Source organism: Niallia sp. CD-39 (assembly GCF_059874745.1).
This window is the reverse complement of record NZ_JCBCPS010000003.1, coordinates 230,686-271,992: the sequence shown is the minus strand read 5'-3', so window position 1 is coordinate 271,992 and position 41,307 is coordinate 230,686. Positions and strand designations below refer to the sequence as shown.

Here is a 41,307-nt window from a genome sequence, read left to right as displayed (position 1 = left end):
AAGGATGAACTCGGTCCCTTTTTTGCGACAATTTTGCAACAACTTCTCCATTCGCTGTCTTTGTCAAGGAAGCCAATTCATCCATTGAATACGTAAATCGTTGTTCTTCATCGTCTGTTTGGCAGCCGACAAGAATCACTTTTTCTATAGTAGGCTTATTTAGCATACAAAACCTTCTCTCCTAAACATTCATACACTTCATCATATCAAAAAACAGCAAAGAACACTATTCGTATTACTATTCTGACAATAGAGAAACCTATTGATTTATTCCTTTATCATGATAGAATATCTCGGTTAGGAAAGTTCGATATATAAGAAAGTAAAATTGCTATTTAATCTGAACGGGGTATTTGAGAATGACTTGGGATGTACTAAGTATGTTTGGAACGATTGCCTTTGCAATTAGTGGTGCAATCGTTGCAATGGAAGAAGAATATGATATTTTAGGCATTTATATACTAGGAGTTGTAACAGCCTTTGGTGGTGGAGCAATCCGTAACTTATTAATTGGTGTTCCAATCTCGGCACTTTGGGAACAAGGCTTTTTCTTTCAAATAGCTTTATTATCCATTACCGCGATTATCATCTTTCCAAATCGTTTATTAAAACATTGGAATCTGTGGGGAAACTTTACAGATGCGATAGGATTAGCTGCCTTTGCTATTCAAGGTGCCTTATATGCGACAGGAATGAACCACCCATTAAGCGCAGTAATCGTTGCAGCTGTGTTAACAGGTAGCGGCGGGGGAATTGTTCGCGATTTATTAGCTCAGCGTAAACCTCTCGTTCTTAGATCAGAAATCTATGCCGTATGGGCAATTCTATGTGGCCTGACAATCGGGCTTGGCATGTTCTCGACTCCTGTTGAATTACTGATCTTGTTTGTTTCTATTACAGCACTGAGGGTATTATCATATACATTCAAATGGAAATTGCCAGTTAAGCGTTTGACAGTAAAAATGTAAAGCTTGCCATCAGATATGGGTAACCATATAAATGTAGACAAAGACAACATATAACTTTGTCTACATTTTTTTGAGGAAACTTATTTCTTAATAACGCTTATCATTCTTTGAAATGTAGTAGAGTGAAGAACAGAATAGAACACACGTTTCATAAAGAAGAGAGTGATACAAACAACGATATTCATGAATGTTTGTAAACATTTACAAGCATTGTCAAATGGACAATGCTTTTCGCCTCTAATCTTCTTCAAAAATCAAATCATTGCTTCTTAAAGTCATCAATTCATGGCGATCATAGTAATCTTGCATGAGAAGCCGCATTGCTTGGGCACGGATTGATTTCTCAATCACATTTCGAATATAGCGACCATTAGAAAAAGTTTTTGGATTTAGCACTGATTTTACCCACAACAAATGATCTCTTAGTTTTTTTTCCGCTTCTCGACTAAGTGTATATTCTTTCTCTTTCAACATCCGTAACCCAATATCCATTAATTGTTCAATCGAATAATCAGGAAAATCGATAACGAGTGGAAACCTAGAGTGCAGACCAGGATTCAAAGTCAAGAAAAAATCCATTTCTCGCGAATAGCCGGCAAGAATTAAAATAAATTCATGCTGTTTGTCTTCCATATGCTTTACAAGCGTGTCGATCGCTTCCTTACCAAAATCCTTTTCCCCACCTCGACCTAATGAATACGCCTCATCTATAAACAAAATTCCACCAATTGCTTTCTTAACTAAATCTCTTGTTTTTTGTGCAGTGTGTCCGATGTACTCACCAACTAAATCCGCACGCTCTGCTTCGATTAGATGACCTTTTGATAATACATTCATTTTTTGAAACAGCTTGCCAATTAATCTTGCCACTGTTGTCTTACCTGTTCCAGGATTTCCTTTAAACATCATATGGAGCGCTTGTTTGCCAACTTTCAATCCTGCTTCTTCACGTTTTTTATTAATATAGATCCATGCATAAATTTCTTTTATCATTTTTTTCATTTCTTCCATTCCCACTAACTCTGCAAGTTCATTCTCAATCTCCTTTAAGGCAAGGTGCTCCTGAGGCAAAGTTTTTGTTTGAATCTGGGCTGGAGGAAGTTCCTTATGCATTGACTTTCTTTTCTGCGAGTTTAAGACAATGCTAATTTGTCCGTTATTCTTCAAACGAATAGGCTGATCCAAAAATGTCACCTCACATTCTAAAACAGTATACACATTAGAGGTCTTTGTTGTGACAAACGCCTATGGCGAATCCCTACAAAACCATTCTTATACTATATGTATTCTTATGGTACAAATTTCATTAAAGAAAAATGTACAACTGTTTCTTCGATTACTATTCCAGCTGACACTTTCGTTGACTGGTCCAAGCTCGTATCCTTACTTCCATAATTAATCTCACTTACACTAAACCTTTGGAGTCGTCGCCACATTTAATCAAATTGTTCTAATCACATTAAGGTCCCACATTCATTGAAAATAAAAAAACAACATCTCCTAATGTAGAAGATGTTGTTTTTTTTCGGTATATCTATTTTGAGCCGTCTAAATCTAATTGAACATTTCTTTGTGGAGCAAACGTTGAAATAGCATGTTTATAGACAAGCTGTTGCTTACCTTCTGATTCAAATAATACAGTAAAATTATCGAAACCTTTTACTTGACCACGAATTTGAAAACCATTCAATAGAAACACGGTCACATTGGCATTGTCTTTGCGAAGTTGATTTAAGAACTGATCTTGAATATTAATGGATGTTTTCATTAATGGATCCTCCTCTTTTATCTCTATATTTATGTATTCGATTTTAAATGCAGCTTTCCTTCAATATAATTGGAAATCTCAGCGAATTTTTTTATCCAATTATCATCTGTGGTTACTGACATATCAAACCATACCACATTCATTTTGTTGCGAAACCATGTAAGCTGACGTTTTGCATAGCGCCGAGAATTTTGCTTCAGTTGTAAAATCGCCTCATTTAGCTCTGTTTTCCCTTCAATATAATCGTATAACTCCTTATATCCAATCGCTTGAATCGATTGGCAATCTCTTATACCAGCTGAGTGCATTTCCTTCACTTCATCCAGTAGCCCTTCTTCCATCATCAAATCAACTCGATAGTTAATGCGGCTGTACAACTCTTGTCTATCCATCGTTAGACCGATAAGCGCAGTGTCATAAAGCATCTCTGTTTGTTGCTTCTCTTGATAGGATGATAACGGAATACCTGTACAGTGATAAACTTCTAATGCACGAATGACCCGGCGTATATTATTTGGATGAATTGCTTCAGCACTCGTAGGGTCAATTTTCTTAAGTTCGTTATGTAGCTTTTCATTTCCTTCAACTAGAACTCTTTCTTCTAGTTGCATACGAAATTCTTCATCTTGTGGTGCTTCCGAAAACTGGTAGTCATGAATGACTGATTGAATATAAAGACCAGTACCACCAACAATCATTGGAAGTTTACCTCGACTTGCGATTTCTTCAATCTTACTGCGAACTAACTTTTGGAATTGTGCTGTTGAAAATGATTCCTCAGGTTCCTTAATATCGATGAGATGATGCGGTATACCTTCCATCTCAGTTTTACTGATTTTGGCTGTACCAATATCCATGCCTCGATAGATTTGCATTGAATCTCCACTAATGATTTCACCATTCAACTTTTTTGCTAGTTCAATGCTTAATTTTGTTTTGCCAACAGCTGTTGGTCCAATAAGAACCAGTAGTTTCTGTTTAATTGTCAATCTTTCTCACTGCCTTTACAATAACTCCATTCTTGACATTATACTACCATAGAATGGATAGAGATACGAATTCTATTCTACCATGTAAAAAAGACAGGAAACATCAATAAAGTATGTCCAATTTTACAAATAATTATACATATTAAATGTTTTTATCATCTGGAAGCAGTTCATGTTTTTCCGTTTACAATTAGTTGACGTTTTATTAACAATAACTTATTCCTCCTATTCTCATGTTACCTTATTGGAAGGTAAATTTGATGATGAAAATATTGAAATTAGGTGAAAGTTTATGTTTACAAACTCAGAAATCGGAATTGATTTAGGAACAGCAAATATTCTTGTTTATAGTAAAAATAAAGGCATTGCATTAAATGAACCATCAGTAGTTGCGATTGATAAAAATACTAATAAAGTTTTAGCTGTTGGTAAAGAAGCAAAAGAAATGATAGGGAAAACACCGGGTAGTATCGTCGCAATTCGTCCACTTAAGGACGGAGTAATTGCTGATTATGATACTACGACACAAATGCTAACACATGTACTTAGAAAGGCTGCGAAAAAAGGAGGCTTTTCAATTCGAAAACCAAATGTTGTAGTATGTACACCATCTGGCTCGACTAGTGTGGAACGTCGTGCGATCCATGATGCGGTACGGAATGCTGGAGCGAAGAAGGTTCATCTGATTGAAGAACCCGTTGCAGCTGCAATTGGAGCAGGTTTACCTGTAGATGAACCGGTTGCGAATGTTGTAGTAGACATTGGTGGCGGTTCAACAGAAGTTGCGATCATCTCCTTCGGTGGAGTTGTAGCATGTCATTCGGTCCGCATTGGTGGAGATCGCTTAGATGATGATATCATTCAATATGTTCGTAAAGAATATAACGTGCTTATTGGAGAAAGAACGGCAGAAACAATTAAAATGGAAATTGGTCACGCATTAATTGACCATGAGGAATTAAAAATGGACATTCGTGGACGTGATCTAGTAACCGGCCTTCCTAAGACGATTACTTTAACCTCTTATGAAATTCGTGAAGCGATGCGTGAATCTTTGCTACACATTCTCGAAACGATCCGTGCAACTTTGGAAGACAGTCCAGCTGAGCTAAGTGGAGACATCGTTGATCGTGGAGTTATCCTAACTGGAGGCGGCTCTCTTCTTAATGGAATGGAAGAATGGATTTCCCAAGAAATAGTCGTACCCGTACACCTTGCACCAAGCCCGCTAGAATCAGTAGCAATCGGCACAGGCAAAGCACTTAAATACATGGACAAGCTCCAGACAGCATCTAGCTGATCAAACAGCCCTCATCTTTTTGATGAGGGCTTTGACTTATTCGGAAGGACGTTTTGAGAACTTCGAAACTTAGTTATGAAAAGGTCGGAACATAATTATGAATCGTTCGGAATCAAGTTATGTAGTGTTCGGAACTTAGTTATGAAGTGCCCGGAACTTGTGATTAGATCTTACGTGCTTGAGTATTTATCCGTACTTACTATTATATCTAGCAGAAGTTTGATTCTATCTAGCACAAATCTAGTTTTATCTAGCAAGAGATAGACTTCATACCACAGATTTCATTTTATCTAGTGAAAATCAGATTTTATCTAGCACAAATCTAATTTTATCTAGCAAGAGGTAGACTTCATACCACAGATTTCATTTTATCTAGTGGAAATCAGATTTTATCTAGCATAAAATCAATTATATCTAGCACAAATCAGATTTTATCTTGCACACATTTAATTTTATCTAGCAAAAGATAGACTTCATACCCCAGATTTCATTTTATCTAGTGAAAATCAGATTTTATCTAGTAGAAAATCAATTTTATCTTGCACAAATCTGATTTTATCTAGTAAACCCACGATCAGACCCTCGATTTTGCAATTTAACAGGGGTGCTTATCTTTACATTTACTCTAATGTCATTTGCCATGAAACGCCGTACTGATCGACGATCCAAGCAAATTTTTGGCTAAATCCATAATTGTCGAGTGGCATTAGAACGCTGCCCCCATCAGTTAACTTAGTAAAGAGGTGGTCAATTTCTTCCTCTGTCTCACATGACAAAAAGATCGAAAATGATGGTGTGAAGTTAAAATCATGCTTGATGCTGCTGTCAAGGCACATGAATTCTTGATCTTTCAGTTTGAGGATTGCTTGATAGTCCTTACCCTCTTCTTTTGTAAAAGAAGTGATTTCTGCATCATCCATCAATTCTACATAAAAGTTTAGCGCTTCTTCTGCATTTCCTTGAAACATTAAAAACGGTGCAGCTTTTTTCATAAGATCAGTCCTTTTCAATCAAATTTGGTGGTCTTCTTAAATTAGTCGCTTGCTCAAACGCATAGGCAAGTTCAATGAGTTTCCCTTCAGAAAAGGATGTACCCGCAAAGGTAATGCCGAATGGACGTCCACTTGGGAAAAATCCTGCTGGAACTGCAATTGAAGGGTAGCCCGCCTTCGCACTTATCGTCGATCCTATGTAAGAAGGAAACAGAATCGCATCAAGCTCATACTTCTCCAAGCATTCGTCAATCCCCTTCTCTTGAGCATAATAGAGATCATCCAGCTTTGCACTTAAGTATTCTGAATTTGATAAAGAGCTTTCTATCTCTAATTTTACCTCAAGCTGGTCCTGTCCATACTTAAGTGCTCGCTCACCAATCTTCTTATTATATTCTACCAATTCTTCGAGTGAATGAACCGGTGCATGTGAAGGTAGCTTCACTAAAAATTGATCAAGGCTATGCTTAAATTCATATTGCATAACAGACCGACTCCATTCACGCTTCATCGAAGGAAGTTCAATGTATTCAATGACTTCTGCGCCAGCGGTTTTAATTGCTTCAATTGCTCTATTATAGAGTTCTTCGTCAATATCAGCAGATTTTCCATTCGGACGATAGACGCCGATTCTTGCTCCTTTAAGACCATCAGAATTCAAATACGTGATATATTCCTCTTCTATGATTGCTTTTAAAGTTGCTGCATCTTTACAATCTTGACCTGACATTACTGTTAATAGGATCGCTGCATCTTCAACCGTTCTTGCCATCGGGCCAGCAGTATCTTGTGTGTACGTAAAAGGAATAATGCCTGAACGACTGATTAAGCCGACGGTAGGCTTGATTCCGACGACCGCATTTTGTGTGGCTGGACTTAGGATCGAAGCATTTGTTTCTGTTCCAACTGCTAGTGGGACAAGGTTCGCCGCCACAGCTACCGCTGAACCAGAGCTAGAACCTCCAACAAACATTTGATCATCTCCATACGGATTTCTCACTTGCCCACCACGAGCACTATAGCCTGCCCACATCGTAGAAGACATCCCATTGGCAAGCTCCGTCATATTCGCTTTGCCAATTATGACAGCTCCAGCATCACGTAACTTCTTGACAAGAAAACTGTCTTCATTTGCAAAGTGCTTTTCTAAAGCAAATGTTCCCGCACTTGTCGCCATCGAGTCACCCGTCTCGATATTGTCTTTTATTAAAACAGGAATGCCATGAAGCATCCCTCTCGATCCTTCTACTAATCTTTCAGCATCTAATGCCTCCGCGATAAAAATTGCATCGGGATTGATCTCAATTACGGAGTTTAGTTTTGGCCCGTCACCATCTAACTTTGCCATTTTGCCCAAGCAAAATACGACGAGTTCCCTTGAAGTCAACTCTCCATTCATCATCGCTTCCTGAAGTTCACTTACCGTCATTTCATCTTTTAAAATTGTATTCAACATACTCTCATCTCCAAACTCTATCTAACTTTGAAGCATAAAATGAAATCGCCTTTTTATAGCTTTGCACCCCTTCATCATCGCTACTTTCTGCAATAATATTTAATAGCAATTCCATTGCCTTATCATGATTATTCAGATTGTATAGAGTCATCGCATAAAATGATTGAAGTGCTCGATTATGTGGAAAAATAGCCAGTCCACTTTCAAATACTGCTTTTGACTTTTCATATTCTCCAAGAGTACGATATGTACTTCCAAGTCCGATATAAGCTCCATGTAAGTCTTCACCTTCTAATCCGAGCTCAATCGCTTTCTCATAATGAGGCACAGCCTCTGCCTCCAACCCTAATACGTCATAGCTCCATGCACATTGATACTGAACAACCGGATTGCTCGGTTCATCATTCGCTAGCTCCAGTAGCAAAACATTTGATTCCTTCAGTTTGCCTTCTTGCCTCAATTGAATAGCTGCTTTTAACGTCCCATTCATGTTGCCACCTCATTAAAGGAAAATTAAGAATATTTACATCATATCATAAAAACGACAAAAGCCCTCGCTCCTGCCGTTTAAATGTCATCATATTTCCGTTAACGATTATTCCATAACATTCCCGTCCAAGAAGCGAACTTTCTTCTCTGCACGATTCGCGATCACTTCGTAATGATAGCTCCAATGCTCTTCTAAATTTTTATTCGTTTCAATTGTCATTCTTTCAGAAATAGCTAAAGCGCCAATGTATCCAAGTCCAACAATATTTAAAATAATCAAGAGAATGATAAATAAATCGTTGACGTATGGAAGATTTCAAGTAATGAAACAAACAATCAACCCCAAACGAAATCATTTTTTGGTATTTATTTCAATATTTATTAATGTGAACTTTCAGACAACAACTGTCAGAGGAAAATTTACATTAATGACGAATAAAATCATTGGAGGTGTATAAATGGGTAAAGTCGTTCTTTCAATGATGATGTCATTAGATGGATTTGTTGCTGGTGAAGATGGGGATTGCTCATGGCATGTGATGGATGAAGGGATGCATGAGTATATGGACGAATTTCTTGATTCAGTTGATGTCCTCTTGTACGGGCGAAAAGCTTATGAAATGATGGTCGAGTTTTGGCCATACGCTGAGGATGATCCAGCGTTATCACAGCAAATACGAAGCTTCGCAAAGAAAATGAACAGTAAAGAAAAGATCGTCTTCTCTCAAACATTATCGCCTGCCAATTGGAACACAACCATTGTTAAAGACGCCTCGAAGGAAGTTGTGATGCAGTTAAAAAGCGATAGAGACAAGAACCTCGCTTTACTCGCAGGTGCTTCAATTGCACAAGTGTTTATGATAGAAGATGCAATTGATGAATACAGACTCATCGTTAACCCTGTCCTCCTTGGCAAAGGACAGAAATTGTTTCACCATCACCAACAACATTTAAAGCTTGTAGAAACTCGAGATTTCAAAAATGGAAATGTCCTTCTCGTGTATCGTAGGTCAAGCAATAACTTATAGTCGTTTTGCCATAAAGAGCTCATTAACGTATGTATCACCTATGCGTAGTGAGTCTTTTTTTACCCTTCTACTTCAAAACCTCTTTTTTTGTACAAAGCGATTCCTGCTTTATTTTTATCGATTACCGTTAATTCCAAGCGAACTATGCCATTTTGATCAGCCCACTTGTCTAATGCTTGAAAGAGCTTCGTTCCTAACCCATTCCAACGAATCTCCTCTTTCTTCATGCTTTTCTACCTAATGCAAAGGGGTAACCATTAACTCATTTTCATCAATAGCTACTTGAATCGTTGAGTTTGCAGATTTAATAATTCCTGCAATCATTTTCTCTTCAATCAGTCAATGAGCTTTTTCTTTCATCAGCCTCCTATAATAAATAATCAGAGGTTTTGTGTACTCGATCTTTAAATCTATCAACTACTTTCTAACTTCATGTTTTATTTCTCTAATGTACCACCTATTCCCCTCCTGCATTAATCATAGATTGTTTCTTTAAGCGGTTGATCTAAAAAGGAAAACATCGTTTCTATCTGTTCATATGTATTGCGATTCTCTGAAAGTTTTGGCAGCTCATCTTTACGAAAAAACTGCACATCTGATGTTTCTACACCAACCATCTTTTCACCAGCTACCCATTCACAAAGAAAAAACAGCTTATAATAATGGAAAGGCTGGGGTGGATGTTGATACTTGTTCATATCGAGAACAGCTAGAAGCTTAGACGTTTTTACTATTAAGCCTGCCTCTTCTTCAATTTCTTTTACTACATTTTCAGAGGCTGAACGCCCAACATCGCAAAAACCTCCTGGCAGTGACCATTCTCCTTCTTCTTTCTCTTTCACAAGCAAAATCTTACCTTTATAAAATACAACTCCCCTCACATCAAGCTTAGGAGTTTGATAGCCCTTCTCCAAGGAAAACAACGCATCAACTTGCTTTTCATTTACGGCTCCATATTTACTAAAAACCTCAACACTGATTTGCATCAGTTCCTCGTATCTCTCTCTATCAAACTCATCTTTTGCGTAATGCAAGCCTGATTGTGCTATTGCTTGCATCCTTCTTGCCCAAATTAACCATTGCTGTGTCATCTGCAACCTCCTACTCAAGCTTTATTTCCATTTTATGAAAAATTACCAATTGTAGCTACAAAACTCTTTAAAACAAAAATATGGAAATGCAATTATTGTATGAGACCACGTTTATGCCTCCTCCCATTAAAGGAAAATCAGAAGTGGCAGTCATGAAAATACATTTGAATTAACTCCTTTGTTGTAAGGAAGGTTCATAATTACGCCTTGCTAATTTTATCGATTACGCATTTGCCCATCTTTTCTTTGTTAATGAAAGTAGAAAAATGGCTATCATGTAAACTGGTGTGAAAATGCCAATAAATGCTGTAGAAAGTTCCGTATTCTCAAAGCTTATATATGATAATATCCATATGGAAATTGCGATGAATAAAGACAATGTCACATGAAGCTTGTTCGCACCGAACCATTGATATACGATTGTTGTCCATGCAGCGATAAAGAATCCGATTGACATGATGAGAAAAAACATCCATATGATTGTCTCACTGTTCAACACGAATCCACCTTTAAACTTTAAGCTGTTGTACCAAAGCACTACATTGCATAGTAAAACAACCCCATTTACAATAGCCAGTTTAGTCTTTTTTACGATGATCCATAATAAAGGTGACAAAAACATAAGAATAAATATGAGTTCAATCATACCATCCGTGACAATCTTCCTTTCTTATATATGGTTTTATTTTACATTTAAATAATCTGAAAAGAAAGTTTTTATTACAATTCAGAATTCAAGCAAGTTCCATTTTGAACATTAGCGAAATATACTACTCAAAGAATTCTTCTTATTTTTTGGATGAAGGGAGGGAACAGGATGCGAAGATATTTGTTTTTCGGATTAGCATCTGCACTTTTACTGTTTGCATTGGCATGGTTTACATCAGGTTATGAATTTTTCACGATGATAGCTGGTGGAATTGGCTTCGTATTGCTTCTTATTAGTGCTTTATTAGGGGGAGTATTTGTCAGCGGTGAAGAAAATCGGGTGATGCATCTTGCGTTAAACGAGGAATTGAGGCTAAAGCGTGTAAACGGAATGTATAAAACAGCACTGCTTGGCTTTCCAAATTTCATTGCAGCAATATTATTGATTGCAATGGGAACCTGAGAACAATTAGCTCTCAGGCTTCCTAATTAAATTGTCGAAATTACGTTTATAATAGATCCATCCATATTTTAATCGCAGTTGCTGAAATCATTAAGGCTAATATCATTTGTAGCAATTTTGTATTCATTTTTTTCCCTACAATCGCTCCAATTGGAGAAGCAATTATACTAGCAACAATCATGATGAAGGCAGGCATGTAATCAATTTGCCCTGTTGTCACTTTACCAATGTCGCACCAATCGATGAAAGGAACGTAATTGCTAATGAAGTGGCGATCGTCATCCGAGTCGGAATTTTAAGTACAAGCATAATCGGTACTAATAAAATCGCCTACTGCTAAAGCAAAGCTTCCATATACTTACGTACTAAAAAATGAACAGTTCAATTATAAAAGCATTTATGTTAGGTAAACAGAGCATCCTTCCTGAGTTCTTATTTTCTATTTTGTACAACAACTTTCCCTACAATTTGAATAAGAGAATATTTTATGATTTATTAGAGAGTGAGAAACTAGTTAGCAAGAGTGTTTTATGAGGCTTATTGGAGGAGCATATGTCTAATAAAAAATACTTCTCAATCGGAGAAGTTTTTTTCCTATCTTTTTTCCTCTTGCCTTTGCTGATACTGCAAAGAACTCTAAACATCCCTGAAACTCATTTTCTTTTCCATTAATTAACTTGGAGTATGCCTCATTCGTTTTGTATGTGAGATCAACAAACAATTTGCGTTCAATCTCATTTAAACTCAAAAGTTGGAGCATTTCACTTGTATAATCTTCTTGTAGCAAGCGACAAGTTGGGAGTTCTCCAGCTCTTGAACCAAAAATGATACCAATTACTTCCCCATTTAATGTAGCGACCCTCCCAAACGTACTTTTGTTTAATATTGGATACATAAACATCAGAGTTACGGCTGCATCTAATTTACTTTCGTCTTCAGTAAAACCCTTTGTGAAAGTGTCAATCGTAATTGCTTTAATTTCTTCTAAATCTCCTTTTTGTGCTTCTCTAATTTGCAAGTTCATTTTTACTTCCTCCCTTTTTGGATTAACTTACAAATTAAATATAATGTCTCCCCTTAACAGGAGGGTCAAGTGTTGATCGAATTTATTTACTAGACATTTGCGTTGATTTTTTTAGCATCCTATACGAATCGATGAATAACGAAGTTACTAATAGTTTAAAGGTAAGAATGATTTAGTTTATTCAAATAGCCTCTCTAAATGGAGTGACGAACCTTTTTTTTGATGATCACCTTAAGCTCTTATTAATTTTTTCTATTGCCTTACAACTTTTTTGCATAGTAAACAAAGGAAAGAAACGTTGTTGATATGTAAAGCGCAGTCAAGATGCTAACGACACCATTCACACTTAGTTGAAGAAGTTCAAAATAAGTAATCATCATAAACAAACTAAAATAGCCTATCATAAAGATATAACTTGCTGCGATTCCTTTTTCACGGATTTTCTTTGACCTTTCATTCTGCTCCATAAAGTGTGGCTGTAAATACGCCATAGAAAAAGCCATCACACTCATTGCAAACAACATGAACTCATAACCAAAGTAGTAGTTATTTGCCATGATGGCCGTGAACGTTAAAAAGCTAGCTATTGTTAAGAATAATACACCAAAAATAATAAACATGATCGGATGAGATGTATTATTCATTTCTTTATCTCCTCTTTATAGTTTGTAAACCTCACCTTCTAGAAAGAAAATACTTTCTACACTAATATTAAAAAAGTTCAGCAATAATCATCGCTAGTGGCAATGATGGATTGTATTTCCCTTTCCAATTGTGATAACCGTTTGTCTTTACACACCTAACTTAACTAATTTTTCATGGGAATAGCCCAACTATTGTCGATGCTCATTTAAACGACATAAAGCACCACTTTTTTCCTGGTGTAACGGAAAGGGAACTTTACATAATTCTTCTTTAAATCAATCACTTTCTATATTTGCACTTTCTAATTTTTCATGTTCAATATCGGAAGAATATTTTAAATAGATTTAGCCAATGTTACAAATATAATGACATGGGGTGATTAAATGAATAAGACAGTTGAGTTTCTAAAGACAATTTTGAAAAACTTCAACCACGATGTTGAACCACGATCTCATATGCATGTTGGTGAGGTAATGGGCGTTTGGACATTATATACAGCCTTTAATGAAGCACATGTTCTTTATCAAGTCGCCTTAAATACAACGACTAACATTGAGCTAAGCAAAATGATTACAGAAGCTTTTGAAAGTAGTAAAACGCGGGCAAAAGAAATTGAAGACTTTTTATTGAAAGAAGGAATCCCACTTCCTCATATAAATTCTGTAAAACCTGACTCAAATCCAGATGCTATTCCAGAAGGAGTAAAACTGAATGATGATGAGATCGCAAATTTAGTTTCTTTAAAAGTCGCTACAACCATTTCGTTCATTGCAAATGCTTTGTCTGAAACAATCCGATCTGATGTTGCAATGATTCATTTCAAAGTACTTGTTAGCCTTATGCAATACGCATTACCGTTAAAGGATTTAATGAAAGAAAAGGGATGGCTTAGAATTCCTCCAAGTTATATTCCCCCTGGAGTACCAGAAGTTGAATGATTCTGGTGCTCTTCATGTTTTCCCACATAAATTCACTAATAGCAAATCATACTATCCATTAACGAGTAAATACATCAACTTTCGGAGTGAACTTTATGGTCGCAAACTTTTTTAGAATTTTCAATGCCATTGTGCTATGGACAATAACACTTATCTTTTTACCTAAAAAGACTTTTAAACGATTCATCGCTGTAACCTTATTTTGTTCTGTCCTGCTGCTAATTCAGATTTTACTTAATCCAATATTTAAATGGTGGAACGTAAAAGGAGGTTATAAATATATCGTGTTTGATGGACTAGCTTTTGTCTTCGGCCCTTTTTTTACAATAAACCTATGGATCTTTCACCTTACTTATGGGAAATTTCCTATATATGCTTTTTCAAACCTAATTATGGACCTAATCTTTTCTTATGTTTTTAACCCCTTCTTTCAAAAATTAGGTCATTATAAACTTAAAAAATATACATCCACGACGATATTTACAATTTTCTATTCTTTAGCTTTACTAAATTACGGCTTTCAAAAATTGATTGATCCTCAATTGTCTGACACACAAGAATCATAATTAAGAGCATAGCTTATTATTCAGAAGGGAGAACAATTCTATTGAAAAGTCAAAACGAATTGTTTAATGAATTTGTCTATTTAAGAGAAAAATCAACCGAAGTAATTACAGAGTATTGGCATGAATATTCCAATTTTTCCACGTATCAATTTTGGATCAACCTATTGCTATTAATACTCCCTTTAATTATTCTCGTCTTTAAAATAGATAAATCAAAAGTCTTCCTAATTGGATTTTACGGATATAGCGTACATATGACATTTGCATATATAGATCTTTATGGAGTAAATAAAGGGCTTTGGGGCTTTCCATACCAGGTGTTTTCTCTGATGCCGAGCTTTACATTTGATTCAGCCTTACTCCCAGTAACATTTATGCTTGTTTTTCAATGGACATTAAACAACCAAAAAAACTTTCTGTTTTACTCACTTCTTACGTCAGGCGTTTTTGCATTTATTTTCGATCCTTTATTAATAAAATTTAATTTATTTGTATTATATAATGACCTGACTTATTTTCATGTTTTTATCGGAAATGTCTTTGTATTTCTCTTAGCCAGATTCCTCACTTGGTGTTTTCAGATGTTGAGCAAGTCGAAGACAAAACCAATAGTATAAAAAGATTACAGCCAAACAATTAGTTGATAGATGGTAATTATATAGACATTTATTTTGTTTATGGCGTTAAGCTTAGAAACTTAGGTCTAAAAGTGATTTTATTTCTTTAATTTGTTCTATATGTCGCTGTTCATGTAAATAGATTTGTTCAACCCATTGATCAAGAGATAGTTCACCCAAAGCAGGATGTTTCATCGATTTATCTGACAGTATAGATAGATCCTCAATTGTTTTAAGAAAGTTTAGCAATTTTGTCCTCGATTCGTTTAACAAATTGATTATTTGCTGAACCTCAATCGGTTCTGTATCTGGTTCAACGATTTTTGGAGCTTTAAACTTATTAAACCTATTCAATAATAAAGGCTGAAGATTTATACGCTCTTTTTTAGTACTTTCAATACCCTTTAATCCCCAAGCAATAGCCTTTATAGACGCCTCTTCAACTAAAACTAAGTGATGACAAACTTGTGCAACACTCCATTTATTAATATCCGGCTTACTGTTAAATTGTGCATCGCTTAATAAATGTATTTCCTCTACTAGGTTATTTCTCGTTTCATCTAAATTGCTATATAGCGAATGATACATGAGATCCCCCTTGATCACTTAGATTAATGACTAGCTTCCATTCTTAGTGTACTTAATTCTACATTAAAAAAAATTACACCTTTAAATAACACATAAATTATGATGAAAGCACAGTTTCGGAATTCTGTGTGACAGTTACCTTGCATTTGTGTAGGGAATTGGATTTATTAACTTTCGTGCACCTATGACAGTGTCTATATTGCAGTATGCGCAATTGCTGTTTTATAGAACTAACGACTGAGTTCACAAACTATCCCCTCTCGTTGTGTTATTACCCATTATAGAGGACTTACATGTATACAAGCATTCTTGCTCTTTTGCTCTTCTTCCTACATACCTACCATAATATTTTTTACTAGTTATGGAGGCTGTTTCTGTCAACAAAAGTGATTTGTGTATCTCCTTCTTTTAAACTGGTAAATTGAGTTTCTTATCCTTCATAAAAACTTCACTGTTCGCACATAATTTAGTGTTTGGATTACTGTAAAATTAATGTGAAAACATATTAGCCTGGAGGTGATTTCATTGTTTGCGAAACAACGAAAGACTTTAGCTTGCTGTTTGTTAATTTTTCTTCACATTTTCCTTGGTATTGGGGCACTTTTTGGGGGAGGATTATTGATTGCTTCTCCTGACGGTTCGATTTTGTCAATGACTCCTAATATGTTAAAGGACAGCCCATTTCATAATTTTCTCATTCCAGGAATTATCCTTTTTGTGGGATTAGGTATTATACCACTAGTAACTGCAACTTTCCTTATTTCTGAAAAGCCTTTAAAAATCATTGACAATCTCCGTCTTTATAAGAAAATACACTGGTCATGGAATATTTCACTGTACATAGGTTTTATATTAATTATTTGGATTACAGTCCAAATGTATTTGATTCAAAGCGTTGCTTTTATTCATGTCTTCTACATCTTCCTAGGGATTTTAATTCAATTTATTACACTTCTTCCTTCTGTTAAAATGCATTACTCAAACAAGTAAGAGATTGCTTTTATTTCAATATAGATGAATAAGTAGTTTCCAAAACATTAAAGTAAACAAAACCGGTTAGACTTTAATGTGCTGTGGAACTATTTATTCTATATAACGGCTGACAAAAGACTGAAAGTAAATATATTCTCCATTGCTATTAAGTAATAAGTGGATACATTTGAGAATAGCCAAAATTAGGTGGTAGATATTTTTTACGTAGGATTTTTAATATATGATCCTCAATATCCTGATTAATAACACAACGATTACGAGATGGAAGAGCATGGAGTTTATAAAATAATAGACTCTATTATAAAAAACAAATCTACACCACATAAGTACTCATGGATTGCGCCAAACTCATGCAATCATGTTACTAGAATGTGGTGTAGATTTTTTAAAGACTAGCGAATGAGATGAATACCTTCATATAACTAAAAAGTATGAAATAGAAAATATATTTAGATAGATATTTAATCAAATTGTTGGCAATCGGTGGGCAAAGTTAATTCACCCCCACTTGAACGCCTCTACATCACTCTCTTAAACATCTTTTCCATTTCGTATGTTGAGTAATGTATAATTATTGGACGACCATGAGGGCATGTAAACGGATCATTCGTACTCCTCAGCTCATCAATTAACGCTCGTATTTCATCGTTACGCAGATGGTGATTTGCTTTAATTGATCCTTTACAGCTCATCATAATCGCTGCTTCTTCTCGAAGTTTTTTAATGTCGACCTTTTTCATTGCTAGCAGCTGATCGATCATTTCTTCAATCGTTTCTTGTTCCTCTCCACTTGGAAACCATTGAGGATGTGAACGCACAATAAATCCGTTGTGGCCAAACGCTTCTAAAAACACACCGACCTTCTCGAGCTCTTCCATATACTCTGTAATTTTTACATACTCATCAGTTGAGAATTCCAAAGTCATTGGAACAAGCATGTCTTGTAACTCATTTTCAACTTGTCCAACTTTCTCTTTAAAAAACTCGTATTTGATTCTCTCTTGAGCAGCATGCTGGTCAATGATGTACAATCCTTGTTCGTTTTGCGCTAAAATATACGTTCCGTGCATTTGTCCAATTGGATAAAGAGATGGAACTCGTGACGATTTTTGATTAGCATAATCGTATTTATGTTGTGATTCGTAATCCTGTTCTTCAAAGATGTCGTCAACAAACTCATCATGTGCTTGTTTGTTAATCGCAGTATTCATGTTTACGGAATTTTCTTCTATTTGAAATGGCTCGGTATGCTCAAGGATCGTATCAGAGGAAGAAGTTTGAGTCAATTTTTGTTCCACAGGAAGTACATTTTTATCTTCTTTAACTGATAAATGATCTAAGTTCATGAATGTTTGCTCAGAGCGCATCTTTTCCTTCGGTTTAGACAGACTGCCGCTAGGAATTAATTGTTCCTTTTTAAGTGTATGCTTTATTGTTTCTGAAACGAGTTGATGCAGCTCCAGCTCTTTACTTAGACGGACCTCCATTTTTGATGGGTGTACATTCACATCTACTAACAATGGGTCCATTGTAATTGAAAGCAAAGCAATCGGATAGCGGCCAATCGGCAATAACGTATGAAACCCTTCTTGTATCGCCTTTACGAGCGAGTAGTTTTTTATGAATCGACCATTGATCATTGTTGAAATATAATTTCTTGATGCCCTTGTAATCTCAGGTAAGGCAATATATCCCTCAACCGTAAAATCGAGTGAATTTGCTGAGATCGGAATCATTTTCTTTACTGTATTCATCCCGTATATAGCAGCAAGGACTTGACGCACATCCCCACTGCCTGTTGTTTGAATGAGTTGCCGGCCATTATGCATGAGACGGATGGAAACCTCTGGGTGTGAAAGCGCGATCCGATTCACAACATCGGTAATATTCCCTAGCTCAGTATGAATTGTTTTAACATATTTTAAGCGAGCCGGCGTGTTAAAGAACAAATCAGAAACGGTAATATCTGTTCCTTTTCGAGCAGATGCCTTCTCATGTGCCTCTACTTTACCACCAGATATAATTAAACGTGTCCCAACATCGCCTGTGCTCGTCTTCATTTCTATATTCGAAACAGAAGCGATACTTGGCAAGGCCTCTCCACGAAATCCTAATGTACGAATTCGAAACAAGTCATTTTCATCTTTAATTTTACTTGTAGCATGGCGAGAAAATGCTTTTAAACAATCTTCCTCTTCAATACCATCTCCATTATCTAGAATTCGAATCTTTTGTAAGCCTGCTTCTTCTATCTCGATTTCAACAACCGTACTATTTGCGTCTATTGCATTCTCTAGTAATTCTTTGACAACAGATGCTGGTCTTTCTACTACCTCTCCGGCTGCTATTTTGTTTGATAAGTGATCATCGAGCTGAATAATCCTTCCCAAGCTGTTCACCTCCGTTCTTTATTTCAATTTCTTCTGTAAGTCAAATAAGACATTCATCGCTTCCATTGGCGTCATTTCGAGAATATTTAATTTCCTCACCTGATCAATAATTTTCTTCTCTTTTGAAGATGACACTGGTTGCTTTTCAGCTTTTTCCTCAAAAAAGGAGAGCTGTCCACTTTTCAGCGGTTCTTCTTTTATGACAGACTGCTTTTCAATCGACTGGTCTTGTTTTTCTAATTGAATGAGTAGCTCATTTGCTCTTTCGATGAGCTCTTCCGGCAACTCAGCCAATTGAGCCACATGTATACCATAGCTTTTGTCTGCTGCACCTTCCTTCACCTTATGAAGGAAAACAACTGTACCATTATGTTCAGCTGCACTTACATGGACGTTCTTTAGTCTATCTAACGTATCTGTTAATGACGTTAATTCGTGATAATGCGTCGAGAACAATGTTTTAGCACCGATATGCTTATGGATGTATTCAATCATCGCCTGCGCTAACGCCATGCCGTCATATGTCGATGTTCCACGACCAATTTCATCAAATAAAATCAAGCTATTGCTTGTCGCATGAACAATCGCATTACGAGCCTCTAGCATTTCGACCATGAACGTACTCTGACCAGAAATTAGGTCATCTGCTGCTCCTATTCTTGTAAAGATTTGATCAAATATCGGTAATTCTACTTGATCAGCAGGGACAAAACAACCAATTTGTGCGAGGATTGCTGTCAATGCTACCTGTCTCATATACGTACTTTTACCTGACATATTCGGACCTGTTATGAGTAGGACATCTCTCTCATTGTGCATCAAACAATCATTAGGTACATACTCTTGCGCATTCATCACCTTTTCAACAACTGGATGACGCCCATTTACGATTGATAAACGTCTTTCTTTTGAAAATGAAGGCTTTGTATAATGACGCTTTTCACTTACAGTAGCAAAACATTGTAATACGTCTAATTGACTTACTACTTTTGCTAGCTTTTGTAATCTTGGAATGTATTCTTTTACAAATTCACGAACTTCTGTAAATAACTCGTATTCAAGCTCTACTGATTTTTCCTGCGCCTGCAAAATCAGTGCTTCCTTCTCCTTCAATTGGGGCGTAATAAAACGCTCTGCATTTGTCAGTGTTTGTTTCCGGTCATATTGACCTTCTGTCAGAAGATGAAGATTGGCTTTTGTAACTTCAATATAATAACCAAAAACACGATTGTAGCCGACCTTTAATGACTTTATACCAGTCTTTTCACGTTCTTGGCGTTCAAGTTGAGCAATCCATGTTTTTCCGTTTTTTGACGCATCACGATAGTCATCAAGCTGCGCATTATATCCATCACGAATAATATCCCCATCTTTCATCGAAAGGGGTGGGTTGTCCACTAACGCCTGCTCTAATCGATCGGACACTTCCTCACAATAATCAAGTCTATCAGCAATCAAATCTGCTCGTTCGTCTTGGAGCGACTGTAATGCTTCATAAATGGATGGAATCTGTTGCAACGACTTCTTCAATTGAATAAGATCACGTGCATTCACATTTCCAAATGCCACACGGCCTGCGAGTCGTTCTAAATCATATACTTCCGTTAGTTTTTCACGAAGTTCTTCACGTTCAAAGAATCTATCCTTAAGTAGCTCTACCATTGAAAGCCTCTTCTCAATCGAAGATTCATTGATGAGTGGTCGGTCAATCCATTGTTTCAGCTCTCTAGCTCCCATAGCGGTTTTTGTTTCATCTAGAAGCCATAGTAAGGAACCCTTCTTACCATTTGAGCGAATCGTTTCTGTCAGTTCCAGGTTTCGCTTCGAGTAATAATCCATTTTCATAAATTGATCAATTTCATACCGATTAGCCATCTGCAAATGATCTAGGCTTCTTTTTTGCGTTTTAAACAGATAGTGGTACAACCTCGAAGCGGCCTGTTGCAACTCTGCAGAGTCCAATTTTTTCATTAAAGGGGTCCAATCATCCATTCCAATGGTTTCGTCCTCATATGAAATTGTCACGTCTGCTCTTTCTTTCATCTTTTTCAACCAGTCTTCGGCAAAGTCACGTCCAATAACTACTTCCTTTGCACCAGATGTCGACAGCTCATTTAACACGAACTCAAAGCTTTTTGGTAAAGCTGTTGCTCGCGTCTCACCAGTTGATAAGTCAGTGTAAATAAAAGAAAACGAGTTTTCATATACTGAAATTGACGCAATATAATTGTTCTCTTTCTCATGAAGGTTTTTTCCTTCCATTCTTGTCCCAGGAGTAATTAATTGAACAACTTCCCTTTTAACAACTCCTTTTGCCTGCTTCGGGTCTTCGGTTTGTTCACAAATTGCAACTTTGAAACCCTTTTCTACTAATTGCTCAATATAATTTGGAGCAGAATGATAAGGTACGCCACACATAGGTATACGGTCTGTTGATCCCCCATCTCTACTCGTTAATGTAATCTCTAATACTTGAGATGCTTTAATCGCATCATCAAAAAACATCTCGTAGAAATCGCCTAAACGAAAAAATAAAAAGGCATCTTCATAATCTGCCTTTACTCTTAAATATTGTTGTATCATCGGCGTATATGTAGCAGCCATAGTATCCCCCAACTCGTTCAATAATTATCTTTCTATTATTATAGCATAATGACAACTTCTTCTCTTTAATTATCCTTTGGTTTTTATTTTGTAAGACAAGGATAGGGATTCGCCGTGTCATCCCCGACTATAACTGCATTTTATATGTATAGATAAAACAGTAGAAGAATGATTACCATAACGCATGAACTTATTAGTCAATGAAAATAGACTGTAGAACACTACTTCCTTCGGGATTTTTAGTTATGGTATTTCTAAGCCAGAGTAGAGTTCACCTGAAATAAAAATGATGGGATTGCTGAAATTACAAAAGAAAAACTAGGAAGAAACCCTCCTAGTATCATTACTCTTCTTCAGTTCCAATGATGAATTCTGGATTTAAATCCTCGAATTCTTCATCGTCTACTTCAAAGCCCCAATCTTCATCATCGCAATCACAAGCTCCATCATGTAAAAGGACACAAATGGTTGTTTCACCAATGACTTCTACTAAGAACTCTCTTTCTACTTGAACGATGATTTTGTTTCCATTTGGGGAAATAGTTGCTTCACAGCAATTTGGCTGCTGTAAAACGCGAGCAACAACTTCAACATCATCAAGAACATCTTCATCACGATACTTTACTTTGATGACGTCTTTATACTCGATGCGTTCAGCTACAACAGTTGTGTGGATTTTACTATTGTCGTATGAGTACCACACTTCAACATCATAACTACCGCATATCTCTACTTTCTTTCCCACTTTCTTGGCTTCGTACTTATGGTTAGTCACCCAGCAGCCAAGAATGTTCGTAGGTTGATGTTTAGGACAGATCGTGTCATTGGACTTCGTAAATTTTCGCCCTTTCGCAACGACCGCCTTGGTGATTATCTCTCTATATTCTCCCATTTTCGAGCGAACCTCCTCATTCATATTCAATTCATCCTATGCGGGATATTAGACTAGTGTGCGATTATTTTCATGAATGTAGGCAAATGTATTGGCATGATTTATAATATGCCTTCTTCGGGCTTTTGTTCCGTAAATGGGCATTGGTCCACTATAAAATGAACACCTATTAAATGTTTAAAAATGTGCGTTTTTCATAATGAAAATGCACAGACAGCTTGGCTATATCCCTAATATGATGTAGTAATTAAAAGGAGGTGAACGAAAATGTCAGATCAAGATCGTTCAAATTTTAAGTTCACTTTTAATGGTGAGGAAATTCCTGAAGTAGATGCAAAGAAATTCACTGAAGAACTCACTGGAAATGTGATGAATTCATTTAGTACACTATTTAACGGCCTTTCTAAAAATATGAACTTTCAAGGCACGGACGTTGCTCAAGGGTTTAGTAAATTAGAAAATTTCGCTAAACGCTTGGAGGATTTCACTAAAGATGAACAAGCAGTTAGAGAATCCATCGAGAAATACATCCCTGTTTTTGAAGCATCTGAAGATAGAAACAAAATCAAATGTACAGTAAACGGGACAACATTATTTGATATTGATGTCGATAAATTCAGATCAAATAATCCTAACTAAATGTCTTCTTTGATCAACACCTATTGTTAAGGAGGTGAATATCATGCTAACAAAGTACAAATGTGGAAATGGCCAAAATGGCGGGAGTGGTAGTGGCAATGGAAGCAACAACGCTGGTGTAAGTACTGGTGATGAATTTGAAGCATTCACGTTTGCAGCTCAAGCAAACCTTCCTCAAACAGCACTTAACGGGCAATTACCTATTTCATTTGGTGGTGCTGGAGTGAACGCTTCCCTAATTAATATCCCAATCTTCTCTGCTCAATTGAATATTGCGCAAGGTGGTAACTCACACGCAATCGCTGTTAACGGAATCACACAAACACAAGCAAACGAAGCTTAATTTCTTACTGTCATTTTGGCGTCCATGATAGAAAGGGGGAGAAGGAATGTTGAATTCAGAGACTAAATATACTGTGCCAATGAGCATGGATGTACTCAAAGAGTACGGAATACCAAAAGAATTATTAGATCTCGCAGCTGAAGCTGGCATTCCATCGATCGAGAATAAGGCAAATGGTGGTGAAGGTGGACGTGCCATCAGTCTAACATATGTGGATAATTATTCCACCCTCCTGCTAGTCTACACTTTTCTCCTTAACTATTTGGATCGGCAATCAGATGACAGTGAAAGCACTAAGCTATTAAACCAATCCTTGTTAACAACACTTCAGCAAGGACTAGTAGAACAACAAGAATACCGCAAAGAATTTCTTAAAGCTGTAGAATTGCTTAAAAGATCAGAAAAATAGTTTGCTTCCTTAAATAGATCATTAAAAAGAAAAGCGAAAGGCTCTTGCCTTTCGCTTTTCTTTTTAGCTAGCTATATCACCTTCATAACCTATTCACCGCAAGATGCCAGATTTCAAACAGCTCTTTCGTATCTTGAAGTGTCATGCCAACAATGCCAAATGATGTGGTGTTCTTGTTAGCACAGTTCTGTTACATCGTGATGTAACTTTCTATTAATGAGAACATTCTTCTTTGTTTTGAATTTGTGACCCAGTTTTTCCAGATAATAAGTCTCCACCTGTTGATCTAATGACTTCATCTGTCACAGTGTTAGAGATTGCTGAAGCAACAATTTGTAATAAATCGTTCACATCGATTTGAGATTGCTTAAATTCTTGCACAACTGGAATTTCATCTAATTGCTCTTCTAAAGAGGCAATTTTATCTTCTGTCTTTTTTAGCATTTCTGGTTTACCAAAATGCTGCAGGTTGACCGCTTGTTTTTGCAAACCTTTAATTTGACTAATGATTTTCGTTACTTTCTCGTTGGCATTGATTTGCTCTTCTGCTTGCTTGAAGAATTCAACCTCTTCTGTTTCAGCAATCATTTTTGCTAAATCTTTTGCACGCGAAACAATCTCTTCTTTTGTATACTTAGTCATGTTAATTCACCTCTGCCATTTGTTCTTCTTCAACCATTTCTCCGTTTAATGACCATGTTTTTGCATTTGTAATCTTTACTTTCACTATTTTTCCGATTGCTGATTTAGGACCTTTAAAGTTTACTAATTTACTTTTAGACGTATAGCCAGCAAGAATATCAGGATTGTTCTTGCTTTCACCTTCGACAAGTACTTCAACAGTTTCGTCTTGGTACTTTTTCATCGCATCAGCTGATAGCTCGTTTACAAGTGCATTTAAGCGCTGTAAACGATCCTTCTTTTCTTCCATCGAAACATTATCCTCCATTTTCGCTGCAGGTGTTCCTTCTCTTGGTGAGTAGATGAATGTATATGCACCTTCAAATCCTACTTCACGATAGAGTGACAGCGTTTCCTGGAATTGCTCTTCTGTTTCATTTGGGTAACCGACAATGATGTCCGTTGTAAACGAAGCATTCGGGATCGCTGTTTTAATTTTACGAACAAGCTCTAAGAATTGTTCACGCGTGTACTTCCGTGCCATGATTTTAAGAACGTCGGTAGAACCAGATTGAACTGGAAGATGAATATGGTCCATCAAGTTTCCACCTTTTGCTAACACTTCGATTAAGTGATCATCAAAGTCACGCGGATGGCTTGTAGTAAAACGAACACGAGGAATGTCAATCTTGCGAATTTCATCCATTAAATCGCCAAGGCGATAAGTGATGTCATCGAAGTCTTTTCCATATGCGTTTACGTTCTGGCCTAAAAGAGTGATTTCTTGATAGCCAGAAGCAGCAAGCTGTCTTACTTCTTGGATGATCTCTTCAGGGCGGCGACTACGCTCTTTTCCACGTGTATATGGAACGATACAGTACGTACAGAATTTATCACATCCATACATAATGTTCACCCATGCCTTAATATCACCACGCCTAACTTTTGGAAGGTTTTCAATAATGTCCCCTTCCTTCGACCATACTTCAACAACCATTTCTTTTGACATATATGCTTCTTTTAAGATGTTTGGCAAACGGTGTATATTATGCGTACCAAAAATCATATCAACTTGCGTATATGTTTTTAAGATTTTGTTCACAACAGACTCTTCTTGTGACATGCATCCACATACACCAAGAAGTAAGTCAGGATTGTTTTTCTTCAGATGCTTTAAGTGTCCTAATTCACCAAATACTTTGTTTTCAGCATTTTCACGAATGGCACAAGTATTTAAAAGAATAACATTCGCATCATCAATTGTTTCAGTAGGCTCATATCCTAGCTCTAAGAAAATACCAGCCATTACTTCAGTGTCGTGTTCATTCATTTGGCAACCATATGTACGAATAAAGAACTTTCTGCCTTTACCCATTTGAAGGAATTCTTCAGGGATATCAAAATCATTATGATAATTGATTTGCTCTTTCCCTCTTTTTTTCGCTTCTTTTAAGGAAGGTGGTGTATACACAGATTCAAAATATTTACTATAATCCTTTTCGGATTTTTTGTCCGATGGATTAGCCGTTTTCACTTGTTGACTCTCTAATCGTTGCTTTTCATTCATTGTATTCGTCTCCTTTCAATGACGACTTTACTATATACACATTACTATAGTATAAAGCCTTCCAACCTTGAAAACAATAGTAGAACTAAAACCGACAATAGACTGTCACTAGTCAGGAAGACAAAGAGAAAGGAAGAACTAATCGAATAGCTCTTCCCCATTTTGATTACATAAATTCAGATACTAACTTATCGAATTTTGCTTGATCTAGCTTTAAGTCAGCATGTGCAAGTGGCTCTTTAGAGAAACCTGTTAATAGCTCTTGGTATGATTTACGTTCTTTATCTTGATAAATTAGTCCAGTAACTAAACCATCATGCTTCATTAATGTTTGCATTGCCAATTCTTTGTTAGAAGAATCATAGCCTTCAACATCAGCAAGCTTCGTTAAGTTTTCTTTAAACCAATCATATGTGTTTATTTTATTGTAAGTCACACAAGGACTAAACACGTTAATCAATGAGAATCCATCATGGTTAATGCCTGCCTCAATTAAAGCCGTTAAGTCTTTTAAGTCCGTTGAAAAGCTTTGTGCCACAAAAGTAGCTCCAGCTGTTAACGCCATTTCCATTGGAGAAATAGCTTGCTCAATCGAACCTGCAGGCGTGGATTTGGTTTTAAATCCAGTTGCCGAACGTGGGGACGTTTGACCTTTCGTTAAGCCATAAATTTGGTTATCCATTACTATGTACGTAATGTTTACATTACGACGGATTGCATGAATCGTATGCCCCATCCCAATCGCAAATCCATCCCCGTCACCACCAGATGCAATGACTGTTAAGTCTCTATTCGCCATTTTCACACCTTGAGCGATTGGAAGTGAACGCCCATGAATTCCATGAAAACCGTATGAATTAATATAGCCTGAAATACGACCAGAACAGCCAATTCCCGAAATCACTGCTAATTTTTCTGGCTCAAGTCCAACATTAGCTGCAGCACGTTGTATTGCTGCTTGTACGGAGAAGTCTCCACAGCCAGGGCACCAGTTTGGTTTTACATTATTACGAAAATCTTTAAATGTCGCCATTTAGAACAACTCCTTGCATTTAGTATGAACTTCATTCGGCAAGAAAGGATTTCCGTCGTACTTCAATACTTTATGAATCTTTTGTGCATGACCGACATTCATTTTCATAATATTGGCTAATTGACCTGTCGCATTGTTTTCGATAACGACGACTTTCTGTGCTGATTGAACAAGTGGTAAGACTTCATCTGTTGGGAATGGGTGAATCAAACGAATTTGTGCATGGTTTACTTTCAGCCCATCTGCCTCTAAGCGTCCGATAGCTTCTTCAATAACACCACGTGTTGAGTTAAAGCCAACCAGTAATATATCTGCTTCTTCATGAGGAGCATATTTATAGACTGGTGTATTAAAACGGATATTCTCAACTTTTCTAAAGCGCTTGTTCATTTGATCATTACGATTTTGAGCAGACTCAGATGGCTTCCCTGTTTCATCATGCTCAACACCAGTTACATGGTGAATACCATGTTTCATTCCTGGTATGACACGAGGTGAAACACCATCTTCAGTTACTTCATACCTTTTGTAATACTCTTTACTATCAATTTCTGGCAAGTCACCAGATTGTAACTTTCCACGACGAATTTCAACTTGTTCTAAACTTAATGGTTCTACAGTTTGCTTTCCTAAAGATAGCTGTAGGTCAGATAAAATAATGACCGGGCATTGGTATTCTTCAGCTAAGTTAAACGCCTCAGCTGTATCATAAAATGCTTCTTGAACCGTACTTGGTGCCATGACAATCTTAGGGATTTCTCCATGTGTTCCATAGATCATCGCCATTAAATCCGATTGCTCTTGTTTTGTTGGTAAACCTGTAGAAGGGCCACCACGCTGAGTATCAATGATGACTAATGGTGTTTCAGTAATACCCGAAAGCCCAATAGCTTCCATCTTTAAGGATAACCCAGGACCTGCAGAAGCTGTGAAAGCTCGAACTCCCCCATAATTGGCACCAATCGCCATCGTTACTGCTGCGATCTCATCCTCTGTTTGAATAACTGTACCACCAAAATCAGGAAGTTTTTTAATTAAGTATTCCATAATTTCTGAAGCTGGTGTTATTGGATATGCTGCCATAAAACGTGATCCAGCAGCAAGAGCTCCTAAAGCAATGGCATCGTTTCCAATCATAAACATACGCTTATTACCATCTGCTTTCTCTAATTCCATTAATCCTGCTTTTCCTTCAATCGCCTCAGTTGTATAATCATAGCCAGCTTTAATTGCGGCCATATTATTATCAACAACCGCTTGTCCTTTACGACCAAAGATTTCTTGTACAACCTCTTCAAATAAGCGCATATCTAAATTCAAGATTGAGCATGTTGAACCAATTGCTACCATGTTCTTCATTAGTGAAGTCCCAAGGTCTGTAGCGATTTGTGTAAATGGAACAGAAATCAATCTTGCATTTGTATCTTCTGGTTTCGTCGGATTGAATTTTGCATCTGCGATAATGACACCGTTATCATGAAGCTCTTTGTAGTTTAAATCAATAGTTTCTTGGTCGAATGCAACCAAAATATCTAAATCATCTGAGATGGAACGTATTTGAGTTGTGCTAACACGAATCTTGTTGTTTGTATGACCGCCTTTAATTCGTGATGAGAAGTGGCGGTAACCATACAAATAATAGCCTTGGCGATTTAATGCGATTGAAAAGATTTCTCCTGTACTTTCAATCCCTTCCCCTTGCTGTCCGCCAACTTTCCATGAAAGTTGATTGATCATTTCCTACACCCCTTTAAACACATCAAAATTATGTATTTTTAAAATTCCTTAAAGATTGAGAAAAGTATCTACTTTTTAAATAAAAAAGTGAGGTACTAAACGCTTTCAATTCTAGACCTAACATGTGAAAATTGCAACCCTTTCACCTCAAATAATGTTCCGATTGTCAATATTTTCGGATTATTCACACAACCATAGTGAAAACCCCTTCATTACCTTCTCGGGTAGCGATTCACGAAATTTTTATACATAAATCTCTTTACTTGTTCTTCAGAATAATGCTTTAACAGCGCATCATATAAAAGTGGATATCTGCCTGCTGTCTCCAATCCTGTTACAGCATTTGTTGTCCCATCAAAGTCTGATCCAAATGCAACATGGTTTTCACCCCCAAGTGAACACACATGTTCTAAATGTAACAAAATGTCTTTTATACTTGCATCAGCTCGTCCAGTAAGAAATTCAGTCACAAAGGTCAGACCCATGACACTATCCTTTTTAATAAGCGCTTTAATTTGTTCATTTGTCAGATTACGGGGATGATCACAAAGTTTCTTGGCATTTGAGTGAGAGGCGATTGGATAATGACTATACTCCATTACGTCCCAGAAAGCCTTTTCTGATAAATGTGATACATCACACCATGTATTCGTTTCGTTTAACAAATTGACAACTTCCTTACCGAAAGCTGTCAAACCTGCGCCTCTTTCCTCTAGTGCACCATCCGCTACCTCGTTTGCATGATTCCATGTAAGCCCGACCAATGATACTCCTAATCGGAATAAGGTTCTTAACTTTATTAAATCAGTTCCTATTGCTTCACAGCCTTCTAATGTTAAAATAGCGCCAATTTCGTCCTCTTTGAGACTAGTTATGTCATTCTTTGATGTGATTAGTTTTAATTGAGGATTTGGAGTAAGAATTTTTTCATGAAAGATTTCTACCATATGTAGAGCAGCTTGAAAACGTAAATCAGGATGTAGCTCCGTTGGGATGTAGATTGCAAAACATTGGAATTTCACATTCCCTTGATTTATTTCTTTTAAATTTGCCTGTAGCTTTTCACTGCTTTGAAAGAGAATTTGTGGATTCAAAAACATTTTATATAAAACATCGCAGTGAGCATCAAAAATCTTCATTCGGTGGCTCCTTTTTGAAAGTTCTGAATATAACTTTATTATACATGAAGATTGACGTAGCTTACTCTTTTTTATCTTGATGTAAACAGCTATTTTCCTATGAAAAAACAAAAAACTGTAAACAAAATCGGTATGTCCAATTTTGTTTACAGCCCATTCTGTCATGAATTATCTTGGCTCAACAATCAGCTTGATGGCAGTTCTTTCTTCTCCGTCGATTAAGATGTCTGTAAATGCAGGTATACAGATTAAATCGACTCCACTAGGTGCTACAAATCCTCTTGCGATTGCTACTGCCTTTACCGCTTGATTTAATGCACCCGCACCAATTGCCTGGATCTCTGCTGCCCCTCGCTCCCTTAGGACACCAGCAAGCGCACCAGCTACAGAATTAGGATTAGATTTTGCTGAAACTTTTAATATTTCCATACCTAGCTCCTCCTTGTTTTTCCCCCTTGCAATTTATCATTCCATTGCTACTATATTCAGTAGAAAAATAACATATTCCAGCTTGGACAAAAAAAGGAGCTAGGTTTCAAATTATCTTCTAATTTCAAAGGATAATTAAGAATAAAACGGGTGATCCTCATTAATTCGAATTGGTTCGATTTTTACAGCTTTGCCTGTTTTTAAATCACAATCAATAAGAACGGCACTTAGTTGTGTTCTTCCTGTCTTTGGTACTTCAAATCTTGCAGGTAACCCTGTTAAAAAGCGCTTTAGGACGATTTCACGATCCATTCCTAATATCCCATCATATGGTCCTGTCATCCCCACATCAGCCATAAATGCCGTACCTTCAGGAAGAATACGGTGATCCGCCGTTTGCACATGTGTATGAGTTCCGATCACCGCTGTAACTCTTCCGTCTAGATACCAAGCCATCGCTTGTTTCTCGCTTGTTGCCTCTGCATGAAAGTCTACAAAAATAATCGATGCACGTTCTTTCGCTTCTGCAATTAACTCATCTGCCTTTTGGAAGGGGCATTCATTCGGCACCATAAAAGTTCTTCCTTGCAAACTAATGATCGCTATTTCTTCTTGGTTGTATTTAGAGAAAATCATTCCACGTCCCGGGTTATTTTCAGGAAAATTCGCAGGTCGAACAAGATTTTTTGCACCATCGATGAAATCAAATATTTCTTTATTGTCCCAAGTATGATTCCCTAGTGTGACTGCTTGTGCTCCAGCAGCTAAGAAGGAACGGTATATTTTTTCAGTTATCCCTTTACCGCCCGCAGCATTCTCACCATTGATTATTGTTAGCTGTGGCTTATATTTATCTTTAAGTTTTGGAACATATTCTTGAATCATATCCCTTCCCATTGATCCAACAACATCTCCAACAAATAAAATTCTCATATCATAACTCCTTCTGAAGTTTAAAATGAATATAGACAAAGTCATATATCGACTTTGTCTATACACATCGCATTATTTCGCGTATTCAACCGCTCTTGTTTCTCGAATCACGGTTACTTTAATATGACCAGGGTAATCCAATTCTTCTTCGATTTTTTTGCGAATATCTCTAGCCAATCGATGCGCTTCTAAATCATCAATTTGATCTGGCTTTACTAGAATACGAATTTCTCTTCCAGCTTGTATAGCAAATGATTTCTCTACACCTTCATAGGATTCTGAAATCTCTTCTAGCTTTTCTAAACGACGAATGTAATTTTCTAACGTTTCTCGTCTAGCTCCCGGTCTAGCGGCAGATAATGCATCTGCTGCAGCGACTAAGACAGCAATAATCGAAGTTGGTTCAGAGTCCCCATGATGGGATGCAATACTATTGATGACAATTGGATGCTCCTTGTATTTCGATGCTAATTCAACACCGATTTCTACATGGCTACCTTCCACTTCATGGTCAATTGCCTTACCGATATCATGCAGTAGACCAGCTCTTCTTGCAATTGTTTCATCTTGACCTAACTCAGCTGCTAACATTCCAGCTAATTGAGCCACTTCAATTGAGTGCTTTAGAACATTTTGTCCATAGCTTGTTCTGAACTTCAGACGACCTAAGATTTTGATTAAGTCAGGGTGTAAACCGTGAACACCAACCTCAAATGTCGTTTGTTCCCCAATTTCGCGAATATGCTCATCTACTTCTCTTCGAGCCTTATCAACCATTTCTTCAATACGGGCTGGATGAATTCGTCCATCTTGTACAAGTTTATCTAGAGCTAATCGAGCAGTTTCACGACGAATCGGATCAAAGCCAGATAAAATTACTGCTTCTGGAGTATCATCGATGATTAAGTCAATTCCCGTTAATGTTTCTAGCGTACGGATGTTTCGACCTTCTCTTCCGATAATACGACCCTTCATCTCGTCGTTCGGGAGGTTCACAACTGATACGGTTGTTTCAGCTACGTGATCTGCTGCACAACGTTGAATCGCAAGTGATAAAATCTCTTTTGCCTTCTTGTCAGCATCTTCCTTCGCTCTTGTTTCGCTCTCTTTGACCATGATTGCTACATCATGAGCAACTTCTTGTTCCGTTCTCTCTAAAATGATGGATTTTGCCTCTTCACGAGTTAAGCTTGAGATTCGCTCTAGCTCCGCTTGCTGCAATTGAACCATCTTGTCCACTTTGCTTTCCATCTCTTCAATATGCTGTTGTTTTTTATTTAGAGAATCGTCCCTCTTTTCTAAAATAGATTCACGTTTATCTAACGACTCATCTTTACGATCTAGATTCTCTTCTTTTTGTAGTAAACGATTTTCTTGTTTTTGTAGTTCATTTCTACGTTCGCGAATTTCACGTTCAGCTTCTGTTCGTTGCTTGTGAATCTCATCTTTTGCCTCTAATAACGCTTCCTTTTTAGAAGCATCTGCTTCACGCTTGGCATCTTCTAAAATTTGCTCTGCAGCATCTTTAGCTCCAGCAATCTTAGTTTCAGAAATTGTTTTACGTCCAAAATATCCAACAATAGCACCGACGATAAGGATAAGCAAACCGGAGATGATTAAAATTAATATGTCCATCATTTCACCTCCTCTTGCTATGAAATTGTTTTCGTAGTACGTTTCCAAAGTGTTACATGTACATTATCATGAATATACATCCTTTTAGCTTCTAAAAAACGTTTTAATACTTATAAAAAATTGTAAAATATACAAGTTTAATTGTAAGGCTGTGAAAATTCATTGTCAAGGGGTTGACATACCAGCATTTTCTTAGAAATCATACAGTTATGCTCTTGACAACTCTTTTATCATCTACTTTACAGTTATACAGTTTATCCAATTTAGAAAAGGTTTAGACTTTTGCTTTACATATAGTAATTTATCATATACCTTTTATTCGGTATTTACATAGAGAAAAACTGCACCCCACAATGCAGAAATCGCCTTACAATCGGGGTGCAGCTACATATAGTTTGCTTAATCTAGTAAATCCATTTCTTCCTGCTCTTCATCTGGATTCACAAAATGATCGCCATCAAGTCCGAAATGGTTTCGGATCTTTTGCTGAATCTCATTGCGAAGTTCGATGTTTTCTTTTAAGAATAACTTCGCATTTTCACGTCCTTGTCCAAGACGCTCATCATTGTATGAATACCAAGAACCACTCTTCTGAATAATATCATGCTCTGAACCTAGGTCGATGATTTCTCCCTCTCTTGAGATTCCTTCCCCATACATGATATCCACTTCTGCTACACGGAAAGGTGGTGCTACTTTATTCTTTACAACTTTAATTTTCGTTTTGTTTCCAACGATGTCATTGCCCTGCTTTAACGCTTCTGCACGACGAACTTCTAGACGAATCGTTGAGTAGAATTTAAGTGCACGTCCACCAGGAGTAGTCTCTGGGTTTCCAAACATAACACCGACTTTTTCACGGATTTGGTTTATAAAAATTGCGATTGTTTTTGATTTGTTGATCGCACCAGAAAGCTTACGTAATGCCTGTGACATTAATCGCGCTTGTAAACCAACGTGTGAATCACCCATTTCTCCTTCAATCTCCGCTTTCGGTACAAGTGCAGCAACAGAGTCAATAACTAAAATATCGACCGCTCCACTTCGCACAAGCGCTTCAGCAATCTCTAGCGCTTGCTCACCTGTATCAGGCTGAGATAGTAATAGCTCATCAATATTAACACCTAATTTTTGAGCATATACGGGGTCAAGTGCGTGCTCTGCATCAATAAATGCCGCTTGTCCACCTGCTGCTTGCACCTCTGCAATCGCATGTAGTGCAACTGTTGTTTTACCCGAGCTCTCTGGTCCATAGGTTTCAATAATACGCCCACGAGGATAGCCACCTATTCCAAGTGCTGTATCAAGTGTTATTGAACCACTTGGAATTGAAGAAACCTTCTGTTCTGCCTGCTCTCCCAATTTCATGATTGAACCTTTACCAAATTGCTTTTCTATTTGCTTTAACGCCATTTCTAATGCGGCTTGACGATCACTCACTATTATTTCCTCCCTCAAAAAACTCTTAACTTTTCTCTTAAAATCTATCTTTACTATAAACGTTTTCACATCGTTTGTCGAGCAAAAAGTCGAACATTTATTCGTTTTTTATCAAACCGTAATCTTTTTTCAAAATCGCATAATTACAGTTGCTTCTTTTATTTTTCAGTAAATACTCATTAGAAATTAAAAAAACAGGAAGAGTTCAGAAAAATACATCTACCAGACAAAAAAAGATAATCCTAGATTATCTCAGACTGTCGACAAACGCATGCATACGTCGTTGTTTGTCAAGTTCATCCCTTCATGAACCGGGTGTTCTACTCGGGTCTTCACTTTACTGTACGCCTAGTCTGACAAGCGTTTACAAGACAGTCTGGGGGTTTCACCTATTATTAAAAAGTCCTCTAAAAACATGTAGACAAAGTCGGAAATCGACTTTGTCTACAATCTCAAAGATAATCCTAGATTATCTATTTAAAACGAATTTTATTGTTTACCTTTTTAAATACTTCATCAAATGGTGACAGCCGAATTTCACTGTACGCTTTCGAATCGCAGCACGCGAACCTGGTAAGCTTAATTCCACACTGACTGGCTTTAAGCCTTTTTTATATAATCCGATGTAGACTGTTCCTGGAACTTTACCTTCCAATGGCTCCGGTCCAGCAACACCTGTAAAGCTTATCCCAATATCTGCTCCCATTAATTCAGCAACATTCTTGGCAAGCTCTTTTGCGCAAGCAGCACTTACAACTCCATGTTGGTCGACCGTTTCTTTTGCAACATGTAAAACATTCATCTTCACTTCTGTTGCATAGCAAATGACACCGCCAACTAATAATTCCCCTGCACCTGGAATTGAAGTTAACTCCTGTTGAAACATGCCACCTGTTAAACTCTCAGCTACTGCAATGTTTAAGTCCTGATCTTTTAAAAGCTTAGTTAGTTCATTCATAAGAGAAGAATCGTCGTAACCATAAACGAATTCCGGAAAGCGACGGCAAATCTCTTGATCCATATTATCAATTAAACGCAGCGCTTCTTTTCGATCACTGTGTTTTGCTGTAATCCTAATTGTTACTTCTCCATCCGACGCTAATGGGGCAATTGTTGGATTCGTTTGAGCATCAATTAAATCTTCTAATTCTGATTCTAGTTGAGCTTCACCAATCCCAAAAAATCTCACAACTCTTGATAAAATCATCTCATCTTGACCGAATAAACGATTTAATGTGGCACGTGCATATTTGCTAAACATCGGTTCCATTTCACTTGGCGGGCCAGGAAGGAGCATATATAGCTTACTCCCCTTTTGATAAACCATTCCAGGAGCCATACCGTGGTCATTCTTCAGCACATACGCCCCGTTCAAAACAAGCGCTTGCTTCTTATTATTATCTGTCATTTTTCGATTGACACGTTTAAAGTATTCAGTGATTGAATTCATTGCCTCGTCATCCATGACAAGTTTCTCCTGCAAGTGGTTTGAGATCGTTTCTTTCGTTAAATCATCTTTTGTTGGACCTAATCCCCCAGTAAAGATTAACATATCTGAACGACTCTCAGCGATTTCAATAGCTTGTTTTAATCGATGTGGATTATCTCCAACGACAGTATGTGTGTATACATCAATACCCATTTCTGCAAGCTCTCTCGAAATATAACGTGCATTTGTGTTTACGATTTGACCTAGTAAAAGTTCAGAGCCTACCGCAATAATTTCTGCATTCATCCTATTCACGCTCTCTATTTAGAATTCTTAAACGCTTGCCAATTTTTCGCAAAATAGTCCCATCCAGACCAAACAGTAAAGAAGGTCGCAACCCATAGTGCTATTTGATCAAATGGAAGACCTATTAAGGCAAAGATTGCATTGTTTAAGAGCAAGGCAGAAATCGCGATAATTTGCGTCCAAGTTTTAATCTTTCCAAGCATATTCGCAGCTACAACTTCTCCAGTACCTGCTAAGATAAGACGTAACCCTGTTACTGCAAACTCTCGACTAATGATGATGATGACAATCCAAGCTGCGGCGTAATTAAGCTCAACAAGTACAATAAGCGCAGCTGATACAAGTAATTTATCTGCAAGTGGATCTAAAAACTTACCAAGGTTTGTAACTTGGTTGTATTTTCTAGCAAAATAACCATCAATCCAATCTGTTGTTGAAGCAATGATAAAAATCATTGCACCTACAAAATGGGCTATTGGCAACTCCGCTCCTAATAAGCGCATTTCTCCCCAAGAAAAGGGATCTAGCATAATAATGATAAAAAGTGGTATAAGCAAAATTCGTGAGACTGTAATCTTATTAGGCAGATTCATATGTTTACCTCCAAAAATATCCTTATTTGTTAATCTCGGTGACTGTTATATTCTTTCATTCATTTCACAGGAAAATAGTCACCTATTACAGATGACTATTTCCCATGTTAACACTACTCTTCGTCTTGAACGAATCGGATCAATATATTCTGAGTAACAACGTCACTAGGCGTAAGTTCATATTCAATAAGCTCATCATTTACATAGATTTCTGTATCTAATGAACGGCCAATGACTAGAGAAGCGACTTCTTCACCTTCACTAAGATAGTCGATTACATGCTCTACCTTGCCGTCAACATTTAGCTCACCTTGGTATAAAGAGGCATTCGCACTATTCTTCATATTTACCCAAGTTCTTCCTGTTGAAACCAATTTTACTTGAAAAGCATCCGCATTTCGAACTTCGTAGACAGTATTATTTCCATTTGTCTCAACAACTTCTACTTGCTGTTGTGGCACTTCAGGCTCCTGTTCTACAGGATCTTCTTCCACGTTTGGTTGTTCCTCTTCAGACTCATCCTCAGGGTCAGGATCTGGTATATTCGATTCTACATTCACTCCAGGTGTATTAGAATCATCACTAATAGTATTTTGATTGTTCATTGCGTGTTTTTCATAAAAATAATAGATCACTGCGACGATTCCAATAATAAACACGGCTATTAGGATTTTCGGTAAAATATCAAAAAACTTAGAAGTTACTCCAGATATATTTTTTCGTGATTGAACACGTGATAGTTTTTCTGGAATGTCCTCATTATGTGTTGAAGGAACGTCGTTCTTAAATTGATCAAAAACTTGATCAGGATCTAAATCCACTGCTTCAGCATATTGTTTTATAAACGCACGAACATAGAATTTCCCAGGCATCACACTATAATTGCCTTCTTCAATTCCAATTAAATATCGCTTTTGAATTTTTGTAATCGCCTGTAAATCATCTAAGCTTAATCCTTTTTCTTCACGGGCTTCTTTTAAGTAATTCCCTAATTCAGTCATTTTCAACACCTTCCAGCTTACTAAAAATCAAAATCGCCAAATGCTGACTCACTGAATAAATTGTTCTTTTCAACAATATCATATTTAATCTCTTCATCAGCATCATGTCGCAATTCAATTATGTAATCAAAATCATTCATTGTATATTCCGTATTTTGAACGAATATATCAGGATGCTCAATGACTTTCACCGCAGGCAATCTCATGATCTCCCTAACTAACTGCCAGTGTCGCTCATTGGCACGACGAGTAGAAACAATTCCATCGATAATAAATAGATTATTCTCGTTGTATTCATCCTCGATTAATTGGTTTCGAATCGTCTGTTTCAACAGTGTTGAAGAAACGAATAGCCATCGCTTATTTGCACATACGCTGGAAGCTACAATAGATTCAGTCTTTCCTACACGTGGCATTCCGCGAATACCAATCAGCTTATGGCCATCTTGTTTGAATAACTCAGCCATGAAATCAACTAATAGGCCGAGCTCGTCCCTCTCAAAACGGAACGTTTTCTTGTCGTCTGCATCCCTTTGGATATAACGACCGTGGCGAACTGCTAAGCGATCACGTAGCTTTGGCTCTCTGATCTTTATCACTCTAATTGTATCCATTGTATGCAAAATAGATTCAAGACGCTGTATCTGCTTGTCTTCCTTTGCAAGGATCAGCAAGCCGCGCCTTCCTTCATCTACACCGTTAATTGTTACGATATTTATTGATAGCATACCTAGCAAAGAGGATATATCCCCTAATAGACCAGGTCTGTTTTTCATAATTTCATATTCGAGGTACCATTCTTTTTTTTCCATATATGAAGGCCTCCTTTTTTGAAGGAATCACCCTTCAAGTTCTATATGTTCAATTATTATTTTTCCATACTAAAACCATCAATTCATCTAGATTCTATCATATATGATTTCCAATAAAGATGAAAGGAAAAACACGTACGATCTAGTAGGAAAATGAAAAAAAGATAGCTGTTACCATAAATCCTTTATTGAATCAGTTTTCAGTTATGTAAAAATCGTAAATTTGAATAGAAAAAGGGTTTTGGAACACATGATTCCGAAACCCTTTTTCATACTTTATAAAGATTTTCCTTTATTTTTGAACAAGTTTAACCATCATGTTCGCAATTGCGTGTTGCTCTTCTTCATTAGCTACTGACCATAAATCTGCAAGGATTTTCTCTTGATCATTTTTAGGCTCCACTGACTTCGATAAATAATCCCCGATTTCAAATGCAAGATTATTAATGGTAGAATGATCCAATCCTTGTTCTTCACCATGGTGTAACCTCTCACCTAAAAAGTCCTTCCATTGTTGCCAATTGTCTAATACGGACATCTGAACAGCCTCCTTTTTCATAGTACATCTATATTTTGGAGCGAAGAATCATTAATTATGCACAAATGCCGCTGTTTATTTTTAACTATTATGTATACCAACCACCATTAACTGCGATCACCTGGCCGGTAATATAAGATGCTTGATTAGATAATAGAAAATGGGCAACGTCTGCTATTTCAGTAGCTTTTCCAAACTTCCCCATTGGAATCTCAGCTAATAATAGATCCACATCTTCTGTATCAAAATCTCGCATCATCGAAGTATCTATAGCACCTGGAGCAATGGCGTTAACACGAATACCATTTAAGGCCGTCTCCTTACTCAAAGCTTTTACGAAGGCAATTTGTGCACCCTTCGCAGCAGAATAGACAGCTTCACATGCTCCGCCAGTTTGACCCCATATGGAAGAGATTATGACGATTGCACTTTTGTGATTTTTATATAGCTTTGGCAATAGCTCTTTTGTTAACTTAATCGGAGACACGGCATGCAGTACCATTTGCTCATCAATATCAGCATCAGTATGATCAATAAGCAGACCATACTTTGCCGATCCGCTATTATGTACAATTCCATATAAAGAATATACTTCACTTGCAATTTTTTTTGCTGCTTCAGGTTTGGAAAGATCTGCTTGTATAGGGATATACTCTCCACCAAACGACGACAAGTCGTTAACTATTGATCTGATTGCGTCTTTGTTTTGATTGTAATGCAAATATAATGAATATCCTGCTTCAGCAAGCCTGAAAGCAACTGCTTGCCCAATTCCCCCACTAGCACCTGTTATTAACACAAATTTATGCTTTGACATTTTCTTCTCCCTTTTCTTACGGTAACTTGGAAAGGCTGAACCATATGGAACAGCCCACACCGACCGATTTATGACTTAGGGACTACTTGACATACCGTGAAGCGTTCCTCAGCAATTAGCTCAGCCGAAAGTCTCTTAACATCCTCTAATTTAATCGTTTCAAGCATTGGCACGACATGAAATAAATCCATATCATTAAATGCATACCTTGTGAATTGATTTGCAATATATTCAGGCGAATTGACGGCTCTTAAAAATGCACCAATCTTCTTCTTTTTTGCTCGTTCAATTGCCTCTTCAGTAAATTTCCCTTCTTTACCATCTGTTAATAAAATCTCTTTGATCGCATCTGCAAGCGCATCAGCATCTGATGTGTCTCCCCCAATTGCAGCAAAGCCAAAACCGCTTTCCTGGGTATAATCATAGGAAAATGTTTGATCAATTAATCCTTTTTCATATAAATCACTATAATGCTGTGAGCTTTTCCCTAATAAGACATCAAGCATAATATTAATGGAAAGCTCTGTTCTTAGCATTTCCTCTCCTGATAAATGTGGAGCATGCGATTTTATACCGACCATACATTTTGATGATTGAACATTCATCTCAAGTACTTCTTTTTTCTTAGCAACCTCATTTGGTTCACTTTCAAACATGCGCTTTACTTCTGGTTGTTCTTTGAATTCTCTTTTTTCTTGATTGTCACGTACAAGTTTCATTGTTTCGTTCGGGTCAACTGGTCCAACGATAAAGAAGAGCATATTACTCGGGTGATAAAAAGTGTGATAGCATTCATATAGCATATCCTTTGTGATCTTACCGATCGAATCAATTGTACCTGCAATATCGATTTTGACTGGATGGTGATGATACATGTTCGCAATTAACCCGAAATATAAACGCCAATCCGCATTATCATCATACATTGTAATTTCTTGTCCGATGATTCCTTTTTCCTTTTCAACCGTTTCCTCTGTGAAGTAAGGTTCTTGGACAAAATCCAATAATGTCTCTAAATTTTTCTCGACATCGGAAGTACTTGAAAACAAATATGCGGTTCTTGTAAACGAGGTAAATGCATTAGCTGATGCACCTTGCTTGCTGAACTTTTGAAAAACATCTCCATCCTCTTTTTCAAATAATTTATGTTCAAGGAAATGTGCAATACCATCAGGAACTTTAACGTATTCGTCTTTTCCTAGAGGAAGGAAATGATTGTCGACCGATCCATACTTCGTTGTAAATGTTGCAAACGTCTTGTTGAAACCTTTTTTTGGCAAAATGTATACATCAAGCCCATTAGGTAGCTTTTCATAATAAAGTTCTTCTTGAAGTTGTGAAAATTGTATTCTTTCCATTATCTTTCCTCCTTTCTTGTTAGGAAATAGATTGTATCGAGTTCGACTTGCTTAGCGGCATTTATGACTTCCTCTTTCG

Annotated in this window: 43 protein-coding genes and 2 pseudogenes (1 of these 45 only partly in view); 10 read left to right on the top strand and 35 right to left on the bottom strand. The window is 37.0% G+C overall.

Annotated features, from left to right (window positions below; translation table 11 throughout):
- Nucleotides 1-166, bottom strand: a pseudogene (locus AC6F34_RS09715) (GTPase HflX); the annotation flags it as partial.
- Nucleotides 167-359: 193 nt separating this feature from the next.
- Between AC6F34_RS09715 and AC6F34_RS09710 the strand changes: the two are divergent.
- Entirely contained in the window at nt 360-968 is a 609-nt protein-coding gene (locus AC6F34_RS09710) for a trimeric intracellular cation channel family protein (protein ID WP_500771494.1), read from the top strand.
- 237 nt (nt 969-1,205) lie between these two features.
- Here the strand turns inward: AC6F34_RS09710 and spoVK are convergent, their stop codons facing one another.
- The 3 genes from spoVK to miaA all read right to left on the bottom strand — a co-directional run bounded on the left by spoVK (nt 1,206) and on the right by miaA (nt 3,725).
- The gene (gene spoVK, locus AC6F34_RS09705) at nt 1,206-2,153 is read right to left on the bottom strand and encodes a stage V sporulation protein K (protein ID WP_500771492.1); all 948 of its coding nucleotides are present in this window, start codon (nt 2,151-2,153) and stop codon (nt 1,206-1,208) included.
- 349 nt (nt 2,154-2,502) lie between these two features.
- Nucleotides 2,503-2,736: an RNA chaperone Hfq gene (gene hfq, locus AC6F34_RS09700; RefSeq protein ID WP_500771491.1), complete on the bottom strand. Its 234-nt coding sequence runs from the start codon at nt 2,734-2,736 to the stop codon at nt 2,503-2,505.
- A gap of 29 nt (nt 2,737-2,765) precedes the next feature.
- Nucleotides 2,766-3,725 carry a tRNA (adenosine(37)-N6)-dimethylallyltransferase MiaA gene (miaA, locus tag AC6F34_RS09695; RefSeq protein WP_500771489.1) on the bottom strand — a complete coding sequence of 320 codons (960 nt, stop codon included), beginning with the start codon at nt 3,723-3,725 and terminating at the stop codon, nt 2,766-2,768.
- A gap of 292 nt (nt 3,726-4,017) precedes the next feature.
- Between miaA and mreBH the strand changes: the two genes are divergently transcribed.
- Nucleotides 4,018-5,025, top strand: a complete 1,008-nt coding sequence (gene mreBH, locus AC6F34_RS09690) for a rod-share determining protein MreBH (protein WP_500771487.1) — start codon at nt 4,018-4,020, stop codon at nt 5,023-5,025.
- A gap of 620 nt (nt 5,026-5,645) precedes the next feature.
- On the opposite strand, the gene AC6F34_RS09685 is transcribed toward mreBH, so the two are convergent.
- From AC6F34_RS09685 to AC6F34_RS09670, 4 genes are all read right to left on the bottom strand, one after another.
- Complete coding sequence (locus AC6F34_RS09685; protein ID WP_500771485.1) at nt 5,646-6,017, bottom strand: VOC family protein; 372 nt, start codon at nt 6,015-6,017, stop codon at nt 5,646-5,648.
- Between the two features lie 4 nt (nt 6,018-6,021).
- A complete protein-coding gene (locus AC6F34_RS09680) occupies nt 6,022-7,473 on the bottom strand; it encodes an amidase family protein (protein WP_500771483.1) in 1,452 nt (483 codons plus the stop codon).
- 4 nt (nt 7,474-7,477) lie between these two features.
- Nucleotides 7,478-7,963, bottom strand: a complete 486-nt coding sequence (locus AC6F34_RS09675) for a tetratricopeptide repeat protein (RefSeq protein WP_500771481.1) — start codon at nt 7,961-7,963, stop codon at nt 7,478-7,480.
- 105 nt (nt 7,964-8,068) lie between these two features.
- Entirely contained in the window at nt 8,069-8,242 is a 174-nt protein-coding gene (locus tag AC6F34_RS09670; protein ID WP_500771479.1) for a hypothetical protein, read from the bottom strand.
- Nucleotides 8,243-8,420: 178 nt separating this feature from the next.
- On the opposite strand from AC6F34_RS09670, the gene AC6F34_RS09665 reads away from it, so the two are divergent.
- The gene (locus tag AC6F34_RS09665; RefSeq protein ID WP_500771477.1) at nt 8,421-8,990 is read left to right on the top strand and encodes a dihydrofolate reductase family protein; all 570 of its coding nucleotides are present in this window, start codon (nt 8,421-8,423) and stop codon (nt 8,988-8,990) included.
- A gap of 59 nt (nt 8,991-9,049) precedes the next feature.
- Here the strand turns inward: AC6F34_RS09665 and AC6F34_RS09660 are convergent, their stop codons facing one another.
- From AC6F34_RS09660 to AC6F34_RS09650, 3 genes are all read right to left on the bottom strand, one after another.
- Entirely contained in the window at nt 9,050-9,217 is a 168-nt protein-coding gene (locus AC6F34_RS09660; RefSeq protein ID WP_500771475.1) for a GNAT family N-acetyltransferase, read from the bottom strand.
- A gap of 246 nt (nt 9,218-9,463) precedes the next feature.
- Nucleotides 9,464-10,081 (bottom strand): NUDIX hydrolase, encoded by a 618-nt coding sequence (locus tag AC6F34_RS09655; RefSeq protein WP_500771473.1) that lies wholly within the window; start codon nt 10,079-10,081, stop codon nt 9,464-9,466.
- A 223-nt stretch (nt 10,082-10,304) separates the two neighbouring features.
- Nucleotides 10,305-10,577, bottom strand: coding sequence for a hypothetical protein (locus AC6F34_RS09650; RefSeq protein ID WP_500771471.1), 273 nt, complete (start codon nt 10,575-10,577; stop codon nt 10,305-10,307).
- A gap of 321 nt (nt 10,578-10,898) precedes the next feature.
- On the opposite strand from AC6F34_RS09650, the gene AC6F34_RS09645 reads away from it, so the two are divergent.
- Nucleotides 10,899-11,192, top strand: a complete 294-nt coding sequence (locus AC6F34_RS09645; protein WP_500771469.1) for a DUF5316 family protein — start codon at nt 10,899-10,901, stop codon at nt 11,190-11,192.
- A 46-nt stretch (nt 11,193-11,238) separates the two neighbouring features.
- Here the strand turns inward: AC6F34_RS09645 and AC6F34_RS09640 are convergent.
- From AC6F34_RS09640 to AC6F34_RS09630, 3 genes and pseudogenes are all read right to left on the bottom strand, one after another.
- Nucleotides 11,239-11,522, bottom strand: a pseudogene (locus AC6F34_RS09640) (TSUP family transporter); the annotation flags it as partial.
- A gap of 226 nt (nt 11,523-11,748) precedes the next feature.
- A complete protein-coding gene (locus AC6F34_RS09635) occupies nt 11,749-12,216 on the bottom strand; it encodes a GNAT family N-acetyltransferase (protein WP_500771467.1) in 468 nt (155 codons plus the stop codon).
- Nucleotides 12,217-12,476: 260 nt separating this feature from the next.
- Nucleotides 12,477-12,860 carry a permease gene (locus AC6F34_RS09630; RefSeq protein WP_500771465.1) on the bottom strand — a complete coding sequence of 128 codons (384 nt, stop codon included), beginning with the start codon at nt 12,858-12,860 and terminating at the stop codon, nt 12,477-12,479.
- A 384-nt stretch (nt 12,861-13,244) separates the two neighbouring features.
- Between AC6F34_RS09630 and AC6F34_RS09625 the strand changes: the two genes are divergently transcribed.
- On the top strand, nt 13,245-13,799 hold the full coding sequence (locus AC6F34_RS09625; RefSeq protein WP_500771463.1) for a DUF3231 family protein: 555 nt from the start codon (nt 13,245-13,247) through the stop codon (nt 13,797-13,799).
- Between the two features lie 607 nt (nt 13,800-14,406).
- Nucleotides 14,407-14,982 (top strand): CBO0543 family protein, encoded by a 576-nt coding sequence (locus AC6F34_RS09620; RefSeq protein ID WP_500771461.1) that lies wholly within the window; start codon nt 14,407-14,409, stop codon nt 14,980-14,982.
- Between the two features lie 72 nt (nt 14,983-15,054).
- Here AC6F34_RS09620 and AC6F34_RS09615 read toward each other — a convergent pair whose 3' ends face one another.
- Complete coding sequence (locus AC6F34_RS09615; RefSeq protein ID WP_500771459.1) at nt 15,055-15,570, bottom strand: DinB family protein; 516 nt, start codon at nt 15,568-15,570, stop codon at nt 15,055-15,057.
- A 525-nt stretch (nt 15,571-16,095) separates the two neighbouring features.
- Here AC6F34_RS09615 and AC6F34_RS09610 point away from each other — a divergent pair.
- Nucleotides 16,096-16,560: a hypothetical protein gene (locus tag AC6F34_RS09610; protein ID WP_500771457.1), complete on the top strand. Its 465-nt coding sequence runs from the start codon at nt 16,096-16,098 to the stop codon at nt 16,558-16,560.
- A 521-nt stretch (nt 16,561-17,081) separates the two neighbouring features.
- On the opposite strand, the gene mutL is transcribed toward AC6F34_RS09610, so the two are convergent.
- From mutL to cotE, 3 genes are all read right to left on the bottom strand, one after another.
- On the bottom strand, nt 17,082-18,953 hold the full coding sequence (gene mutL, locus AC6F34_RS09605) for a DNA mismatch repair endonuclease MutL (protein ID WP_500771455.1): 1,872 nt from the start codon (nt 18,951-18,953) through the stop codon (nt 17,082-17,084).
- Nucleotides 18,954-18,971: 18 nt separating this feature from the next.
- Nucleotides 18,972-21,557 (bottom strand): DNA mismatch repair protein MutS, encoded by a 2,586-nt coding sequence (mutS, locus tag AC6F34_RS09600; RefSeq protein WP_500771453.1) that lies wholly within the window; start codon nt 21,555-21,557, stop codon nt 18,972-18,974.
- Between the two features lie 343 nt (nt 21,558-21,900).
- Nucleotides 21,901-22,449, bottom strand: coding sequence for an outer spore coat protein CotE (cotE, locus tag AC6F34_RS09595; RefSeq protein ID WP_500771451.1), 549 nt, complete (start codon nt 22,447-22,449; stop codon nt 21,901-21,903).
- 267 nt (nt 22,450-22,716) lie between these two features.
- Between cotE and AC6F34_RS09590 the strand changes: the two genes are divergently transcribed.
- The 3 genes from AC6F34_RS09590 to AC6F34_RS09580 are packed head-to-tail and all read left to right on the top strand — an operon-like array spanning nt 22,717 to nt 23,840.
- A complete protein-coding gene (locus AC6F34_RS09590) occupies nt 22,717-23,088 on the top strand; it encodes a hypothetical protein (protein WP_500771449.1) in 372 nt (123 codons plus the stop codon).
- Between the two features lie 43 nt (nt 23,089-23,131).
- Nucleotides 23,132-23,431, top strand: coding sequence for a hypothetical protein (locus AC6F34_RS09585; RefSeq protein WP_500771447.1), 300 nt, complete (start codon nt 23,132-23,134; stop codon nt 23,429-23,431).
- A 46-nt stretch (nt 23,432-23,477) separates the two neighbouring features.
- The gene (locus tag AC6F34_RS09580; protein ID WP_500771445.1) at nt 23,478-23,840 is read left to right on the top strand and encodes a hypothetical protein; all 363 of its coding nucleotides are present in this window, start codon (nt 23,478-23,480) and stop codon (nt 23,838-23,840) included.
- Nucleotides 23,841-24,053: 213 nt separating this feature from the next.
- On the opposite strand, the gene AC6F34_RS09575 is transcribed toward AC6F34_RS09580, so the two are convergent.
- The 17 genes from AC6F34_RS09575 to yfmF all read right to left on the bottom strand — a co-directional run.
- Nucleotides 24,054-24,482, bottom strand: a complete 429-nt coding sequence (locus AC6F34_RS09575; protein ID WP_500771443.1) for a YlbF/YmcA family competence regulator — start codon at nt 24,480-24,482, stop codon at nt 24,054-24,056.
- Nucleotide 24,483: 1 nt separating this feature from the next.
- Nucleotides 24,484-26,028 carry a tRNA (N6-isopentenyl adenosine(37)-C2)-methylthiotransferase MiaB gene (gene miaB, locus AC6F34_RS09570; RefSeq protein ID WP_500771441.1) on the bottom strand — a complete coding sequence of 515 codons (1,545 nt, stop codon included), beginning with the start codon at nt 26,026-26,028 and terminating at the stop codon, nt 24,484-24,486.
- A 166-nt stretch (nt 26,029-26,194) separates the two neighbouring features.
- Nucleotides 26,195-27,061: a 2-oxoacid:ferredoxin oxidoreductase subunit beta gene (locus AC6F34_RS09565; RefSeq protein ID WP_500771439.1), complete on the bottom strand. Its 867-nt coding sequence runs from the start codon at nt 27,059-27,061 to the stop codon at nt 26,195-26,197.
- The gene (locus tag AC6F34_RS09560; RefSeq protein WP_500771437.1) at nt 27,062-28,798 is read right to left on the bottom strand and encodes a 2-oxoacid:acceptor oxidoreductase subunit alpha; all 1,737 of its coding nucleotides are present in this window, start codon (nt 28,796-28,798) and stop codon (nt 27,062-27,064) included. It lies immediately after the preceding gene.
- Nucleotides 28,799-29,010: 212 nt separating this feature from the next.
- Nucleotides 29,011-29,937 carry a dipeptidase gene (locus AC6F34_RS09555; RefSeq protein WP_500771435.1) on the bottom strand — a complete coding sequence of 309 codons (927 nt, stop codon included), beginning with the start codon at nt 29,935-29,937 and terminating at the stop codon, nt 29,011-29,013.
- 168 nt (nt 29,938-30,105) lie between these two features.
- Nucleotides 30,106-30,366 carry a stage V sporulation protein SpoVS gene (gene spoVS, locus AC6F34_RS09550; RefSeq protein WP_003211281.1) on the bottom strand — a complete coding sequence of 87 codons (261 nt, stop codon included), beginning with the start codon at nt 30,364-30,366 and terminating at the stop codon, nt 30,106-30,108.
- A 135-nt stretch (nt 30,367-30,501) separates the two neighbouring features.
- Nucleotides 30,502-31,299 carry a TIGR00282 family metallophosphoesterase gene (locus AC6F34_RS09545; RefSeq protein WP_500771431.1) on the bottom strand — a complete coding sequence of 266 codons (798 nt, stop codon included), beginning with the start codon at nt 31,297-31,299 and terminating at the stop codon, nt 30,502-30,504.
- A 72-nt stretch (nt 31,300-31,371) separates the two neighbouring features.
- The gene (gene rny / locus AC6F34_RS09540) at nt 31,372-32,934 is read right to left on the bottom strand and encodes a ribonuclease Y (protein WP_500771429.1); all 1,563 of its coding nucleotides are present in this window, start codon (nt 32,932-32,934) and stop codon (nt 31,372-31,374) included.
- Between the two features lie 399 nt (nt 32,935-33,333).
- Complete coding sequence (gene recA, locus AC6F34_RS09535) at nt 33,334-34,374, bottom strand: recombinase RecA (RefSeq protein ID WP_500771427.1); 1,041 nt, start codon at nt 34,372-34,374, stop codon at nt 33,334-33,336.
- A gap of 496 nt (nt 34,375-34,870) precedes the next feature.
- Complete coding sequence (locus AC6F34_RS09530; RefSeq protein ID WP_500771425.1) at nt 34,871-36,109, bottom strand: competence/damage-inducible protein A; 1,239 nt, start codon at nt 36,107-36,109, stop codon at nt 34,871-34,873.
- Nucleotides 36,110-36,123: 14 nt separating this feature from the next.
- A complete protein-coding gene (pgsA, locus tag AC6F34_RS09525; protein WP_500771424.1) occupies nt 36,124-36,702 on the bottom strand; it encodes a CDP-diacylglycerol--glycerol-3-phosphate 3-phosphatidyltransferase in 579 nt (192 codons plus the stop codon).
- Between the two features lie 113 nt (nt 36,703-36,815).
- Entirely contained in the window at nt 36,816-37,703 is an 888-nt protein-coding gene (locus AC6F34_RS09520; protein ID WP_500771422.1) for a helix-turn-helix domain-containing protein, read from the bottom strand.
- Between the two features lie 20 nt (nt 37,704-37,723).
- Nucleotides 37,724-38,515, bottom strand: a complete 792-nt coding sequence (locus AC6F34_RS09515) for a DUF3388 domain-containing protein (RefSeq protein WP_500771420.1) — start codon at nt 38,513-38,515, stop codon at nt 37,724-37,726.
- 292 nt (nt 38,516-38,807) lie between these two features.
- Nucleotides 38,808-39,053 carry a DUF3243 domain-containing protein gene (locus AC6F34_RS09510; protein ID WP_500771418.1) on the bottom strand — a complete coding sequence of 82 codons (246 nt, stop codon included), beginning with the start codon at nt 39,051-39,053 and terminating at the stop codon, nt 38,808-38,810.
- A gap of 88 nt (nt 39,054-39,141) precedes the next feature.
- Complete coding sequence (gene ymfI / locus AC6F34_RS09505; RefSeq protein ID WP_500771416.1) at nt 39,142-39,870, bottom strand: elongation factor P 5-aminopentanone reductase; 729 nt, start codon at nt 39,868-39,870, stop codon at nt 39,142-39,144.
- 68 nt (nt 39,871-39,938) lie between these two features.
- Complete coding sequence (yfmH, locus tag AC6F34_RS09500) at nt 39,939-41,228, bottom strand: EF-P 5-aminopentanol modification-associated protein YfmH (protein ID WP_500771414.1); 1,290 nt, start codon at nt 41,226-41,228, stop codon at nt 39,939-39,941.
- A protein-coding gene (gene yfmF, locus AC6F34_RS09495) for an EF-P 5-aminopentanol modification-associated protein YfmF (RefSeq protein WP_500771412.1) crosses the window boundary here: on the bottom strand, nt 41,228-41,307 show its 3' end. Its footprint extends 1,201 nt past the window's final position; only the last 80 of its 1,281 coding nucleotides appear in the window; the start codon falls outside the window, past its right edge — the gene reads right to left on this strand; its stop codon occupies nt 41,228-41,230. Before yfmF ends, yfmH begins: the two co-directional genes overlap by 1 nt.

Bases quoted from the DNA above. Each gene is read 5' to 3' on its own strand.
- AC6F34_RS09710 (WP_500771494.1), top strand. From the start codon at position 360: ATGACTTGGGATGTACTAAGTATGTTTGGAACGATTGCCTTTGCAATT.
- hfq (WP_500771491.1), bottom strand. From the start codon at position 2,736: ATGAAAACATCCATTAATATTCAAGATCAGTTCTTAAATCAACTTCGC.
- mreBH (WP_500771487.1), top strand. From the start codon at position 4,018: ATGTTTACAAACTCAGAAATCGGAATTGATTTAGGAACAGCAAATATT.
- AC6F34_RS09685 (WP_500771485.1), bottom strand. From the start codon at position 6,017: ATGAAAAAAGCTGCACCGTTTTTAATGTTTCAAGGAAATGCAGAAGAA.
- AC6F34_RS09680 (WP_500771483.1), bottom strand. From the start codon at position 7,473: ATGTTGAATACAATTTTAAAAGATGAAATGACGGTAAGTGAACTTCAG.
- AC6F34_RS09675 (WP_500771481.1), bottom strand. From the start codon at position 7,963: ATGAATGGGACGTTAAAAGCAGCTATTCAATTGAGGCAAGAAGGCAAA.
- AC6F34_RS09665 (WP_500771477.1), top strand. From the start codon at position 8,421: ATGGGTAAAGTCGTTCTTTCAATGATGATGTCATTAGATGGATTTGTT.
- AC6F34_RS09660 (WP_500771475.1), bottom strand. From the start codon at position 9,217: ATGAAGAAAGAGGAGATTCGTTGGAATGGGTTAGGAACGAAGCTCTTT.
- AC6F34_RS09655 (WP_500771473.1), bottom strand. From the start codon at position 10,081: ATGACACAGCAATGGTTAATTTGGGCAAGAAGGATGCAAGCAATAGCA.
- AC6F34_RS09645 (WP_500771469.1), top strand. From the start codon at position 10,899: ATGCGAAGATATTTGTTTTTCGGATTAGCATCTGCACTTTTACTGTTT.
- AC6F34_RS09635 (WP_500771467.1), bottom strand. From the start codon at position 12,216: ATGAACTTGCAAATTAGAGAAGCACAAAAAGGAGATTTAGAAGAAATT.
- AC6F34_RS09630 (WP_500771465.1), bottom strand. From the start codon at position 12,860: ATGAATAATACATCTCATCCGATCATGTTTATTATTTTTGGTGTATTA.
- AC6F34_RS09625 (WP_500771463.1), top strand. From the start codon at position 13,245: ATGAATAAGACAGTTGAGTTTCTAAAGACAATTTTGAAAAACTTCAAC.
- AC6F34_RS09615 (WP_500771459.1), bottom strand. From the start codon at position 15,570: ATGTATCATTCGCTATATAGCAATTTAGATGAAACGAGAAATAACCTA.
- mutS (WP_500771453.1), bottom strand. From the start codon at position 21,557: ATGGCTGCTACATATACGCCGATGATACAACAATATTTAAGAGTAAAG.
- cotE (WP_500771451.1), bottom strand. From the start codon at position 22,449: ATGGGAGAATATAGAGAGATAATCACCAAGGCGGTCGTTGCGAAAGGG.
- AC6F34_RS09590 (WP_500771449.1), top strand. From the start codon at position 22,717: ATGTCAGATCAAGATCGTTCAAATTTTAAGTTCACTTTTAATGGTGAG.
- AC6F34_RS09585 (WP_500771447.1), top strand. From the start codon at position 23,132: ATGCTAACAAAGTACAAATGTGGAAATGGCCAAAATGGCGGGAGTGGT.
- AC6F34_RS09580 (WP_500771445.1), top strand. From the start codon at position 23,478: ATGTTGAATTCAGAGACTAAATATACTGTGCCAATGAGCATGGATGTA.
- AC6F34_RS09575 (WP_500771443.1), bottom strand. From the start codon at position 24,482: ATGACTAAGTATACAAAAGAAGAGATTGTTTCGCGTGCAAAAGATTTA.
- miaB (WP_500771441.1), bottom strand. From the start codon at position 26,028: ATGAATGAAAAGCAACGATTAGAGAGTCAACAAGTGAAAACGGCTAAT.
- AC6F34_RS09565 (WP_500771439.1), bottom strand. From the start codon at position 27,061: ATGGCGACATTTAAAGATTTTCGTAATAATGTAAAACCAAACTGGTGC.
- AC6F34_RS09560 (WP_500771437.1), bottom strand. From the start codon at position 28,798: ATGATCAATCAACTTTCATGGAAAGTTGGCGGACAGCAAGGGGAAGGG.
- AC6F34_RS09555 (WP_500771435.1), bottom strand. From the start codon at position 29,937: ATGAAGATTTTTGATGCTCACTGCGATGTTTTATATAAAATGTTTTTG.
- spoVS (WP_003211281.1), bottom strand. From the start codon at position 30,366: ATGGAAATATTAAAAGTTTCAGCAAAATCTAATCCTAATTCTGTAGCT.
- AC6F34_RS09545 (WP_500771431.1), bottom strand. From the start codon at position 31,299: ATGAGAATTTTATTTGTTGGAGATGTTGTTGGATCAATGGGAAGGGAT.
- rny (WP_500771429.1), bottom strand. From the start codon at position 32,934: ATGGACATATTAATTTTAATCATCTCCGGTTTGCTTATCCTTATCGTC.
- AC6F34_RS09530 (WP_500771425.1), bottom strand. From the start codon at position 36,109: ATGAATGCAGAAATTATTGCGGTAGGCTCTGAACTTTTACTAGGTCAA.
- pgsA (WP_500771424.1), bottom strand. From the start codon at position 36,702: ATGAATCTGCCTAATAAGATTACAGTCTCACGAATTTTGCTTATACCA.
- AC6F34_RS09520 (WP_500771422.1), bottom strand. From the start codon at position 37,703: ATGACTGAATTAGGGAATTACTTAAAAGAAGCCCGTGAAGAAAAAGGA.
- AC6F34_RS09515 (WP_500771420.1), bottom strand. From the start codon at position 38,515: ATGGAAAAAAAAGAATGGTACCTCGAATATGAAATTATGAAAAACAGA.
- AC6F34_RS09510 (WP_500771418.1), bottom strand. From the start codon at position 39,053: ATGTCCGTATTAGACAATTGGCAACAATGGAAGGACTTTTTAGGTGAG.
- ymfI (WP_500771416.1), bottom strand. From the start codon at position 39,870: ATGTCAAAGCATAAATTTGTGTTAATAACAGGTGCTAGTGGGGGAATT.
- yfmH (WP_500771414.1), bottom strand. From the start codon at position 41,228: ATGGAAAGAATACAATTTTCACAACTTCAAGAAGAACTTTATTATGAA.